This window comes from Microbacterium sp. NPDC090281 (assembly GCF_044769635.1).
Taxonomy (GTDB): domain Bacteria; phylum Actinomycetota; class Actinomycetes; order Actinomycetales; family Microbacteriaceae; genus Microbacterium.
In genome coordinates this window covers 2,382,756-2,438,562 of the sequence record NZ_JBIVYH010000001.1, presented here as the reverse complement: position 1 = coordinate 2,438,562, position 55,807 = coordinate 2,382,756, and the positions used below count along the sequence as shown (strand labels likewise).

Here is a 55,807-nt window from a genome sequence, read left to right as displayed (position 1 = left end):
GAGAAGCAGATGCGTGCCGAGCGTGACCGTCGAGCGGCCATTCTCACTGCCGAGGGAACCAAGCAGTCGGCGATCCTCGAGGCCGAGGGTGCTCGACAGGCCGAGATCCTCCGTGCCGAGGGTGACAAGCAGGCTGCCGTTCTTCGCGCGCAGGGTGAAGCCGAGGCCATTCAGAACGTCTTCAGCGCCATCCACCAGGGAGCGCCTGACGACAAGCTCCTTGCGTACCAGTACCTGCAGATGCTGCCGAAGATCAGCGAGGGCCAGTCCAACAAGCTGTGGATCATTCCGAGCGAGCTCACCGAGGCGCTGAAGGGCATCGGCAGCGCGTTCACCCCGAAGCCGGGCCAGGGCCCGACGAACACGCTTCCGGGCGCGTGACGCACCCCTACTTCTCGAAGACGCGGCATCCCCGAGTCCTCGCCCACCGTGGTCTGATCACCGCGGCGGGCGAGGACTCGGGCGTCTGGGAGAACTCCGCTGCCGCGTTCGCGGCCGCGCATGCGGCGGGCGTGGAGTACATCGAGTCCGACTGCCAGGTCACCGCCGACGGTGATGTGGTGCTCTTCCACGATGCGACTCTCGACCGCCTCGCCGGTGACGCTCGCGCGGTCAGCGACGTCCGCACCCGAGAACTGCGTGCGCTGTTCTCCGACCACGGCGGTCTCCTCACAGTGGCCGAGGCCCTGGCGTCCTTTCCTGAAGTCCGCTTCAACATCGACGTGAAGACGGGCGCTGCGGTGGAACCACTCGGGCCGATTCTCGTCGAGCACACGCACCGGGTGCTCGTGACGAGCTTCTCCGACGCGAATCGCCGTGCGACGTTGGCTTCCGTGCTGCGATCCGGAGCATCGCTTCGCCCGGCCACGTCTGGTGGAAGCAGGACGATCGCCGCGTTGCGGGCGCTCTCCGCCCTCCGCCTCTCCCCCACTCGGGTGCTGCGCGAGATCGATGCGCTCCAGATACCGGATCGATACGGTGCTCTGAAGGTGTTGACCCCCGCCCTTCTCCGTGCGGCTCATCGCCGCAGCGTCGAAGTGCATGTGTGGACCGTCAACGACCCCGCGGAGATGCGTCGACTCGTCGCTCTCGGCGTCGACGGCATCATCTCCGACCGGGCGGACGTCGCGCTCAAGACCCTCTCCCCTCGCTAGGCAACGACGCGCCCCATAACCTCCGCCGCTGGGATTAACCTGTGAGTTCCGCCGAGAAGACGCTCGCGTGGATGAAGCGCACAGGCTGGACCGTTATACCTGACAGCGACGAGAGGACCACACAATGGCAGATCGCAGCCTGCGCGGCATCCGACTCGGCGCCCAGAGCCTACAGAGCGAAGAGGGCGTCGTTTTCATGGAGCGCCGTGAGACCACCTACACCTGTGACACTTGCGGCCACGTCACGAACCTGATGTTCGCGGCGGATGCAGAGCCGCCCCAGACCTGGGAGTGCCGCGCGTGCGGCGCCGAAGCCCGCCTGAACGTCGACGGCCAGGCCGTCACGCTCGAGGCCAGCGACGAGAAGGCCGCCCGCACCCACTGGGACATGCTCCTGGAGCGCCGTACCCGTGCCGAGCTCGAGGAACTGCTCGAAGAGCGCCTCGCGTTCATCCGCGCCCGCCGTGGCGCCGGAGAAGACCCGACCCGCGAGAAGATCGGCGCCTAGCGCTTCCTGGCGCGCCACCACCCGACCAGGAGCGCGCCGAGACCGCCCCACAGCAGGATCGCCTGTACCCAGGGGCCAAGCACCACACCAGCCGTGAGGCCGGACCGGAGCTCGACATCTTCGAGCATCGCTCCGGCCTCATCTGCGTCCAGGCTGGTGACGGTCGATCCGTCCGCGCGGATGACCTGGCTGGTTCCCACTGTGGAGACGTTGACGACGCTGCGCCCGGTCTCGATAGCACGCATGCGGGCGAATGCCAGCTGTTGAAGGTTCTCGTCCGTGCCGCGGAAGTCGGCGTTGTTGGTCTGGAACACCAGCACCTCGGCGCCGGCGTTCAACCCCTGCCAGATGACGTCGTCGTAGATGACGTCGAAGCAGATGGCGAGACCGACGAGATCTCCGTCGACATCGACAATCGGCGGGTTCGAGCCTGGTGTGTACTCCCTCTGGATGAGTCCGATCAGATCGGGAGCCAGCGCGTTGAAGAAGGCACGGTCGGGCACGTACTCGCCGAACGGAACCGGGTGCCGTTTGTCGTGCACTTGCGTCGCGGTGCCGTCGGCGTTCCACAGCATCGACGTGTTGAAGTAGCGGTCGTCCCGTCCGGTGGCCGCATTGGCCAGCAGCGGAGCGTCGATCCGGTTCGAGATGAGGGTCATGCGCCGAGCGAGGGCATCGATCTGGAACGGATCGCCATCGAGTGAGCCCTCGGGCCAGACCAGGAGATCGACGTCCTCGCCGTAGAGCGGGGCGGTCGCGTCGGTCTGCGCCTGGATGACCGCGAACGGCTCGCGCTCATCGAAGTATCCCGTCGGCCCGTTACCCTGGACGGCCGCGATCCTCATGGAACCGGTGGAGGACGTCGGGAACAGCGGTGTGAACAGCAGGACGACGACGAGTACTGCCGGCACGACAAGGCGAAGCGGAGTGCGCCAGGCGCGCAACCGCACGACCTCGATGAGCATCGCGACGATCAGCACCATCAGGAAGCCGAGCCCGCTGACTCCCACCCACGAGGAGATCGGTGCGAGCGGGCTCTCCGCCTGGCTCATGCCGATCCGTGCCCACGGGAAGCCTCCGTAGGGCCAGGAGCCGACGAACAGCTCACGGCCGACCCACAGGGCGGCAACGACGCTCGGGAGGCCCAGCAGTCGTCCTGCGGCTCCTGGGAAGGCCCGCGGCAGCCAACGGTAGGCGAGAGCGATCGGTACCAGGGCCAGAGCCGTCAGTACGCCCTCCACGACGCTGAGCGCCGCCCAGGGAATCGGGCCGAGATAGCGAGAGGTCCACGACACGAGAAGCCCGAAGAACAGGATGCCGTAGACGAGTCCGACCAGCAGCGCTCCTCCGAAGCGTCGCCCGATCAGCGCGACGAGCAGCAGTGCGGTCGCAGGGAAGGCGAGGATCCAGACTGCCGCCGCGGGATACGAGAAGAACATCAGCACGGCAGCAAGCGCTGCGCTCGATGTCGCGGCCCACAGCGGCAGGAGAGGGCGCTGTGGAACTCGGGGTTCGGGCATAGTCTTCACGCTCACATGGATGAGTAGGCGACGATGCCGCGGCGCACGCCGTCGAGGGCGGCGCGGGCAGTGCGGGCGAGCGTGGCATCCTCTGCGACGATCGACAGCTGATCGAGCAGGTCGATCGTCTGCTTCGTCCAGCGCACGAAGTCGCCGGCGGCCATGTCGGCGTCGATGAGGACTCGATCGAGCATGCCGCCGCGCGCCCAACTGTGCATCGCACCGGCCAGCCCTGCGGCCAGAGGCTCACTCCCGGGCAGGTGGTGATCCTGCTCCAGATCGTCGAGCTCGGCCCAAAGGGTGGTCGTCTTCTCGTACGCGGCTCGGAAGGCTCCACGAGGCAGGCCCCGCTCCCCCGAGTTCGCCTCGTCACGCCGGGGCTCGTACACGAGGCAGCACGCCATCGCGGCGAGGGAAGGAGCATCGAGGCCTGCCCACAGTCCCTGGCGAAGAGACTCGGCCACGAGCAGGTCCCGTTCGCCGTAGATGCGCCGCATGGTGCGTCCGGCGTCGGTCAGCGCGGCTTCTCCGTCAACCTCGGTCAGGTAGTCCAGCGTCTCCAACACCTCGACGACGCGATCGAAGACGCGCGCCACTGTTCCGGTGCGCGTCTCGATCTGACGCCGGATCCGATCGGTCTGTCGTTTGAGCTTCCAATAGCGCTCCGCCCATCGGGCATGCGCCTCACGGTCGGGGCAACGATGACAGGGGTGACGCTGCATCTGCGTCCGGAGGGTCTGAATACGCTTCATGCGCTTGTCGCGAGAGGCCCGCGGCGCGTTCGAGTCCTGCCGGTTCTTCTTCTCGAGGTCGCTCAGCTCACGTCGGATGGCCGCGTACTCCGGGAAATCGCCGTGCTCGCAGGCCATCGCCGTCTGGTAGCCCGCAAGCGACTCCTCGGCCTCCCGCACCTGCCGTGCGAGTCCGACGACTGCGCGATCCGCCTGGAACTGCGCGAACGACGACTCGAGGATCTGCCGGGCCCTGGACTTGCCGAACATGTCGATCAGGTTGACGGCCATGTTGTAGGTGGGCCGGAAGCTGGAATTCAGCGGGTAGGTGCGTCGGGACGCGAGCGCCGCGACCGACTGCGGATCCATCCCCTCGGTCCACTGCACGACAGCGTGGCCCTCGACGTCGATCCCCCGACGCCCTGCGCGTCCGGTGAGCTGGGTGTACTCCCCCGACGTGATGGCGACACGGGCTTCGCCGTTGAACTTCTCCATCTTCTCGAGCACGACAGTGCGCGCCGGCATGTTGATTCCGAGCGCGAGGGTTTCCGTGGCGAAGACGACTTTCACGAGCTTGCGCTGGTAGAGCTCCTCGACGACTTCCTTGAAAGCGGGCAGCAGTCCGGCGTGGTGGGATGCCACACCCCGTTCGAGGTTGTCGAGCCACTCCCAGTAGCCCAGCACGCCGAGATCCTCCTCCTGGAGGGTGCGCGTGCGCTCTTCGACGATCGCGCGGATCTCGGCCCGTTCGTCGTTCGAGGTCAGCCTGATGCCGGAGCGACGTACCTGCTGCACGGCCGCGTCGCAGCCCACCCGGCTGAAGATGAAGAAGATCGCGGGGAGCAGGTTCGCGCGCTCCAGCAGGCGGATGACATCGGGGCGATCCATCCGCTCGATGCTGCGGACATTCGAGGCTCGGACCGGACGGCGGCCGCCGCGGGGCGGCCGCTGGGCTTGGCGACCCGCGTGTCGGTTGCTGCGATAGGACTGCGCCTGACGGTTGTTGTCGTAGTTCGAACCTGTCGATGAGCGGATGCGCATCAACTCCTGGTTCACCTGTGCTGTGGCGATTCCGGCACGATCGTCGAACAACGGAAGGAGGTCGTCACGGACCAGCACGTGCTGCTCCAGAGGCACGGGCCTGATCTCCGAGACGATCACCTCGGTATCGCCGCGAACCGTGTCGAGCCAGTCGCCGAACTCCTCCGCGTTGGACACCGTGGCACTCAACGACACCAGCCGCACACGGGCCGGGAGGTGGATGATGACCTCTTCCCAGACCGCGCCGCGGAACCGATCTGCGAGGTAGTGGACCTCGTCCATGATCACGTACCGCAGGTCACGCAGGGCCGCGGAATCGGCATAGATCATGTTTCGCAGCACTTCGGTGGTCATCACCACGATGCGGGCGTTGCCGTTGATGTTCGTGTCGCCGGTGAGCAACCCCACCTGGTCGGCGCCGTACACCTCGACCAGTTCACGGAACTTCTGGTTCGACAGCGCCTTCATCGGCGTCGTGTAGAACGCCTTGTCGCTCGAAGTCTGCATGGCGAGGTGGATCGCGAACTCGCCGACGATCGTCTTTCCGGCACCGGTCGGCGCGGCGACGAGCACGCTGCGTCCGCTCTCGAGCGCATGACACCCCGCGACCTGGAACGGATCGAGCTGGAACTTCTGCAGTGCCGCGAATGCCGTCGACTGCGGATGCTCCACTGCTTCCTGCGCGCGCGCGTACTTCTCCGAAGGAGAACTCATGCCGGATCCGGCAGAAGCCCCGAGGCCTCGTCGCGCTTGCGCTTACGCCGGTCGAAGAGCATCGACAAACCTGCAGCCGCGAAGAAGAGCACGATCAGGATGCCGGCGAGCATCAGCATGCTGACGACATCCGCAGCCGGAGTCGCGAGCGCCGCGAACACCGTCGCGATGATGATCGCGACGCGCCATCCCTTGAGGATCGCTTTGCCCGACATGACTCCCGCGAGATTCAGCGCCACGAGGAACACCGGGAGGACGAAGGAGACCCCGATGACGATCATCAGCTTGAAGACGAAGTCGTAGTACTCCTGCGCGTTGTAAAGGTTCGTCGCTCCGTCCGGGGTGAAGCTCCACATGAGTTCGATCACGTGGGGCATGATCATCACACCCAGGTAGCATCCGGCGAAGAACAGCGGAACGGCGGCCACGACGAAGCCGATGGTGTACCGGATCTCCTTGCGGGTGAGCCCGGGCATGATGAACGCCCACACCTGCCAGAGCCAGACCGGCGCTGAGAGGAAGAGCCCGATCGAGAACGCGATGCGCATGCGCATGTCGAACGCGGCGGTGATCGTGCCGAAGTTCAGCGCACTGAAGTCGTCACCACGCTTCTCGGCGATGACCCTGATCGGCTCCGTGATGAAGTGGATCACCGGATCAGCCACTATGAACGCGATGACCATCCCGACGACAAGCGCGATCGCCGCGTACATCAGGCGCTTGCGCAGTTCGACGAGATGCGCGCCGAGCGACATCCGCCGATCCCGATTCGCCTTGGGCGTCACGGTCGGTTCGATGGTTGCCACGGGCGGTCAGGCGCGGGGCGGAGTCTCAGGGTCGATGCCCGAGTCCTTCACCGTGGTCGGCTCGACGACTACGGAATCGGCGCGAGAGGCGTCGTCATCCTTCATCGCCTTCATCTCGCCCTTGAACACGCGGGCCGACTGGCCCATGCTCTTCGCGAGAGCCGGCAACTTGGCAGCACCGAACAGGAGGAGGATCACGGCGAGCACGATAAGCAGGTGCCAGCCTTGCATTCCAGCGAACATGTCAGAATTCCCGTCGTCAGTGAGCGTTCGATCCAGTCTACAGATCAAACCTTTGCATCGGGCTTGTGATAGAGCGCGAGTCCTGATGCGGCCCAGTCCCTTGTCGCGGAACGCGCGACGCCGGGCTCGAGAACCTCCATCGCCCCGCCGAACCGCGCGGCAAGTCGCTTGATGCTGCGAGGGTCGGCGAGATGCAGCTGGGCGGTCACCGATCCGTCGATCGCCTCTGCTGTGCCGGTCGGCACGAATCCGCTCAGAAGCGGTGCGAGTCGCTCGGGCACCCGCACCGTGACCACGCGTTCGTCGTCCAGCCCTGCGAATGCCTCCGGCACCTGATCGCCACCATGGGTGATCCTGATGTCGGTCAGAGTCGGTGCGCTCACGCGATCGAGGTGGAAGGTGCGCATCGCCTGCCGCAGATGGCACCACCCCTGCAGATACCACTGTCCGTTCGTGATGAGGATCTGCATCGGGTCCACCGTGCGAGTCGTCGGCGCGGCGTCCGGAGCCTGGTAGGTGAATGAGATCGCGACGCCCTCGTGCAGGCCTCGTGCCACGGCCTCGCGAACCTCGTCGACGGCGCTCGGAGCCACGACCACGTCGGCGGTGGCGTCTGCTGCACCGCGGGAGAGTTTCGAGATCAGTCCGGCTACCAGACCTGAATCCGACACAGCCGGCACGGCCGCCACCATCTGCAGGCCGGCGAGAAGCGCCGCTGCTTCTCTTGCGGTGAAGCGCGGCACGCGGCGGAGGGCGACGTCGTTCGTGATCTCGATGACGTCTTCGAGATCGAGCAGATCCCAGTTGATGTCGAACATCTCCTGCGGCTGCTGCCAGTAGCCAGACTCCCCGGGCAGGCCGATGACGGTGAGCTTCTCGACCATCCCGCGCATCTCCTGCGCGGTCACACCGAACTCTGCTGCTGCCTCTTCGAGGGACACCTGACCGTGCTCGAGCAGATACGGCACGAGGGTCAAGTACAGCCGCACGCGATCAGCAGCGAGCAGCGGTTTCGATTTCGCGCTCATCTCGCCTCCTCGGCATCGGCGTTGGCGCGGACGACTGCTTGGAGCCGAGAGATGACGGCCTCACGCAGCGGTGCAGGCTCCACTACTCGTACTTCTGGCCCGTAGGAGGCAAGTTCATCGGCGAGGATGTGCAGATCGACGAAGGGAACGTTGATGCCCTGTGCCGCGGTCGTCGCCCTTCTGCCCAGGCGCAGCGCTGCCTCCGTGCCGGGGGTGATCTCCAGCAGCGCGGAGTTCTCGGATGCGACACGCTCCAGCCCCGACAGCGCACGCTCCCCCGCACCGTCACGCAGCGCAGGGTCGAATGCCTGTGAGCTCACGCGCACGTCGCCGACGATTCGACTGAGAAGGAAGGTGCGATCTTCTTCTGCGTCCACGTCGACGCCGAACACATGCCATCGAGCTTCGTAGTCGACGAGTGCCAGCGGGCGGATGCGCCGACGACGGGGTGCTTCTTCACCAGGCTTCAGATACTCGAAGGCGACCACTCTGCACCGCTCGATGGCGTCCTGAAGCGGAGAGAACGCGGCATCCCGCGCCGTGATCCGCGGAGCGAAGCCGATGATCGGCTCATCACCGTCGATGCCCAGCGCGCGAATCTTCCGGACGCCCGACTGGGCATCTCCGGAGACCGATTCCGCGCTCCAGACGCTGCCGGCGAGACGCAGGACGGCGAGCTCCGCAGGAGAGAACTCGATATCGCTGGGGAGGTCGTATTCCGCCTGCGGAATGCGATAGCGGGCCTCGCGGAGGTCGTTCGGATCAGCGGCATCTCCGATCGTCTCGATCGGAACGCCGAGCGAGCGCAACTCTTCCTTGTCACGCTCGAACATCTTCTCGAGCGCGTCTGATCGGGTGCCGGCTTCGGCGCGCTGCCGATAACCCGAGACGTTGTCGAGGATCTGCTGCTTGGTCAACCCGATCTCCGTGGCCATCAGCGCCACGACGAGATTCGTCAGGCGCTCCTCCGCGGGGATACGGGCAGCCATCACTTCGTGGGCGCCGTCACTGCGCCCAGGATGTCGACGACCACAGCAGTGGCAGGAGTGCTCTCGGACGCAGGGAAGACGACGAGGAGCTGAGATCCGACCGTGGCGCCGACGAGCTGTTCCGCCGCCGCACCGATGCTGGCTTCTGCGCCCCACGAACTCGTGGTGACCTTCTTCTCATCCCAGCCGACGCCCATGATGTTGGACACGACGATGTCGCCCGCCTTCACCTTGGGCCCGTCGCCCTTGATCAGAGTCTGCGTGGTGATCTCGGTCGGTGCCGGCACGTCGGGGATGATGACCCCAGGGGTGCCGTCAGGAGCGCGCACCACCGTCGGAAGCCCACGTGCATCGTTGAACTGCAGCGCACCCGAAGCCTTCGAGGGCATGACATCGAGAACGTCGATGACCGCGACGATGTTCTCGCCCTTGTCGAGTCCGAACGCTTCGACGTTCTGGGCCCCGAAGTCTTCAGGCGTGAGGACTGCGAGCACCCTGCTGCCGGCGGTCGCGCACTCCAGCACATCAGAGAGGCCGGCGGAGCGCTGAGCCCAGTAGTCGATGCTGTGCACACGGCTCTGGTCGCCGTTGAACTCGGACTGGTAGAGCTTCTCGCCGCTGTCGCCGCCATAGAAGGCGATGTCGAGGACCACTGGCTGGAACTTCGTCTCGAGCGCCAGGCCGTCACCGACCGTGACGTCGGCGTACGACGTCTTGTCGGACTTGACTGGTCCGAAGACCGAGACCTCCGGAAGTGAGCCGATGTCGCCGCTCACGTCTGCGACGTTCAAGATCTTTTCGTTGCCGCCGCGATCACACGCGACGGCACCGTCGGATGCGGTCGCGGTGCACCCGGTCAGGGCGAGGACGGCGAGGCTGAGGGATGCCAGAACGGCGGACGTTTTACGCACGCGCTCCAGTCTATTCCGTCGCGTGCCCGGAATCGCGCGATGCGGCAGCCAGGCGCGCCCCTTCCGCGGCCTTCTCGGCTTCCCTGGCGCGCTTGCGGAGGTTCTTGTCGCTGATCTCGCGGTCGCCGACGGCGCCGGGCGTCCACGCTTCCACGTCTTCGTCTCCGTAGCTGCTCTTCGACGCGCGTCGCTTGACCGTCGGTGCGACAGCTCCGGGCGCGAGTCTCCGAGCGGTGAGCAGGAACCCGGTGTGCGCGACCATGCGGTGGTCGGGTCGCACTGCGAGGCCTTCGACATGCCAGCCGCGGACCATCGTCTCCGAGGCTTCGGGGTCGGTGAAGAGGCCGGTGTGGCGGATGTACTCCGCCACACGCGAGAGCTGTGTCGCCGTCGCCACATAACAGAGGACGACCCCGCCCGGCGTGAGCGCCTCGGCGACGGCGTCGATGCACTCCCACGGTGCGAGCATGTCGAGCACGACGCGGTCCACGGACCCTGCGACTGCTTCGTTCGGAAGCGATTCGACCAGATCGCCCACGACGACTCGCCAGGTGTCAGGGTGCTCACCGAAGAACGTCTCGACGTTGCCGCGCGCGACATCGGCGAAGTCTTCGCGACGCTCGAACGAGATCAGTGTGCCCGCGGTGCCGATGGCGCGCAGGAGCGAAAGGGAGAGTGCGCCCGATCCGACTCCGGCCTCGACGACGACGGCGCCGGGGAAGACGTCGGCCTGCATCACGATCTGAGCGGCGTCCTTCGGATACACGATCGCCGCGCCACGGGGCATCGACATCGCGAAGTCCCGCAGCAGTGGTCGCAGCGCCAGGTAGTCGTGGCCCGAGCTGTTGGCCACCACCGACCCATCCGGCAGGCCGATCAGGTCACGGTGGCGAAGCACACCCTGGTGCGTGTGGAGCTCGCCGTCCTCCCGGAGCGTGACGGTGTGCAGACGGCCCTTGGGGCCGGTCAGCTGCACACGGTCCCCCACGCGGAACGGCCCGCTCGGCCGCTGGACACGGGATTCGGTCATCGGGTGGCTCCTGTCACGGCGCTGTTGCTGTCGAAGAGGTCGGTGAGGTCATCGGCTCCCCGGCCGGCGAGCGTCGCCCAGAGCTCATGCGCACCGAGGTGGTCGAGCGGAACGATGTGCGGCACTGCGAGCGTGAGAGCACCGGAGGCGAGGCCTGCGCGGACACCGGTCGGCGAGTCTTCGATGACGATCACCTCGGCGATGTCCACATCGAGAAGAGCAGCCGCCTGCAGATACGGCTCGGGGTGCGGCTTGGGGTTGTCGACGTCGTCGCCGGCGACGACGATGTCGAACGCCTCGAAGTCGATCAGGTCGATCACGCTCAGTGCCATCCGCCGCAGCGACATCGTCACGAGGCCGGTCGGAATGCCCGCCTCCCTCAGATCGCGGAGCAGTTCACGGGCACCGGGTCGGAAAGGGACTCCCTGAGTGCGCAGCGACTCCTGCACGAGGTCGGTCAGGTGCGAGACGATCGCTTCGGCCTCCATCGCGACGCCCGCGTTCTGCAAGATCACGGCGCTGTCGATGAGCCCGCTTCCCACGAGCTGCAGTGCGTCCTCGTGGCTCCAGGAACCTCCGAACGATTCGACCAGCGCCGTCTCAGCCGCCATCCAATACGGTTCGGTGTCGACGAGTGTTCCATCCATGTCCCAAAGGACCGCGCTGGGCTTTCTGCTCACTGAACCCATGCTAGCCGGGGTGCCGCCCGCATCCTGTCCTCGCGGACTAGCCTGGAAGGATAACGACCGCGATCTCGAAGGGAGCCCTCGATGGATGTTCTCGGTCCGCGCATCGTCATCGCCGCCTTCGACGGGTGGAATGATGCGGGTGAAGCAGCCAGCGCCGCGATCGAAGCGTTGCGCTCGTCGTCGGAGTACGACCTCGTGCATTCCGTCGACCCTGAGCTGTACTTCGACTACCAGTACACGCGCCCATCCACCCGGATGGATGCGGAGGGTCGTCGCCAGCTCACCTGGCCCGAGGCGGGACTCTGGCGACCTCGCGACCCCGGACCCGGTCCCGAGTTCTGGCTCCTCACCGGAGCAGAACCAGCGCGTACCTGGCAAGCCTTCGCCTCGGAGTTCATCGATATCGCTTTACGAGACGACATCACCGGACTCGTCACCCTGGGGGCGATGCTGTCCGATGTCCCGCACACCCGACCGATCTCGATCTTCGCCTCCAGCCAGAACGAGCAGGTCCGTGAGGCGCACGATCTCGAGCGCTCGCTCTACGAGGGCCCGGTCGGAATCCTCAGCGTCTTCGAGCACTTCGCCGAGAACGCGGGCATCCCCACGGCGAGCCTCTGGGCGAGCGTCCCCCACTATGTCGCTTCGGCGACCCCATCACCGAAGGTGACGCTCGCGCTCCTCGACCGGCTCGAGGAACTCACCGGGCTCGACATCGATCGTCAGGCGCTTCGCACGGAAGCTGCTGCATGGGAGGCGTCCATCGACGCCGCCGCGTCTGAAGACGAGGACATGGCGGAGTACATCCGCCAGCTCGAGCGCACGCGCGACACGTGGGACTCTCCCGAAGCCTCCGGCGACGCCATCGCCCAGGCCTTCGAGCGCTACCTCCGCCGCCGTGATGACGGACCAGGCGACCGAAAGCGCTGAACAGGGCTCAGGCTGCGATGACGCCGGTGCCGAGCAGGACCAGGAGTACGGTGCCAAGCAGGATCCGGTAGATCACGAACGGCAGGAAGCTGCGCTTCGAGATCCAGTTCATGAAGAATGCGATCACGCCGAGTGCGACGACGAAGGCGATGCCGGTCGCTGCGAGAGTGTCTCCGAAGGAGAAGAACGAGGGCTCGTCCCAGCTCTTGAACACCTGGTAGAAGCCACTGCCGAAGACCGCGGGGATCGCGAGAAGGAACGCATAGCGCGCCGCCGCGGCACGCTCGTAGCCGAGGAAGAGTCCGATCGTGATGGTGCCGCCAGAACGGGAGACACCGGGGATCAGTGCCAGTGCCTGCGCGAACCCGAAGGCGATGCCGTTCGGGTAGGTCAGATCGTCGAGCTTGCGACGCTTCGCCCCCACGTAGTCGGCCACCCCGAGGAGTATGCCGAAGACGATCAGCATGACAGCGACGATCCACATAGATCGGAGCACGGTCTCGATCTGATCCTGGAACAGCAGCCCCAGCACCACGATGGGGATGCTGCCGATGATTATCAGCCAACCCATCCGGGCGTCCGGGTCGTTTCGCGGGGCCTTGCCGACGAGCGAACGGAACCATTGCGTCACGATGCGCACGATGTCGCGCCAGAAGAACACCACGACCGCCGCTTCCGTGCCGATCTGCGTGATCGCGGTGAACGCCGCCCCCGGATCCTCCCCTGACGGGAGGAACGTGCCGACGATGCGCAGATGTGCGCTGGAGGAGATCGGAAGGAACTCGGTGAGTCCCTGGACGATGCCGAGGATCAGAGCTTCGAGCAGGTGCATGGAGGGCTTTCAGTTCAAGGGCGACACGGAGCGCGCAGCGCTCAGTACGTGCGCAGCAGATCGGTCAGCACCCGCTGACCGAAGACAAGCGATTCTACGGGTACTCGCTCATCGACTCCGTGGAACATGCCCGTGAAGTCGAGGTCGGCCGGAAGCTTCAACGGTGCGAATCCGTAGCCGGTGATGCCGAGGTAGGCCAGCGCCTTGTTGTCGGTGCCGGCGCCGAGCAGGTACGGGATCACCGGTACACCCGGGTCATGACGGCCGATGCTGGCGACCATCGCCTCGACCAGCTCGCCCTCGAACGGTGTCTCCATGCCGATGTCGCGGACGACCGTCTCGATGACGATCTCGTCACCGACGATCTCCTGGAGCTCAGCCAGGACATCGTCTTCGGTGCCGGGGATCACGCGCACGTCGATGAGTGCCTCCGCGCGCTCAGGGATGACGTTGTGCTTGTAGCCCGCGGTCAGCGCGGTCGGGTTCGTCGTCGTGCGGAACGACGACCGGAGGAAGGCTTCGGCGGGTCCGGCAGCCGATGCGAGTGCGTCCGGGTCGTCGACGCTGCGTCCGCTGAGGGCGCTCAGTCCCTCGAGCAGAGCCTTCGTCGTCGAAGTCAGCCGGATCGGCCAGCGAGTACGTCCGATCGCTGCGACCGCCTCGGCGAGCTTCGTCACGGCGTTGTCGTCATGTAGGCGGCTGCCGTGGCCCGCACGCCCCTTGGCGACCAGACGGATCCAGATCAGGGCCTTCTCCCCCACCTGCAGCAGGTAGGCGCGTCGGTCGTCGACGGTGATGGAGTAACCGCCGACCTCGCTGATCGCGGCCGTCGCGCCCTCGAACCACTCGGGGTGGTTCTGCACGACGAGGGCCGAACCCTCGACACCGCCGTTCTCTTCGTCGGCGAAGAACGCCAGCACGAGGTCGCGCTCCGGCTGCTCCCCCGCGCGCAGGATCTCTGCGACCGACGTGAGGATCATCGCGTTCATGTTCTTCATGTCCACGGCACCTCGACCCCACAGCATCCCGTCCTGCACGAGGCCTGCGAACGGATCGACGCTCCAGTCCTCGGCCATCGCGGGAACGACGTCGAGGTGGCCATGCACGACGAGCGCCGGCTTGCTCCGATCTCGCCCCGGCACTCTCGCCATCACGTTCGTGCGACGCGGGATCGGCTCGTAGTACTCGATCTCGAGCCCGAGCTCTTCCAGGTAGGCCCCGACGTACTGGGCGGCCTCGCGCTCGCCCTTCGCGTTGCCGCCACCGAAGTTGGACGTGTCGAAACGGATGAGGTCGCTCGCGATGCGGACGACCTCCGGAAGGGACGGATCGGTCATGGGTCCAGGCTATCGAAATCACGCGCCACGCCCGGGCGTACGGCTCGGTTCGAGAGGCCGCGGAGGACGTGGTAATGTCATTCTTCGGTCGGCAACGATCATCCAACACCTGCGCGGGTGGCGGAATGGTAGACGCGCTACGTTGAGGTCGTAGTGCCCGTAAGGGCGTGGGGGTTCAAGTCCCCCTCCGCGCACAAGAAGAAGAAGGCCCCGGATCCACAGATCCGGGGCCTTCTTCGTTGTCTTCGTCACTCGCGGGACAGGCACTGTGGCCGGCCCCGCGAGCGATCAGGAATCAGGCCACGCCGACGCCGAAGACCAGACCGAGAACGTAGGTGATGGCAGCGGCACCGAAGCCGATCGCCAGCTGACGGAGAGCTCGTCGCAGGGGCGGTCCTCCGGAGAGGACACCCACCATCGCTCCGGTACTCAGCAGCGCGATACCGACGAGCACGAGAGCCACGATGACCGCGGTCGCACCCTGCAGCCCGAAGATCCAGGGCAGGACGGGGATGATCGCCCCGGATGCGAACAGGAGGAAGCTGGAGATCGCCGCAGTCCAGTCGCTGCCGACGATCTCATGGTCATCTGCGCCCTGGATGTTCACGGGGCCGGTTGCCGTGCGGCTGACTCCCGCTTGTGCGGCCGCGACGATGCGCCGCGCCCGCGACAGGGACTCCGCCTGATCGATGCCGCGGGCCCGATAGACGAGGGCCAGTTCGTTCTCATCGATGTCGAGGTCACCGGCGGCAGCAGCCGCATCCTCGTTCGCCTCCGTCGCCGCCAGCAGCTCGCGCTGAGACCGCACCGAGACGAACTCGCCGGCGCCCATCGACAGCGCTCCGGCCAGCAGACCCGCGATGCCGCTGAAGAGCACGAAGCCGGAGCTGACTCCGGTCGCACCGATACCCAGAACGAGGGCGAGGTTGCTCACGAGGCCGTCGTTCGCACCGAACACCGCGGCCCGGAAGGATCCGGAGAGACGTCTGCGGCCACGGGCGGCGAGTCCGCGCACCACTTCGTAGTGCACCTTCTCGTCGGCCCGCATCGCGGGTGTGGCGTACTGCTCCGAGTCGTAGGGAGAACGGGCCTCGGCGCTCTGGGCCAGGGCGAGCACGAAGATGGAGCCGAAGCGGCCGGCCATCCAGCCGAGCAGGCGGGAGTGGACGCCCGCACGAGGTAGTCTCGCGGGCTCAGCGCCGAGGAGATCGAGCCAGTGCTGCTCATGGCGTCGTTCGGCGTCGGCAAGGCTCAGCAGAATGTCGCGCTCCTCGCCCTCTCGACGCGCGGCGAGCTTTTGATACACGGCACCTTCGGCGCGCTCCTCGACCAGATAGCGCGCCCAGCGCCGGCGATCGGCGGGGGTCGGGTCGGCTGCAGCGGGGGCTGTCATGGATCCTCCAGATGTGACGGTGCCCGGTGCGCGGGCAACCGTTCAACGCTAGCCGCGCACGCTCGCGCGCACCCCGCTTAGACGCGGATTGACAGCATTTCGGGGATCCGAAGCACGCGTCCGGGGCGGCGAGCAGGGAGGCCGGGACGCGGTATCAGGCGCGGACGCGTTTGCGCAGGACTTCGATGCGCGACTGCAGCTGGGTGACGGTCGCCTGCGCCACGGCCGGCCCGCCGCAGATGCGGCGGAGTTCGGCGTGCACGGCTCCGTGGGGTTCGCCCCTCTGCCGGGCGTAAAGGCCCACGAGGCTGTTCAGCAGCTGCCGCTGCTCCTTGAGCGTGCGGTGGAGCGGGGCGGGCAGCGTCGTCGTCTCGGTGGGCCCTGCAGCGGCCTCGCGGACCTCACGCAGACGGGATTGACGGGTCTGTCGCTGCATGAGCAGCTCGTGCACGTGCTCCGGTTCGAGAAGCCCGGGGAAGCCGATGAACTCCTCTTCCTCCGGAGTGCCCGGTTCAGCCAGCTGCCCGAACTCCTGCCCCTCGAACACCACGCGATCGAAGTGTGCGACGGACGAGAGCGCCTGGTAGCTGAACTCCTGGGTCAGCGCGTCTGAAGTCTCTTCCTCGCGATTCGCACTCTCGAGCAGCGAATCGTCAAGGCCGTCGTCTTCTTTCGACTGTCGGTCGAGCGCATGATCGCGCTGCTTGTCCATCTCGTTCGCGAGCCCCATGAGCACCGGGACCTGCGGGAGGAAGACGCTGGCTGCCTCGCCCCTCCGTCGCGCTCGCACGAACCGGCCGATGGCCTGCGCGAAGAAGAGCGGGGTCGACGACGACGTCGCGTACACGCCGACGGCGAGACGGGGTACGTCGACGCCCTCCGACACCATGCGTACTGCGACCATCCATCTGGCGTCGTTCGCGCTGAACTTCTCGATGCGCTCCGAAGCCGTCGCGTCGTCGGAGAGCACGATCGTCGGCTGTTGACCCGTGATGCTGTGCAGGATCTTCGCGTAGGCGCGGGCGACCGTCTGATCGGTCGCGAGCACGAGGCCACCGGCATCGGGAACATGATGGCGGATCTCGGTGAGGCGGCGATCCGCTGCCGACAGCACGGCCGGCATCCAGTCGCCTTCGGGGTCGAGGGCCGTCCGCCAGGCCTGCGACGTCACGTCTTTCGTGTTGTCCTGACCGAGATGCGTCTCGAGCTCATCGCCCGTCGTCGTGCGCCACCGCATCTTGCCCGCGTACATATGGAACAGCACGGGCCGCACCACGCCGTCGGCCAGAGCCCGGCCGTAGCCGTAGTTGTAGTCGGTGCGTGAGATGCGCGCACCGGACTCGTCGGGGTGGTACTCGACGAACGGGATCGGTGCGGTGTCGCTGCGGAAGGGCGTACCCGAGAGCAGGAGGCGCCGCCTCGCGGGGCCATAGGCATCGCGGATCGCATCGCCCCAACTCAGTGCATCGCCACCGTGATGCACCTCGTCGAGGATCACGAGCGTCTTGGCATCTTCGGTGAGATGCCGATGTACGGAGGACTTCGCCGCAACCTGCGCGTAGGTCACCACGGCACCGTGATAGTGCCGGGCCGGGGCCCAGTCGCTGTTGCGGAAGCGCGGGTCGAGGCGGATGTGCACCCGAGCGGCCGCGTCGGCCCACTGCGTCTTCAGATGCTCGGTCGGAGCGACCACGATGATGCGGTTGATCTCTCCCATGCGCATGAGCTCGACCGCGAGTGTGAGCGCGAAAGTCGTCTTTCCTGCACCCGGTGTCGCGGCGACGAGGAAGTCGCGCTGATCCGCCTCGAAGTACTGCTCCAGCGCCTCCTGCTGCCAGGCGCGCAGCTTGTTCGCGGTTCCCCATGGGGCACGCTGAGGAAAGGACGGAGAAAGCATCGACTCCACGATAATCGTTGCCGGCGACACTGGATCACTCACCGCGATTCCCGCGCGCGCCACGCCCCCAGCGAGGCCGCTGCGAGTAGGCTCGGTCACTGCGTCGCGGCCACCCCGCCTCGCACACCGTTCGCGAAGGAGAGCCGGATGACCGACCAGGATTCGACACGGACCCCTTACGTCCCCAACGAGATCGTGCACCCCTGGCGCCGCTTCGTCGCGATCGGCGATTCGTTCACGGAGGGCATCGGCGATCCCGATCCCGCGCATCCCGGGAGCCATCGCGGTTGGGCAGACAGAGTCGCCGAGGTGCTCGCCCTGCAAGTGGATGACTTCGCCTACGCGAACCTCGCCGTCCGCGGGAAGCTGATCGCCCAGATCGTCGCCGACCAGATCGAGCCGGCTGTCGCCCTGCGCCCCGACCTGGTGTCGATCTGCGCCGGCGGCAACGATGTGATCCGCCCTGGCACCGACCCGGATGCGATCGCCAGCCAGCTCGAGGATGCCGTGACGCGACTGGCGTCGACCGGCGCTGCCGTGCTGCTCTTCACCGGCATCGACACGGGATTCACTCCGGTCTTTCGCGCGTTTCGAGGCAAAGTCGCGATCTACAACGAGAACGTGCGCGCCATCGCCGAGCGGCACGACTGCATCGTCGCCGATCAGTGGGCGCTCAAGGTCGTGCAGGACATGCGCTTCTTCGACGACGACCGGCTGCATTACAACGCGCTCGGGCACCATGAGGTCGCCCGCATGGCGCTGCGGGCGCTGAACGTTCCGAACGACCTCGAAGCCATGCAGCCTGAGCCGTTCCCGCTGCGCACCTGGCGCGAGGCCCGCTCAGAAGACCTCGGCTGGGCTCGGGAGCATCTCGTGCCCTGGGTGCTGCGTCGACTGCGCCATCAGTCCTCGGGCGACAACCTGGCCGCGAAGCGTCCGGATCCCTCGCCGATCATCCTGCCCGAACGCGACTGAACAGCTCGGCTCAGCTCTTCATGGCCCAGAGCGCGACCGCGGCCGCGGATGCCACATTGAGGGAGTCGACCCCACCTGCCATCGGGATCGTGACGACGGTGTCAGCGCCTGACATCGCTTCGCGGGAGAGGCCGTCGCCCTCTGACCCCATGACGAGGGCGACGCGTTCGGGCCGGTTCGCAGCATAGGCGTCGAGCGTCACCGCATCGTCGCGCAGAGCGAGAGCAGCGATGTCGAACCGCGCATCGTGAAGATCTGCGACGGCCGACTCCCAATCGGTGATGCGGGTCCACGGCACCTGGAACACCGTCCCCATACTCACGCGGACGCTGCGCCGGTAGAGCGGGTCTGCCCCGCCGGGCGACACCAGCACCGCGTCGGCGCCCAGACCGGCAGCTGCACGAAACGCCGCTCCGACGTTCGTGTGATCGCCGATGTTCTCGAGGATCAGGACGAGCGATGCTCCCTCGAGCAGCTCGCGCACGGCCGGCAGCGGTGGGCGATGCATCGACGCGATGGTCCCGCGGTGCACGGCGAAGCCGGTCACCGCTTCTGCGATCTCATCCGGGACGACGTACACCGGCACGTCGAGTTCGCCGACGATTCCACGGATATCGTCCACCCGCCGTTCCTGCACCAGAACCGAGCGTGGACGGTGTCCGGCTGCCACCGCGCGAGCGATCACCTTCGTCGACTCGGCGATGTACAGACCGCCCGCCGGTTCCGACACGGCACGAAGAGCGGTGTCGGTGAGTCCTCGGTAGTCGTCGAGGCGTCGGTCGTCGGCATCAGTCACAGGAAACAGTTCCACAGGCACCACTCTGCCATCGCAGGCACGCTCTCCTGCACCCGAGCCGAAGCCGAGGGCCGAGCAGGCGAGGCCTGGAGTCGGCTCTGCACCGTAGACTCGCTCGAGGAGGTCCTGTGAGCGTGTCGAACCCCGCCGAGCTGTCGGCCACCATCGCCCACGCCGCCGAGTTGCTGCGTGACAAGCGCATCGCACTCCTGACCGGCGCCGGCATCTCCACTGATTCGGGTATTCCCGCGTATCGCGGCGAGGGCGCCAGGATCCGCAGCGATCCGATGACGATCCAGACGTATCTGGGCGATGAAGCCGCACGGCGGCGGTACTGGGTCGGCGGCCACCTCGGCTGGCGCGCGTTCGCCCGGGCCGAACCCAACGCGGGGCATCTCGCCCTCGCCCAGCTCGAGGCCGCCGGGAAGGTCTCGGGAGTCATCACCCAGAACGTCGACGGACTGCACCTGCGCGCCGGGAGCTCGCACGTCATCGAGGTGCACGGGACCATGCGCCGGGTGCTGTGTCTCCAATGCGGCCAGGTCTTCGACCGGCGAGACATCGCCGTGCAGATCGAGGAGCTCAATCCCTGGATCACGGTGCCGGAGAACGTCGCACTGGCGCCTGACGGGGACGTCCTCCCGGAGAGCACGGAGGGCTTCATCGTCCCCGTGTGTACCGTCTGCGCAGGCATGCTCAAGCCGGACGTGGTCTTCTTCGGCGAGTATGTGCCACAGGATCGCTTCCGCGCGGCGGAGTCGCTGCTGCGCTCCAGCTCCGCGCTGATCGTCGCCGGCTCCTCGTTGGTCGTGAACTCCGGTGTGCGACTGGTCGAGCGCGCCCGCCGCCGCAGCATCCCCCTGATCATCGTCAACCGTGAGCCGACGCGCGCGGATGCCTGGGCGCATGTCACCATCGCCGCCGGCACCAGCGATGTGCTCCCCGCACTCCAGGAACTCCTCTCGTGACCCACCTCACTCTCGTCCGCCACGGTCAGACCGACTGGAACCTCGCCAAGCGCATCCAGGGCTCCACCGACATCCCTCTGAATGAGACCGGGCGTGAAGACGCCCGCTGGGCAGCGGAGAAGCTCGCCGCCGGCACGCATCACGCGGTTTACACCAGCCCGCTGCTCCGGGCGAAGGAGACGGCGGAGATCATCGCCGATCGTCTCGGCCTGGAGATCGCCGGTGTCGTCCCCGACATCCGTGAGCGGGAGTTCGGCGAGGGCGAGGGCATGCTCGTGCCCGACTACATCAAGGCCTACGGGAACTGGCACGCCGAGGTCCCCGGTGCGGAATCCCTCCACGAGGTAGGCGAACGCGCCATCGCGGCGTTGCATGCGATCGCGCGTGAAGCGCGTCGACGGTCGACTCCCCGCGCGGAGTCGGTCATCGTCGTCGCGCACGGTGGAGTGATCCGCGCCGTGATCGATCACGTCTCCGGAGGCACGCTCCCCCGCGATGGCGAGGTTCTCCAGAACGGCTCAGCGCACCGCTTCGTCGCAGCGCCGGGCTACCTGCGCCTGCTCGAGGAGTCGCCGGTCCTCTGATCAGCCGGCGCGGGAGACGACCGCGCGCGCGTGACGGAGCACCGGTTCGTCGATCATGCGTCCCTCGAACCGGAAGACTCCCCGTTCCACCTCAGCAGCTGCGAGCACAGCATGTGCCCACCTCACGGTCGCCTCGTCCGGCCGGTAGGCCGCCCGGATCGCTGCGACCTGGTTCGGGTGGATGCACGCGCTCGCCCCGAAACCCGACGCGGCTGCGTCGATCGCCTCGTCTCGCAGGCCATCGGCGTCGTCGAGGTCGATGTGCACCGCGTCGATCGCGGCTTTGCCGTGCGCTCCTGATTCGAGGAGAACTCGCGCGCGGGCGTAGCGGGCGATGTCGCGATAGCTGCCGTCCGCGTTCCGAGACGAGGTGCCTCCGAGCGAGGCCACAAGGTCTTCGGCGCCCCACATCAACGCGGAAACCTGCGGGTGCGCGGCGATGCTGTCGGCCGCATGAATGCCGCGGGCGGTCTCGCACAGGGCGATGAGTGAGTAGCGCGCATCGAATGCCGACAGACTCTCCGCACGCTCGGTCTTGGCCACCATCACGGTGCGGAAATCGGTCTGCGCCAGCGCCGCGAGATCAGCCGCGAAAGCGTCGCTGTCCGGAGCATTGACGCGCACGATCACACGGTCGGGGTCGACATCGGCGGCGATCACATTCTTGCGAGCGGCCGCCTTCGCATCCGGAAGCACAGCGTCCTCGAGATCGAGGATGATCGCATCGGCCCGTTCGAGTGCCTTCTGAAAGCGCTCGGGACGGTCAGCAGGGCAGAACAGGAGCGCGGGCCCGAGGTCGAAGGTCATACGGTCGATCCTTCCGGAAAGCAGTGCACGAGCACGGAGCGGACGGCGGTGGCGACGACCGTCGCGTCTTGATTCCGCCCGGTGTGTGCGATCTTGACGATTCCCTGACCCGGTCGGGACGACGAGAGCCGCTTCTCGACGACGATGCTCTCGGTGTAGAGAGTGTCGCCGGCGAACAGCGGATGCGGGAACGCGACGTCACCGAATCCGAGCTGGGCGACGAGAGTGCCCTGCGTCAGCTGAGCGACCGACGAACCCACCATGGTCGACAGCGTCCACATCGAATTCATCAATCGCGCACGGAACGGGTCTTGCGCATCGGCGAACGCCGCATCGAGGTGCAGGGCCTGCGTGTTCATGGTGAGCGTGGTGAAGAGCACGTTGTCGGCCTCGGTCGCCGTGCGGCCCGGGCGGTGCAGGTAGCGGGCGTCGACCACGAACTCCTCGTAGTACAGACCCCTCTGGAGGATGTCGTGCGTGGTCATACCGCCACGCTACCCGGCGAGTCCGAGTCCGCGCGCGATGACGAGGAGTTGCACCTCGGTGGTGCCCTCGCCGATCTCGAGGATCTTCGAGTCTCGGTAATGACGCCCCACCGGGAACTCGTTCATGAATCCGTTGCCGCCGAAGATCTGCGTCGCATCCCTGGCGTTGTCCATCGCGGCCTCTCCACCGACCAGCTTCGCAATGGCCGCGGCTTCGGCGAACGGCTTCCCCGCGTCACGGAGCCTCGCGGCGTGGTGCCAGGCGAGCCGAGCGGTGTGCACACGAGCGCGCATGCGCGCCAAAGTGAACTGGGCGTTCTGACGGGTGCTCAGCGCGGCACCGAAGATCGTACGGCTCTTGGCGTACTCGACCGCCGCCTCCAGGCAGCCCTCCGCGGCTCCCGTAGAGAGAGCCGCGATCGCGATGCGGCCTTCGTCGAGGATGCTGAGGAAGCTGCGGAAGCCGCTCCCCCGTGCGCCCAGCAGGTTCGAGGCGGGAACCCGTGCGCCGTCGAACGTCAGTGGATGCGTGTCGGAGGCGTTCCAGCCCACCTTGTCGTAGGGCGCCTCGACGGTGAAGCCGGGCGTGCCGTTGGGAACGATGATCGTGGAGATCTCCTTGCGACCGTTCTCGTTCCCCGTCACCGCCGTGACCGTGACGAAGCGTGTGATCGGGGTTCCCGAGTTGGTGATGAACTGCTTGGAGCCGTCGATCACCCACTCATCGCCCTCGAGCCGCGCCGTCGTCCTGGTGGCACCGGCGTCGCTGCCCGCTTCCGGCTCGGTGAGGCCGAAGCCGGCCAGCGCGCGGCCCGCGAGCAGATCCGGCAGCAGCTCCTGGCGCTGCTCCTCGGTCCCGAAGCGGAAGATCGGCATCGCGCCGAGGCTGACACCCGCTTCGAGCGTGATCGCGATCGACTGATCGACGCGACCGAGCGCCTCGATCGCGATGCCGAGCGCCATGTAGTCGCCGCCCTGCCCGCCGTACTCCTCGGGGAACGGCAGACCGAACAGCCCGAGATCGCCCATCTGCGCCACGACATCCATCGAGAGCGTGTGCGTGCGATCAGCTTCATAGGCCTGCGGCGCGACCACGGTGTCGGCGAACTCGCGCACCATCGCGGCGAGCTCGCGCTCCTCCTCGGACAGATCTTCCATGGTCAACTCTCCTCCGTCGTCACGCGGGCGACCGGTTGGTCACGCCGCACCTGGTCGCCCACCGCGACCAGTAGATGCACCACGCCGTCATGGGGCGCGAGTACCGGGTGTTCCATCTTCATCGCCTCGATCGAGACGAGCGCGTCGCCGGCGGAAACCGACGTTCCGTCCGCGACGTGCACTGCTACGACACTGCCCGGCATGGGGGCGCGTGCTTCCGGTTCCGTCGCCGCAGATCCTGCCTCGCGTGCAGACAGCCGACGCTGCATCCGCTGCTTCCTGTCGAGCGGGCGCAGGCGAACCGTGCGACCATCTTCGGCGACCCAGACCGCGCCGTCGCCGTCGATCGCGGCATGAACAGCCCGTCGAGAGCGTGCGGTCGAGGCCTCGTCGAGCACGACCTCTTCGTCGTCATCCGTGAGCGCCACGAAAAGCGTGGATGCCGCCTCTGCGGCCCCCAGACGCCAGCCCGGTCGATCGCGCCACAGTGTGCTGGTTCGAAGCGGCTCGGCGGATCCCGCGACCGTGTCCCTCGCCGCAGCGAGCTGCGCGGGCGAAGGGCTATCCGCTTCGAGGGGAAGCAGCGTTTCGATGAGCCCCGTGTCGAGATCGCCCGCGATGACGCGCGCGTCCTGACAGAGCAGACGGAGGAATGCGATGTTGGTCTCCACTCCCAGCACGACAGTGCGGGCGAGTGCTTCGTCCAGCCGCGCAAGCGCAGTGGCACGGTCGTCTGCGAACGCGACCACCTTGGCGATCATGGGGTCGTAGAACCCGGTGACCTCGCTTCCGGTCTCGATCGCCGCATCCACCCGGACCCCGACCGGCGGCTCGAACAGCAGAATCTTTCCGGTGGAGGGAAGGAAGCCGCGCTCCGGTGATTCCGCGTACACGCGCGCCTCGACCGCATGCCCCCGGATGCGTGGTGTGACATCCAGAGGAAGACCACTGGCCGCGCGGAGCTGAAGGGCGACGAGATCGAGCCCGGTGACCTCTTCGGTGACCGGATGCTCCACCTGAAGGCGCGTGTTCATCTCGATGAAGAAGACTTCGTCCGGCGCATCGGCGTCGATGAGGAACTCGACGGTGCCCGCGCCGACGTACTCGACGCTTTCAGCCGCGAGTACCGCTGCGGAGAGCAGCCGATCCCGCGTGTGCGCGGGGATACCCGCTGACGGTGCCTCCTCGATGACCTTCTGGTGTCGTCGCTGCAGGGTGCACTCGCGTTCGCCGAGCGCGAGGACCGTGCCATGCGTGTCTCCGAAGACCTGCACCTCGATGTGTCGTGGTCGGCGGATCAGGCGCTCGAGGATGAGCGAGTCGTCGCCGAAGGCCGAGGCCGCCACACGGCGGGCCGAGGCGAGCGCACCCCGCAGCCCCGACGCGTCAGCGACGACCTCCATGCCTTTCCCGCCTCCGCCGGCGCTGGGCTTGACCAGCAGCGGGTATCCGACGTTCTCCGCCTCCTCGGCGATCTCGAAGTCGGACAGGCCCTTGGCGTCGAATCCGGGGACGACGGGAACGCCGTAGCGCAGTACGTGCTCGCGAGCGCGCGCCTTGTCCCCCATGATCTGCAGCGCGTCGACGGACGGACCGATGAAGACGATGCCGCTCTCGGCGCAGGCCTCGGCGAGTCCGACGCTCTCGGAGAGGAATCCGTAGCCGGGGTGGATGGCCTGGGCGCCGGTGCTGCGGGCGGCGGCGATCACGGCATCGATGTCGAGGTACGAATCCGCGGCAGGTGCCGGGCCGATCCGGACGGCTACATCGGCCTCGCGGACGTGAGGAGCCGAAGCGTCGGCGTCGCTGTACACCGCGACGCTGCGGATGCCGAGCGCTCGCAGGGTTCGAATGACCCGGCGCGCGATCTCACCGCGGTTGGCGACGAGAACCGTGTGGAAGGTGATGCCGTTCGAAGGCGATGTTGCAGTCATGGACAAGGCACTCACATCCGGAAGACGCCGAAGCGCGGTTCGGGCAGCGGGCTGCGGGAGACGACATCGAGGGCCAGGCCCAGGAGGTCACGGGTCTGTGCGGGGTCGACGATGCCGTCGTCCCAGAGTCGTGCCGTGGCGTAATACGGCTCGCCCTGATGCTCGTACTGTTCGCGGATCGGTGCCTCGAAAGCCGCGCGGTCCTCGCCGCTCCAGGAGTCGCCGCGCGCGGAGAGCTGGTCCTCCTTGACGGTGGCGAGCACGGATGCTGCCTGGGCGCCACCCATCACGGAGATGCGGCTCGCCGGCCAGGTCCACAGGAAGCGGGGAGAGTAGGCACGCCCGCACATGGAGTAGTTGCCGGCTCCGAAGGATCCGCCGATGATGACGGTGAGTTTGGGTACTCTCGTGCTGGCCACGGCTGTCACCATCTTCGCGCCGTCCTTCGCGATCCCGCCGGCCTCGGCATCTGACCCGACCATGAAACCTGTGATGTTCTGGAGGAACAACAGCGGTATGCCGCGCTGATCGCACAGCTCGATGAAGTGCGCTCCCTTGAGTGCGGATTCGCTGAACAGGACGCCATTGTTCGCGATGATGCCGACAGGATGCCCATGCAGGCGGGCGAATCCGGTCACGAGGGTCGTGCCGTACTCGGGCTTGAACTCGAGGAACGTCTCGCCGTCGACGAGGCGCGAGATGACCTCGTGCACGTCATAGGCGGCGTTCACATCGACGGGGACGGCGTCGTACAGGCTGGTGGTCTCAGACGGCGGACGACTGCTCAGCACCTCCCAGGCGGGAGCCGCAGGAGGGGGAAGCGTGGCGACGATGTCGCGCAGGATCTCGAGTGCGTGTTCGTCATCTTCCGCGAGATGGTCGACCACACCGCTGCGTCGGGCATGCAGCTCGCCCCCGCCCAGTTCTTCGGCGGTGACGATCTCGCCGATCGCCGCCTTCACGAGGGGCGGCCCACCGAGGAAGATCGTTCCCTGACCGCGGACGATGACGGTCTCATCGCTCATGGCAGGGACGTAGGCGCCGCCGGCGGTGCAGGATCCGAGCACCGCGGCCAGCTGCGGGATCCCCTCGGCCGACATGCGCGCCTGGTTGAAGAAGATCCGCCCGAAGTGCTCGCGGTCGGGGAAGACCTCGTCCTGTTTGGGAAGGAAGGCGCCGCCGGAATCGACGAGGTAGAGGCACGGCAGGCGATTCTCGAGAGCGATCTCCTGCGCGCGCAAGTGCTTCTTCACCGTCAGCGGAAAGTACGTGCCGCCCTTCACCGTCGCATCGTTGCAGACCACCATCACCTGCCGGCCATGGACGAGACCGATCCCGGCGATCACTCCGGCCCCCGGGGCCTCTCCCCCGTACAGACCGTCGGCCGCAAGCGGTGCGATCTCGACGAACGGACTGCCCTCGTCGAGCACGCGCGCGACGCGATCACGAGGAAGCAGCTTTCCCCGGGCGACATGGCGCTCTCGAGACGCTTCCGGTCCTCCGCGAGCCGCGGTCTCGAGGCGTTCTCGCAGCTCGTACGCGAGTGACTCCTGGGTTGCCGGCATCGTGATGTCCTCCTCGACCCACGTCCGCGAGGGCGGAGCCCTGGCGCGGTGCATGCACTTTCGGTTAGTGTTCACTAACCCGTTGATTCAGGTTAGCGAGGATTAACTGAGATGACAAGCCCGGTCACCGCCCGAGACCGCGCCAAGGCCGAACGGTCGGATGCGATCCTGCACGCCGCTGCGCGTCTCTTCGCCGCGCGCGGCTACAGCGGGGTGAGTCTCGAGGACATCGGCGCCGCCGTCGGCGTGTCAGGGCCTGCCGTGTACCGTCACTTCGCCGGGAAACAGGCTCTGCTGGGTGCGGTGCTCGTCAAGGTCAGTCAGGACCTGATCCACGGAGGCCGTCGCGTCTCCGAGGAGTCACCGACCGCGGACGAGCGGATGCGCGCGCTGATCGGCTTCCACGTCGAATTCGCCCTGGGCAATGCCGAGGTCATCCAGGTGCAGGACCGAGATGTCGCGTTCCTGTCCGAAGCCGACCGCGCCGAGGTCCGCCGCCTCCAGCGCGCCTACATCGAGCTGTGGATGGCTGCGCTGTCGCCGTTGCATGCGACGCCGGACGGTGGCACCGATCAGGACGAGTTGCGCCTGCGCGTGCAGGCCTGCTTCGGACTCATCAACTCGACGCCGCACAGCACGCGCGCCGCAGCCAGACGCCACTCCGCCACCGCGACCGTGCTGATCGCGATGGCGGATGCGGCGCTGCGCGCCACTACCTGAGAAGCATCGCCCGCCCTGGCTCCTCGAGGATGTCGGCGACGTCCTTGAGGAACCGTGCGCCTTCGGCTCCGTCGACCAGGCGGTGATCGAACGAAAGGCTGAGCGTCATCAGCTGACGCAGTGCGATCTCGCCGCGGAACTCCCACGGCTGGCGGCGCACCGCGCCGACGGCCAGGATCCCCGATTGCCCCGGCGGCAGGATGGGCGTGCCGGCATCGACGCCGAACACGCCGATGTTGGAGATCGAGAACGTGCCGCCTGCGAGTTCCGCCGGTGAGGTCTTCCCCGAACGGGCGACTTCGGCCAGGGACTTCACGGCGTCCGCAAGTTCGATCAGGGTCAGGCGTTCCGCATCCCGGATCATCGGGACGATGAGTCCGCGCTCGGTCGCCGCGGCGATCCCGAGATCGACGTAGTTGTACTGGACGATCTCCGCGGCCGGCTCGTCCCACCGGGAGTTCAATCCCGGTGCGCGCCCGAGGGAGAGGCATACGGCTTTCGCCACCACCGCGAGGGGACCGATCCGGTGCCCGTCGAGCGAACGGTCGCCGCGAAGACTCTCCACCAGGTCCATCGTCGCGGTCACATCGACGGTGTGGAAGACAGTGACATGCGGCGCGGTGAACGCACTCTGCACCATCGCCGCCGCGGTGTGCTTTCGAACGCCGCGGATCGGGATCCGGGTCTCGCGTTCCGGCTCGCCGAGAGCGGCGGGGCTGGAAGGCATGACCGAGTGGATGGCCGGCATCTGCGCGGCATCCGAACCACGAACGCCGATCCGCTCGGCATATGCATCGACGTCACTGCGGGTGATCACTCGATCCCCCACTTCAGCAGCGACGAGCACCAGGTCGATGCCGAGGCGTTTGGCGTGGGCCCGCACCGGTGGAGTCGACCGTGGCCGCTCCAGCACCGCGTCGGTGGCGAGGGATGGTGTGGCGTCGTGCGGCGCGGCCTCGAGGACCGCGGTGTCGACCTTCGTCGGAGTGCCGCCGATTCGACGTGCGCGGCGTGCCGGTCTCCCCGCCGCGGTCGGCGCGGCACCGTAGCCGACGAGGTTCGGTTGCGCCTTCTCCCCGGAATCGGACTCCGGTACCTGGGCATCCGATTCCTCGCCGACGACGTCGAACGCGATCAGCGGAGAACCGACGGCGATGGTCTCGCCGGCTTCGGCGTGCAGTATCGACACGGTTCCCTCGTAAGGCGACGGAAGTTCCACGACCGCCTTGGCCGTTTCGACCTCGGCGAGCGTCTGATTGAGGGTCACCGTATCCCCGGGAGCGACCAGCCACGCCACCACTTCGGCCTCGGTGAGCCCCTCCCCGAGGTCCGGAAGACGGAACTCCGCGATCATGCCCCTGCTCCCGTCAGACTGTTCGGTCGATCCAGAACACGATCAACCGCATCCAGCAGCCGATCGAGGTCGGGCAGATGGTACTTCTCGAGCTTCGCCGGCGGGTAGGGGATGTCGTGGCCCGTGACCCGTAGCGGCGCCGACTCAAGGTACTCGAAGCAACGCTCGGTGATGCTCGCGATGACCTCGGCCGCCACGCCTGCTTCGCGAGACGCCTCATGGGCGACGACGACGCGTCCGGTCTTGCGCACCGATGCGGCGACGGAGTCGTAGTCGACAGGCGAGAGCGAGCGCAGATCGATGACCTCGAGGGAGATTCCGTCGTCTTCGGCGGCATCGGCGGCCTGCAGCGCGGTACCGACCATGGCGCCGTAGGCGATGAGGGTCGCGTCCGTTCCGGCTCGCACGACACGCGCGAGCCCCATCGGCGGCGCATCCGCGAGCGGAGCCGCGAGGTCGACGTCGCCTTTGTGGTGATACAAGCGCTTCGGCTCGAAGAAGATCACCGGGTCATCGGAGGCGATCGCCTGCCTGAGGCTTCGATACGCATCTTCCGGGTTCGACACCGCGATCACACGCAGACCTGCCGTGTGCACGAAGTACGCCTCGGGAGATTCCGAGTGATGTTCGGCGGCACCGATGCCACCCGCCCAGGGGATCCGGATCGTGATCGGCATCTTCACCCGACCCTGGGTGCGGTAATGCAGCTTCGCGACCTGGGCCACGATCTGGTCGAAGGCGGGGTACACGAAGCCGTCGAACTGGATCTCCACGACGGGGCGATACCCCCGGAACGCGAGCCCGACGGCCATCCCGACGATGCCGGACTCCGCGAGCGGTGTATCGATCACCCGAGCCGCACCGAACTCATCGAGGAGTCCATCGGTGATCCGGAAGACGCCGCCGAGCTTGCCGATGTCCTCGCCGAGCAGCACGACCTTGTCGTCGTCGCGCATCGCCTGGCGGAGCCCCGCGCCGAGTGCCTTGCCGAGAGTCAGTTCGGTCATGCTCACACCTCGCTCTCGAACGACGCGAGGTAGGCGGCGTACTCATCGCGCTGACGCTCGAGACCGGTGTGCGGCTCGGCGTAGACACCGTCGAAGACAGCCAGCGGCGGCCGGGTGACCATGCCGAGGCACGCCGCGCGCATCTCCTTCGCGACGGCGTCCGCAGCGGCCTGGGTCTCGGCAAGGTGGTCTTGCGTGAGCTCGCCGGCCGCGCGCAGATGTGCTTCGACGCGTGCGATCGGGTCACGGCGGCGCCACGATTCGAGCTCAGCCTCGTCGCGGTAGCGCGTCGGATCGTCCGCCGTCGTGTGCGGGCCCATTCGGTAGGTCACAGCCTCGATGTAGGCGGGGCCCTTGCCGGAGCGTGCGTGCTCCAGCGCCCATCGCATCGCCGCCATGCACGCGAGAACGTCGTTGCCGTCGACCCGGACGCTCGGAATCCCGAACCCGGGCGCCCGCCCCGCGATCGGGTATTGCGACTGCACGGCGACGGGCTCGGAGATCGCCCAATGGTTGTTCTGGCAGACGAAGACCACAGGCGCCTGATAGGAGGCGGCGAAGATCATCGCTTCGTTGACGTCGCCCTGACTCGTCGCGCCGTCGCCGAAGTACGTCACAGCGACCTCGTCTGCACCATCGTGCTGGATGCCGATGGCGTAGCCCACCGCATGCAGCGTCTGGGCGCCGATGATGATCTGGAGGGGGGCGACTCCGAGCGCTGCCGGGTCGTATGCCGCGCCCTCTTCACCGCGCCACATGCGCACGTAGTCGCCGGGCTGCGCGCCCCGAGCGTAGATCACGCCGGTCTCGCGATAGCTGGGGAAGACATAGTCCTCGGGTGCGATCGCACGGGCCGTGCCGATCTGCGTGGCCTCCTGACCCTGGCACGGCGCCCACAGACCGAGCTGACCCTGCCGCTGGAGCGCCACCCCCTCGGCGTCGATCCGGCGGAGGATGACCATGTCCCGAAGCAGGGAGCGCAACTGTGCGGGGTCGACGTCGGCGACGAAGGGATCGAGCAGCGGGTTCGCGACACGGCTTCCATCCGGAGCCAGGATGCGCTCCGAGAGCTCCAGATCCTGGGCGGTGTCTGCGATGGGGGTGATCTGCGGTGACATCGTCGTCCTCCTCGTCCTCGGCGGCCCTCATGAGGCTCCGCGCACTGATGCCAGCGTCATCACCGGCATGGTCTGAGAGTACGTCTGCTCAACACCTCGCTCAAGCATTCTGAGAGCGCTTGAGCATGTTGCTCAATTTGGGGTGATTCCGTACTGCTAGGGTTTGGCACTATGCCAGGACTGGACCGCATCGACCTCGAGCTTCTCGCCGCCCTCGCCGACGACCCGAGGACGACCATCGTCGCGCTGGCGGAGAACCTCGGGCTCTCGCGCAACACGATCCAGGCGCGGATGGCCCGCCTGGAGCAGAGCGGGATCTTCCTCTCCTATGAGCGGTCGTTCTCCCCCGACGTGCTCGGCTTCCCGCTTCAGGCTTTTGTGAGCATCGGCGTGCGGCAGACGGAGTTGCCCCGCATCATCAACGAGCTCGCGCGGATTCCCGAGGTCGTGCAGGCCCACGGACTGAGCGGATCCATCGATCTACTGGCACGTGTGGCCTGTCGTGACGCACGACACCTGTTCGACACCGACGCGCGCATCCTGTCCATCGAAGGCGTGGAGCGCACCGAGACCTCACTCGCGATGGGTGAGGTCATCCCGTTCCGGGTGGCCGGGCTCATCGGCCTCGCGCGACGGGAATCCTGAGGAAGCGACGGACCGCGCCGGCTGCTTCTGCCGGCGTCTCGTAGTGGATGAGATGCCCGACATGGGCGATCTCGACCAGCGTCGCGTCCGGGAAGATCGTCGCCAGCTTCCGCTCCGCCTCGATCGGCGTGATGTCGTCGTGCTCGGCGGCGACCAACAGCGTCGGGACATCGATCTCGGGCGCGAACTCGCGTACGTCGTGGGAGACGCTCGCGATGAACGCGTCGCGCAGGACGTCGCGGTCGGAGAACCGGGAGAAGTACGTGTCGTGCTGATCGTGGATGAACCGTCGGAGTTCGGGGTCCTTCGTCTTGGCCATGGTGATGCTCATCACACGGACGATGACGCGGTTGCGCAGCAGCGCGGTTCCGATCTTTTCGGGAAGACGGGCGCCGAGATCGTAGTAGAGCACCGCAAGACGCGTCATGAGCCCCTTGGGACCTTCGAGGGCCGGGGCGCCGATGGGATTCAGGAGGATCAGACGAGGCGTCTGCAGCCCGCGGGCGACGGCCGCAGCCGTGACGATCGAGCCGAACGAGTGGCCGAGGATCACGGCACCGGGGGCGACTGCCGACGCGAACTCTTCGAGCCATCCTGCGTACTCGTCGAGGTCGTGCGTACGTCCGGGCAACGGAGCCGACTCTCCGAATCCGGGAAGGTCCGCAGCGATCACGCGCACCTCGGGAAGATAGGCGAGCACCGGCTCGAGGCCATGGTGCTCACCGCGGAACCCGTGCACCGCGATCACCGTCGTCTCGGCGTCATCCGGTCCGTACACCCAGTAGGCCGTGATCGCCCCGCGCACCTCGACCTCGTGACGCTGCACGGGAAGGCGACGAAGACGGTCCGCATACGGGGAAGGCACGGTCATCCCCCGAGTCTACGAGTCGCCGTGCGCCTTCTCCTGAATGTCAGCGGTCCGCCATAGCGTGAGGGCATGCCATCCGGTCCCGCGCTTCCCGCCTGGCTCACCCGCGTCGGCGTGTTCGATCTCGAGACGACGGGCGTCGATGTCACCTCCGATCGCGTGGTCACCGCGTATGTCGGTGTTCTCGACGCGAACGGCAGGCAGATCGCCGCGCGCTCCTGGCTTGCAGACCCCGGAATCCCGATCCCCGAAGGCGCGACCGCGGTGCATGGGATCAGTACCGAGCATGCCCGAGCGCACGGTCGCCCGGCGCGCGAGGTCGTCGCCGAGGTCACGGCGGCTCTGAGATCGCTGTTCGAGCAGGGCGTGCCGGTCGTCGCCTACAACGCTTCGTATGACTTCTCGCTGCTGGCCTGCGAAGCCGCGAGGAAAGGAATCGAACCACTCGTCGATCCTTCCCCGGTGATCGATCCGCTCGTGATCGACAAGGCGTACGACCGCTACCGGCGGGGCCGACGCACCCTCGAGGTCGTAGCGGCACACTATGCCGTTCCCCTCGAGAGTGCGCACGAGGCGTCGGCCGATGCGATCGCCGCTGGGCGCGTCGCCCAGGCGCTGGCCCGCCAGTTCAGCCTTCCCTCGACCCCGACAGAGCTGCACACCCAGCAGATCGGCTGGGCCCGCTCGCAGGCCGCGAGCCTCACGGAGTACTTCGTGAAGCTCGGCCGTCTCGACCCCGAGGAATCGCTCGACGGAAGCTGGCCGGTGCGATCGAATCGATCCATCGAGGGTTGAAGCCCACGACCGGTCGGGGCGAGAGCGCGCCTGTGTCACCGGGAGCCGCCACCCCGATGTCGTGACGGGGAAGGTGTACAAGAACAAGGAGGTGCCCATGCAGTTCACGTCGACCGACGTCGAGCAGGTGGAATCGACGTGGCAGCAGTTCGTCCCGTCGTCTTCGCTGCAGAACGCCGATCCTCGCGACTTCCGTTTCGATTGGCGCTCCGAAGAACTCGACTCAGCGACGCTGGTCGACTACCGGCTCGCTGCCCAGGTGCATTCCCGAGCCGAGCCTCAGGAACAACTGCTCGTGTGTCGTGTCGAGGCACCGGATGCTCGCGTCTGGTCCGAGCGTCAGATTCTCGACGCGCATTCGCCCTGGATCTCGGATGGCACCAGGGTGGAAGCCAAGTGGGATCGGTCTGCTCGAGTTCGTGCCTTCGTCTTCGACCATCAGGCTGCACAGAACCGCGCCAGGCAGATCACGGGCGACGACGCACGTGAACTGCGAGCAACCGGTCTCATGCCGCATTCCGCCACCGATGCCCAGCGCTGGGAGCGGATGTTCGGGTACATCGACCAGGTGCTCGGTATGTCCGACGCCGAGCCGCTGCTGGCCGCCGAGCTCGAACGTCATGCCCTGACGATGACGCTCTCCGCCTTCCCCACGACATTCACCGAATCCCTTCGCCGCCCCGCACAGCGTGCGGGTGCACCGGCGTCCGTCCGCCGAGCCCTCGCCTACATCGACGAGAATGCGCACCTCGCGATCACGATCGATGACGTCGCTGCTGCGTCGTACATCTCGACAAGAGGGCTCCAGTACGCCTTCCGGCGGGCACTCGACATCACACCTGCCGATGCTCTGCGTCGGGCTCGTCTCGACGGCGCACACCGCGACCTCCGCAACGGCGAAGGCCGCTCCGTCGGTGAAGTCGCTCGGCGATGGGGCTTCAGCAACTCCTCGCGGTTCGCCGCGGCCTACCGAGACGCGTTCGGTGCTCCGCCCGCTCGGCCTTCTCCGTGACATCTGGCGAAGACTCTGTTCGCATCACGCGGCGGGTCGCGGCTGGAAGCCAGTTGCCGCAGCCCCTGTTGGCTAGAGTTCGAGTACCCCGGACCGCCTTCTCGGTCCTTCAAGCACGCCATCGAGGAGAACCATGGTCCATGTCCCGTACACCGCCGAATCGTTCTGTCTCTGATGGGCAGCCTCTACTACGGCGACGCGAGGACGCCCATTCAGATAGATGACCGCGCACTCGCACATCTGAAGGTCGTCATCGCCACCAAACTCCGCCGCAACGAGAGCTTCACGCTCTCCTGGAGACACCCCGAGGGCGATGCGCCCGGACGCTCCACGCTGTGGCTGCACCCGTCGATCCCCCTCCGGTTCGTGTTCCAGGAAGCGGAGACGCCCGACCTGAGCCGGAAGTGGATCGAGGAGCTCGCGCATTCGGCAAGTTCCAGCGGAGGGATCACTCTCGTCGAAGAGCACCTCGAGAGCAGCACCGCAGACTGACGGCGTTCCTCACCCTCGGCACCCGAAGGTCGTCAGCCGGTACCGTCACACACCTTCGTCGCCGCTGGAGCTGACAGATCGACGAGTCGTCGGCTCTCCGGTCGCCGGGTCGACGAAGGTGCGAGAGACCGTCTCGGTCCGACGCCGACGTGCCAGCAGCACGATGCCGATCAGGAAGACGATCACTCCTGCGCCCATCAGGATGTATCCGACCATGTCGAGATCGATCCACGGCACGTCGACGTTCACCGCGAAGACGAGGATCGCCCCGATCACGAATAGTGCGATTCCGCTGCCGATGCTCATGGTGCCTCCCGTTCTGCGGCGCGGTGCCGCACCCACGAAGGATGGCGTGACGCGGACGTACCGGGGAGGGGCTTGACAGCCGCACGGATGTGCCCCTTCCCCGTCCACGCCGGCATCAGGCCGCGTCAGACGTGGGCTGCTGCGCCCACAGATCCGGCCCGAACACCTCGTAGGAGATGCGTTCCGCAGGGATGCCGCGCGCGATGAGTGTCGTTCGTGCGGCCCGCATGAATGCGAGCGGCCCGCACATGAAGACCACCGCATCATCGGGCAGGTCGACCTCGGCGAGGTCCATTCTTCCGGGAAGTGCGGGATGCAGGGTCGGCGCGACCTCCGCATCCATCTCGTACCAGTTCTGCGCCTTGGCATCGTCCATCGCCAGAACCTGTCGCCGCAGCGAAGCGTAGAGCGCATGGCTGTCGTGGGCGCGATCGGCGTGGAACAGTCGAACGGTTCGGCCGGGTGAACGGCGCGACAGGTCCTCGAGGATCGCGGCGATCGGTGTGATGCCGATGCCCGCCGATACCAGGATGAGAGGGTGTTCCGCCTCGTCGAGAACGACATCGCCCGCGGGCTGGGACACATCGAGCTCCGTGCCGGGATGGCCATGCTGGTGCAACCAGGTCGAAACCTGTCCATCCGGCGTCTCACCGACACCGCGCACCCGCTTCACCGTCACCCGCAGTGAATCGCCGCGCGGACCGGACGAGATCGTGTACTGGCGAGGTTGACGCGAGCCGTCGGAGAGGTCGACGGCGATGGCCACGTACTGACCGGTGCGATGCGAGGCGACTTCGCCCGACACCGGAGCGAGAAGGAGCGAAATCACATCCTCCGACTCCTCGACCCGTTCGACGACCCGGTGCTTGCGCCACGGCTGTTCGGGATTCGTGCCGCCCAGCGCATAGAGCTTCGCCTCTTCGGCGATGAGCGAGCATCCGAAGAGCCAGTAGACCTCATCCCACGCGGCACGCACCTCGGGAGTGACGGCGTCGCCGAGAACGGTACCGACCGCGTCGAGGAGGTAGTGTCCGACGATCGTGTACTGGCGCGCCTGGATGCCGAGTGACACGTGCTTGTGCGCGATCCGACGCATGACCGGGGTGAAGTCGGGAGCATCCGGATCGATGAGCTGCACGGCGAACGCGACCACTGACGCTGCCAAGGCCTTCGGCTGCTCTCCGATAGCCTGATTCGCGCGGTTGAACACGTGCAGAAGCTCCGGGTGCGCCGCGAACATTCCTCGATAGAACAGCGTCGTGATCTCGTCGGCATGTTCTGCGACGACTCCGGCGGTCGCGCGTACGACCGCTTCTGACTCCGATGAGAGTTTCATGACTTCCTTTCACTTCACCGTCATGGTTCTCCCACCCTCGTCAATGGTGTCGGACGCCGCTGACGGTTTCACCGGGTTATTTCCGGTCGAACGGATGACGCGGCCGCTCCCGCCCGTCTAGCCTCGCCACATGCCCCGCCGTGCCCATGACTTCCGCGGACTGACGCAACCTCGTCGGCTCCGACTGCTTCGCGCCATCCAACAGACACCGGGATGCCGTGCCGGTGCCTTGGCCGAGGAGAGCGGAATACCGCTCAACACCGTGCGGGATCACCTCAAGGTGCTCGAAGACGAGGGGCTCATCCGCACCGAGACTCTGCACACGGGCGAGCGAGGGCGCCCTCCGGTCGTGTTCCATCCCGTGCGCGACGCATCATCGAGCGCGGTGGCACGCAGGCGCGTCGAAGGGGCGAGCGCGAGGGGGCGAATGCTCCGCGCGGTATCGAGCGATGCTCCGCCGACACTCGGCGACGAGGCGCTGCGGCAGGTCGACGCACTGTACGAACATCTCGACGATGCCGGATTGAACCCCGTCGTCGACGAGGACGCCCTGCAGTTCGACCTTGCCCCTTGCCGCTACCACGATCTGCTCGACGAGGATCAGGAGCTCGTCTGCGGTGTGCACGCGCAGCTCGTACGGGATGTTCTCCAGCACAGCGGCGGACCGCTCGAGGTGCAGCGCCTCGACCCGTTCGTCTCAGCGCACCGCTGCACGCTCATGCTCACCCGTGCGGGGTCTGGCGCAGCTCGCGACGAAAAGTAGGGCGGGCGGGACTTGAACCCGCGATCGTTGGGTTATGAGCCCACTGCCTTAACCAGCTTGGCCACCGCCCCGTACACGATCCAGCCTAGCGGCCGGAGAACTCAGACCGGAGTCGCGGCCGCGTGCGTCTGGAGGTGTCCGAGGTAGATGTCGGCGTTCGCGATCAGACCGGCTCTCTCTTCTTCGCTGAGCATGCGACGTACTTTGGCGGGTACGCCGGCGACAAGCGATCCTGCGGGAACGTCCGTTCCGCCGAGGACGACCGCACCTCCGGCGATCAGGCAGCCAGCGCCGATCACCGCCCCGCTGAGGATCACCGAGCCCATGCCGATCAGCGTTCCGTCGCCGACGGTGCACCCGTGTACAACGGCGTTGTGCCCGATCGACACCTTGGCGCCGATGATGACGGGATGCCCGGAGTCGACGTGCATCGAGACGTTGTCCTGAACGTTGGAGCCGGGGCCGATCACGATCTCGGCGGAGTCGCCTCGCAGAACCGCGTTGTACCAGACACTGGAACCGGCCGCGAGGGATACGTCCCCCACGATGCGCGCGCCGTCTGCGACGAATGCAGTGGGGTCGATCATCGGTGTGCTGTTCGGCAGGGCGAGGACAGAGGCTCCGGCTGCGATGCTCATGAGGCGAGACTACCCTCACTTCCGCGGAATCACGCGGAAGTGAGCCCAGCCTCAGCTTGCTTGCGGAATGTCTGAGGCTGAGTAGCGTTGTCTACATCAGATACGAGAATCCGTTCCAGAGGAGCACAAGATGAGCAAGGCACAGACCGTTTCCACCACCGCCATCGACCCGACCGTGGCTGCAGGGGCGGCCCAGTTCCTCTCCCCTGTCGTCCTCGGTCTGCAGGCACTGACCATCAACGGCAAGCAGGCCCACTGGCACGTCCGTGGAGCGAACTTCGTCGGTGTCCACGAGCTGCTCGACACGATCGTCGCCCACGCCGGTGACTTCGCCGACACCGCTGCAGAGCGGATCGTCGCGCTCGGCCTGCCGATCGACGCTCGCGTGAGCGCCGTCGCCGACAAGGTCGGCAACACGACGGTTCCCGCCGGCTTCACCCAGTCCGACGAACTGATCCGTGCGGTCATCTCCGACATCGACGCGATCCTGGTCGACGTCAAGGCTGCAGTCGAAGGCCTCGACGAGGTCGACCTGACCAGCCAGGACGTCGCGATCGAGATCCAGCGCGGACTCGAGAAGGACCGCTGGTTCCTGGTCTCGCACATCGCAGCCTGATCGCAGTCTTCAACGACTGACACCTGGATAAGGGGTGGTCTTCGGTTCGCCGAGGACCACCCCTTCTTCGTCGTCTTCGAGCTCTACCTCGAGTGCGTGACGCGTCCTGCCAGCACCGTCGACAAGACGGACATCGATCGGAGCACCTCCCGCGTCGCGTTACGGGGATCGGAGCCGCAGAGCACGATGTCTGCCGGCTCGCCCGGGCGCAAGGCGGAGCGCACGCTCGCTTCGAGTGCCTGGTCGACGGTGATCCGCTCCTCCGGATGCCAAGGAGCGCGGTCGTCGTCGGTGCGTGAGACCGCTGCCGAGATCGCGTGCCACGGATCGAGTTCGGAAACTGGGGCGTCGGATCCGAAACGCAGCTCTGCTCCAGCATCGCGGAGTGACGCCAGCGGATAGCCGATCGCCGTCTGCTCCGACCAATGACGGTCGACCAGATCGCGGTCGTCGACAGCGTGCTGCGGCTGAACGCTGGCGATGACCCCGAGACGGGCGAACCGTGCCAGGTCGGCATGCCGCACGAGCTGCACATGCTCGATCGATCCGACAGCACCGGTCGTGGTGAACGCGTCGAGCGCCGAGGTGATCGCCCGGTCGCCGATCGCGTGCACGGCCACCGCCAACCCCGCCCCGGTGGCGCGGGTCAGGAGCTCGACGAGTTCATCCGATGGCACCGTCAGCATCCCGAAATTGGCGGGGTCCCCCGGATAAGCGTGGGAGCAAGCTGCCGTTCGCGTACCGAGCGAACCGTCGGTGATGACCTTCAGCGGCCCGACATGCACGAGCCCGCGGCCGCCCTCGGGTGCGTCGGGCGCCTCCCGGAGTTCGCCCGTCCGAAGCCCTGCTGCGATCGCTCGGTCGAGGTCGAACGGGTACATCGCGAATTCGACACGGTGCGAGGCGAAGCCCGCCTGCACGCGCCGCGGCCAGGCCTCGGCACTCCACGCCATGTCGAAGTCGACGAGGCCCGTGATGCCCCGCGCGGCGGCTTGCTCTCCAGCCTGCTGCATCGCGCGGTCGCCATGTGCGGGATCGACCGCGTTCAGTCGCCGCGAGATCTCGAACGCGTCCGTCTCCCGCAGCACGCCGTCATCGCTTCGGAAACCTTCACGAGCGAGAGCGGCGGTGTTGAGCCAGACACTGTGGACGTCGGCATTGATGAGATACGTCGGGACGGTGCCGGTCGTGGCATCCAGGAGATCGAGCGACGGCCGATCCGGCCAGAGGGCGTCACGGAATCCGGTGCCGACTCGTCGTCCGTCGGGCAGAGCGTCGACACCGCTCATGGCCTGCGCAGCAGCGGCGGCGGAAGCCGCATGCCCCAGCGGAGCGCGCTCCGATGTCAGGGCCCATTGAACCGTGTGGACGTGGTTGTCCCAGAGCCCGGGCACGGCCCACGCTCCATCAGCTTCGATGACTTCGCCCCGAACCGGCAGCGAGCCGGTCGGCGCTATGTCCGTGATGCGTCCATCGGCGATGAAGACATCCACCGGTTCGTCATCGATCAGGAACTCTCGTCCCGGTCCGGCGATCCGTACGGCTCTGATGGTGTCGATCACCGTTCCGCGGTCTGTCACTGCTGCTGTCCTCCCCGGCGCGCATCCTGTGCACGCCGCATCTCCGCGGCGAGAGCCGGGTTCGAGTACGGTCCGTCGGTCGCAAGGGCGGCGATCACCGTCTCGATCGTCTCCGGCGACTTGTTCTGGCTGAGCTTCCGTTTGGCGACGACGCGGGTCGGCGTCATACGGAACCCGACTGTTCCGGACGCGAGCCGCTGCACGTAGGCGGGCTCGTTCGGACGCTCCCACATCAGACGCGGCTCAGGCATCCGCGACTCGAAGCGCTCCACAAGCTGGTCGAGCACGGTCAGATTCTCTTCATCGGTCAGGATCTCGGGTACGCCGGCAAGATGCACGGCGGTGTAGTTCCACGTGGGCACTGCCGCGACGTCTCCGTACCACCCCGGTGAGACGTAGCCGTGTGGCCCCTGGAACACCACGAGCAGCTCCCGCTCCCCCATCCCATGGATGAGGTCGTCCGGACGCCCGACGTGTCCGACGATGGTGAGGTCGTCGCGCGTCTCATCGAGCACCACGGCGTAGTGGGAGGCGACGAGCCCGTCGTCACCGGCGCTCATGATCGTCGCCCACGGATTCGCCTCGATCACACGTCGGATCTCTGTCACGTCGGCCAACGTGAAACTGGGATTCTGTCGCATGCGATCAGCCTAGGACTGATGTGGCGACGTGGCGCGTGGTCATGCCTGACAGCGAGGGCACCAATAGAGCTTGCGCGCGCCGATCTCCTCGAGTGCGATCTCGGTCCCGCAGATGCGGCACGGCAGGCCCGCGCGGTGATACACCCAGTGCCGGTCATCCCGGTTGGCCATCGCCGCCCGGTAGTCCTGGCCGGTGAGCCCGTCCATGGTCATCATCTGACCGGTCTCGACACCGACCGCGAGCAGTCGTACCCAGTCGTGCCAGAGCGCGCGCACGACGTCCTCGGGCACGTCCCGACCGGGCGTGTGCGGGTTCAGCCGCTGCCGGAAGAGCATCTCGGCGCGATAGACGTTTCCGATGCCGCTCACGACCGACTGGTCCATCAGCAGCAGTGCGATGACCGTCGATTTCTTCCCGACCGCTCGAACGAATCGCTCCTCGTTCTCGACCGGATCTCCGACCAGCGGATCCGGCCCCAGCTTCGCCACGGTCGCGAGCATCTCCTCGGGCGTCTGCAGCACGCAGGCCGTCGGACCACGGAGGTCCGCAGCGGTGATGTCGGTCATCAGGCGCAGACGCACCTGTCCGACGACGGCCGGCGGCCACTCCATACCCTTGTCGGCCAGACCTTTCGTCTGCTCCGACATGCGGACATGCACCCGCGTGCGACGCGGCGCACCGATCGATGACAGCGAGTTCTCGCCCGCGTCATCGAGGATCGGCTCATCGAGGACAGTACCGCGCTGATTCGTCTGCCCCATCCGCCCGTTGGCCGAGGCGATGGTCGGGTCGACGATGATCTCGCCCGCGAAGTCCCATGCGCCATAGAGACCGAGGTGCACGCGGAGCCAGAGATCACCTTCCGTCTCCAAGAACATCTGCTTGCCGACGGCCTGCACGCTCACCGCCGCGCGTCCGTCGAGAACGGAAGCCCCCTCGGCGAACCGGCCCTGTGGGCTGGAGGCGCTCATTGCTTTGCCGACGAAGTTGCGATCGAACTGCCGAGCGATGCGGTGGACGGAATGACCCTCGGGCATCTCAGGCCCGCGGGTCCGGGAGCAGCGAGCCGTCGCGCTCGAAGTCCGCGATCTGGCCGATGCGACGCACATGGCGCTCGTCGCCCGAGAACGGCGTCTCGATGAAGCGGTCGATGAACGACGTCACCTCGTCGTAGGTATGCTGCCGAGCGCCGATGGAGATCACGTTGGCATCGTTGTGCTCTCGAGCGAGTTCCGCCGTCGAGAGGTTCCAGACGAGCGCCGCACGCACGCCTTCGACTTTGTTCGCGGCGATCTGCTCACCATTGCCGGAACCTCCGAAGACGACGCCGAGCGCTTCGACACCCGCCCGCTGATCGGCGATGACGGCCTGGGCCGCGCGGATGCAGAACGCGGGATAGTCATCGACCGCGTCGTACTCGATCGGACCATGATCGACGACCTCGTGGCCGGCGGCGCGCAGGTGTCCCTGCAGCTGCGTGGAGAAGTCGAGTCCCGCGTGGTCGGTGGCGATGTGGATGCGCATGGCTCCCATCCTAGAAGTGCCCGCCCGTCACCGAGTGGTCACGGAGCGACACCGGCGGCAGCCGGCTTGAAGCCCGCGCGGATGTTCTCGCAGCACCCGGGACGGCACACGTCGAAACCACCCGGAAGGGAGGTGACGTGAGCGCGCTCCTCGTTGGGGCGCCCCTGGAGGCGCTCCTCGATCAGGTCCACGATGCCGGCTACGAACGCGGGCGACACGCCAGGCGTCGGAGTGCGCGTGAAAGCGAGACCGGCCTCCTCCGCGGCTTCGGCCGCTTCGGTGTCGAGATCCCACAGCACTTCCATGTGATCGCTCATGAACCCCACAGGCACGACCGCGACCGCCTTGCGGCCCCGGCCCGGGAGTTCACCGATGACATCGCACACGTCGGGATCGAGCCACGGCTGCGAGGCAGGACCGGAACGAGACTGGTAGACGAGTTCCCATGACACGTCAGCAGCTGCGGGAACGGTCTGACGGACTCGATCCATGACCCAAGCCGCCACGGCCAGGTGCTGGGCCGCATAGGCACCGCCTTCACCCCAGTCGATGTCCCGTGCACCCGAGCGCTCGGCATCCGCGGTGGGGATGCTGTGGGTGGAGAAGAGGATCTGGATATCGGTTGCCGCGATGCCATCGGCGAGGAATCCCTCGACCGCCTCGCGCACACCGGTCTCGAACGCCTCCACGAACCCGGGGTGGTCGTAGAACGGACGGATCTTGTCGATCGTCACGGTCTCTCCGAGGCCCGTCTCCTCCAGGATGCGAGCGAAGTCCTCGCGGTACTGGCGGCAGCTGGAGAAGGAGCTGTAGGCGCTCGTCGCGAATGCCAGGAGGGTGGTGTGCCCGTTGGACGAAGCGTCCGTCACCACCTCTTCGAGGTATGGCGCCCAGTTGCGGTTGCCCCAGTACACCGGGAGGGTGATCCCGCGCTCGGCGAGGGCGCTTTCGAGAGCCTCTTTGAGCACGCGGTTCTGTCCGTTGATCGGGCTCACCCCGCCGAAGTGGCGATAGTGATGGGCCACTTCTTCGAGCCGTTCGTCGGGAATTCCTCTCCCGCGCGTCACGTTCCGAAGGAACGGGATCACATCGTCCTGCCCCTCAGGTCCGCCGAATCCGGCGAGGAGAATCGCGTCGTAGGCGACCGGTGTGGTCACGAAGGGTGCACCACCGGCGGCAGCAGGAGAGGCAAAGGGAACGGCATTCGGCTCGATCGCAGTCACCCCTCCATCCTTCCACTCCCACACACCCACGGCGTCCGTGCACCGCCGTTTCTATCCATCGTCGCTCCCGCTCCGATGCGAATGGGCATCTACCGCACTGGCGTAGGCTGTCATGGTTGCCGTCGGCGCCAACTGCGCCCAGCCCCGGTGACATCCCCTCACCCCTGGGAGTACAGCTGTGCCTGGAGAGAACCTCACTCGTATCGAAGCGCAAGAGCGCCGCGACGTCATCGACACTCAGTCTTATGAGATCGCCCTCGATCTGACCAAGGGCGCAGAGGTCTTCGGCTCCCGCAGCGTCGTGCGCTTCACCGCGACTCCGGAGAGCTTCACGTTCATCGACCTGATCGCCCGCGACGTACGCGAGATCTCGCTCAACGGAGAACAGCTCGACCCGAACGAGGTCTTCGCCGACTCGCGCATCGCGCTCAGCGGACTGCAGGCCGAGAACGTGCTGGTCGTCGATGCGGATTGCCTCTACACGAACACGGGCGAAGGACTGCACCGTTTCGTCGACCCGGCTGATGGCGAGGTCTACCTCTACTCGCAGTTCGAGGTGCCCGACTCGCGTCGCGTGTTCGCGGTGTTCGAGCAGCCCGACCTCAAAGCGACGTTCCAGTTCACGGTGACGGCACCCGCAGCCTGGAAGGTCGTCTCCAACTCCCCCACGCCCGAGCCCATCGTGCATGATGACGACGTCACCGCCACCTGGGGCTTCGAGCCGACCCCGCGCATCTCCTCGTACATCACCGCGCTCGTCGCCGGACCGTACGAGTCGACGTTTTCGGAGCTGACGAGCGCCTCGGGCCGCGTCGTCCCGCTGGGCGTCTACGGCCGCAAGAGCCTGTGGCAGCACCTGGATGCCGACTACATCTTCGACAAGACCCGCGAGGGCTTCGCCTACTTCGAGTCGAAGTTCGGTGTTCCCTACCCGTTCGCCAAGTACGACCAGCTCTTCGTCCCCGAGTTCAACGCGGGTGCGATGGAGAACGCCGGCGCGGTCACGTTCACCGAGACCTATGTGTTCCGCAGCAAGGTGACCGACGCCGTCAAGGAGCGCCGCGTCGTGACGATCCTGCACGAGCTCGCCCACATGTGGTTCGGCGACCTCGTCACGATGAAGTGGTGGAACGACCTCTGGCTCAACGAGTCGTTCGCCGAGTGGGCGTCGACGATCGCCACCGCCGAGGCCACCGAGTGGACCGAGGCGTGGACCACCTTCAACGCGATGGAGAAGACCTGGGCCTATCGCCAGGACCAGCTCCCCTCGACGCACCCGATCGTCGCCGAGATCAACGACCTGGAAGACGTGCAGGTCAACTTCGACGGCATCACCTACGCCAAGGGCGGCTCCGTCCTCAAGCAGCTGGCCGCGTGGGTCGGGATCGAGGCGTTCTTCGCCGGGGTCTCCCAGTACTTCCAGAAGCACTCCTGGGGCAACACCGAGCTGAGTGACCTGCTCTCGGAGCTCGAGGCCACCAGTGGCCGCGACCTCAGCACCTGGTCCAAGAAGTGGCTCGAGACCGCCGGCGTCAACACCCTGGAACCCGTGATCGCCGAGAGCCATGACAACGTGATCTCGCGCTTCGCGATCACGCAGACCGCGCCGGCGGACTACCCGACGATCCGCCCACACCGTCTCGGCATCGGCTTCTACACGCTGACCGACGGCTCGCTCACCCGCACGCACTACCTCGAGGTCGACGTCGACGGAGACCGCACCGAGGTGCCGGAGCTCCAGGGGCTCGTCCGTCCCGACCTGGTGCTGCTCAACGACAACGACCTCGCCTACGCGAAGATCCGCCTCGACGAGAGGTCCCTCGCCACCGCGATCGCCCACCTCGCCGACATCCACGACCCGCTCGCCCGTTCCTTGGTGTGGGGCGCCGCGTGGGACCAGACCCGCGATGCCGAGACCGGCGCGTCGGAGTACCTCGACCTCGTGCTGGGCAACATCGGCCGCGAGAGCGAGTCGACGACCGTGCGCACCACGCTCAGCCAGCTGCGGACCGCTGCGACTCTCTACGTCGCACCCGCCGACCGAGAAGCCGCGCGACTCAAGATCGCCGATGGACTCTGGAGCCTTGCTGAATCCGCCGATCCGGGCAGCGACAGCCAGCTGCAGTTCGTCACGGCATTCGCGAACGCCCTTGTTTCCCCGGAGCACGCCGGCATCGTAGGGCGCCTGCGCTCCGGAGAAGACACCCTGCCCGGGCTGGAGATCGACGCCGATCTGAACTGGCAGCTCCTCGTCGGGCTGGCGACGATCGGCGCGACGGACGCCGCGACCATCGATGCTGCGCTGGCCGCAGACAACACCGCCAAGGGCGGAGAGTTCGCCGCGCAGGCACGCGCTTCCCTTCCCGACGCAGCCTCCAAGAAGGCTGCGTGGGCGTCACTCATCGAGCGTGACGACGCCCCCAACACGATCGTCCGCTCTGCGGCGCTCGGCTTCACGCACCCGGCAGGAGCCGCGGTGCTCGGGGAGTTCGTCCCCGCATACTTCGACATGCTCCTGCCCATCTGGGAGTCGCGCAGCTACCAGATCGCGCAGTACCTGATCGTCGGACTGTTCCCGACGGCGCTGGCCGACGTCGCACTGCGCGATGCGACCCGTGCGTGGCTGTCCGCCAACCAGGAGGCCGCACCAGCCCTGCGACGGCTCGTCCTCGAGAACCTCGCAGACGTGGAACGCGCCCTCGCCGCGCAGTCCCGCGACGCGGAGGACTGACCGCGGCGCGTCTTCCGTGTGGTCGCATTCGAAGGCCACGCCAGAACGGAGACCATCTCCCCCGCCGCAGGCGTGTCTCACCATGACATGCCGTGACGGGAGCGGATGGTCTCCGTTTTCGTATGGCTCCACCACCCAGCCTGCACAGAGGCCCGATCGCTAGGATCGTGGGTGATGATGATCCCCTCTACGACCTCCACTCCCCCCGAGCCGACACCGCTTCCAGACTGGGTTATGGCCCTGTTCGCCTGGTTCGGCCAGGCAGGCATGAAGGTGCTCACCGTCGCGATCATCATCGCGTCGTGCGTGGTCATCGGCCTGGTGCTCCGTATCGTCATCCGACGTGTGGTGCATCGCATCGTGGACAGCGCGAAGAGCAAGGCCTCGGTCGACGACACACAGGCACTCGAACGCTCGCCTCTCGCCGACATGCGACTGGTGCAGCGCACTCGCACGCTCGGAACGATCCTGCAGAACATCGTCAACGTGATGCTCGTCGTGATCGCGATCGTCCTGATCGTCAACGCGATCGACAACAGCCTCCTCGGCTCGCTGACGCTCTTGACCGCGGCAGTGGGTGCCGGCCTCGGTTTCGGCGCCCAGAACATCGTCAAGGATGTGCTCAACGGCATCTTCATCGTCGCCGAAGACCAGATCGGGATCGGCGACGTGGTCGATCTCGGGCTCGCGAGCGGCGTCGTCGAGTACGTCAGCGTGCGCATCACCCAAGTACGCGACGTCAACGGCACGCTCTGGTACGTGCGCAACGGCGAGGTCACCCGCATCGGCAACATGTCGCAGGGGTGGGCCCGCTCGATCATCGACATCGGGGTTCCGGGCGACTCCGACCTCGAACAGGTCGAGCACATCATGCTGGAGACAGCTCAAGGTCTTGCGAAGGACCCGAAGTGGCGCACCCGCATCATCGAGAAGCCGGAGCTGTGGGGCCTCGAATCGATCGACGGAGACGCTCTCGTCGTCCGCATCGTGATCAAGGCGCGAGCCAACGCGAAGGACGACGTCGCCCAGGAACTGCGTCGTCGCCTCCGCGCTGCCCTCCTCGAGAAGGAGATCGGCGTGCCCCGCATGGTCGACGTCGTGCCCACCGGGCTCGACGGCGCTCGGCGGGTCCGCGGTGCGAACCCGCCGAGGACGAGGCCGAACGCGGTGACCGGCGTGCCGGTGATCCCCGACCGCGGAATCTGGCGTCGCAAGAAGCCGAACGACGACGGGAGTCCCCAGAAGTGACGTTCTACGACGAGATCGGCGGACATGAGACGTTCGCGAAGATCGTCTCGGTGTTCTATCGCGAAGTCGCCCTCGACCCGGTGATGAAGCCGATGTATCCGGAAGAAGACCTCGGCCCCGCCGAGGACCGGCTCCGGATGTTCCTGGAGCAGTACTGGGGCGGCCCGACGACCTACGGCGAGACTCGCGGGCATCCACGGCTCCGCATGCGGCACATGCCGTTCCACATCGATGCGGACGCCCGCGATCGTTGGCTTCGTCACATGAGGACCGCTGTCGACGAGGCGCAGTTGTCTCCCCTGCACGAAACGACGCTCTGGGACTACCTGGAGCGCGCCGCCTATGCCATGGTGAACACATTCGAGCCGTCGGGGATCGGCGCCAATCCCGGTGGTCGCCCCACGCTCGAGACCCGATCGCGTCAGGAATCAACGGAGAGCTCATGACGAACACGCCCCTGTCCACAGACGTCCTGGTGATCGGATGGGGGTTGGCCGGGCTCGTCGCCGCCTCCGAGGCCCTGGATGCCGGACGGCGCGTCGTCCTCGTGGATCAGGAACCGCGAACCAATCTCGGCGGACAGGCATGGTGGTCGTTCGGTGGACTGTTCTTCATCGACTCCCCGGAACAGCGGCGACTCGGGATCAAAGACTCCCTCGAACTCGCCACGCAGGACTGGTTCGGCAACGCCGGCTTCGATCGTCCGGAAGACGAGTGGCCGCGCCGCTGGGCAGAGGCGTACCTGCAGTTCGCGGCCGGCGAGAAGCGTGCCTGGCTGCGGGAACGCGGTGTCGGGTTCTTCCCGGTCGTGGGCTGGGCGGAACGCGGCGGGTACGGAGCGATAGGCCCCGGCAACTCCGTACCGCGCTTCCACATCACCTGGGGCACCGGTCCCGGCATCGTCGCACCGTTCGCGGCGGCTGTAGAACAGGGCGAGCGCGAGGGACGACTCACCATCCTTCCGCGCCACCGAGTCACTGACCTGGTCGTCACCGATGGCACGGTCATCGGTGCGCGAGGCAGCATTCTTGCGACCAGCGGGTCGGGGCGCGGCGTTCCATCGTCCCGCGACGTCATCGACGACTTCGAGATCACGGCGAACGCGACGGTCGTCTCCTCCGGCGGCATCGGCGGAAATCACGATCTCGTGCGAGCGGCGTGGCCCGAGCGTCTCGGCACCCCGCCCGAGCACATGCTCACCGGGGTACCCGCCTACGTCGACGGATCCATGCACGGTGTGAGTGAGGCTGCGGGCGCCCGTCTGATCAACGGCGACCGGATGTGGCACTACGTCGAGGGCATCACCAACTGGGATCCGGTATGGCCGTCGCACGGCATCCGCATCCTGCCCGGTCCTTCCTCCCTGTGGCTCGATGCCACCGGAAAGCGACTCCCCGTCCCGCTGTTCCCGGGGTTCGACACCCTCGGAACGCTCGAACACCTGCGCACCACCGGCCACGACCACTCCTGGTTCGTCACGTCACGACAGATCGTGGAGAAGGAGTTCGCCCTCTCCGGCAGCGAGCAGAATCCTGATCTCACCGGCAAGGACGTCGGCCTCCTGCTGAAGTCTCGGCTCGCGAAGGGGCCTACCGGGCCCGTGCAGTCGTTCCTCGACGAGGGCCAGGACTTCATCGTCGAGAACGACCTCGAGTCCCTCCTCGAGCAGATGCACCGGCATCCTGGCGGCGAACACCTCGATATCGAGAACGTCCGTCGCGAGGTCGTCGCCCGCGATCGCGAGATGGACAACGACTTCACGAAGGACGCGCAGATCGGGATGCTGCGCTCGATGCGCAGCTACCGAGGCGACAAGCTGATCCGCACTGCCGTCCCGCACCGTCTGCAGGATCCGGCCGCGGGCCCGCTCGTCGCTGTGAAGTTGCATGTGCTGACCCGGAAGTCGCTGGGCGGAATCAACACCGACCTCGAAGGTCGCGCTCTAAACGCACACGGCATGGCGATCCCCGGGCTCTATGCGGCGGGCGAGGCGAGTGGGTTCGGTGGAGGTGGCGTGCACGGCTATCGCGCACTCGAGGGCACCTTCCTCGGCGGGTGCCTCTTCTCCGGTCGCGTAGCGGGTCGAGCAGCAGCGGCGACAGCGGGCTGACGCTCGGGTTTCCAGCTTTCCGGACAGCCCGGTTCCGGTCATCCCTCCGCCCTGTTCGGGCTACCCCGAACAGGTGCGTCCCGTCATCGAGATGAGCCGCCTTCGTCCCTACTGTGGGGTCGTGCGTATCATCAAGGTTCTCGGACTCCTGTCTGCATTCTTCCTTGCCGGTGCGGTACCGGCAACCGCGGGATCCGCGTCGACGACCGCGCAAGCCCGGGTACAGACATACATCGAAACGTTCGCGACACCGGGTGTCGCGGCTGCGGTGCTCGCTGATGGCGATCGCGAGACGGTCGTGAGCGGCCACGACGGGACAGGCGCCCCGATCACGCCTGAGACTCGGTTCCGGATCGCATCGATGAGCAAGTCGATGACGGCGACGGCCATCATGCTGTTGGTGAAAGATGGCGCACTGGACCTAGACGACCATGTGGTCGATGTCCTGCCCGAGTTCACGATGGCGGACCCCCGGCACGAGGACATCACGATCCGACAGCTCCTGTCCCACACGTCAGGTCTGTCGCTGCAGACCAATGACGAGTTCGCACTTCCTGCACCGCGAACGACGAAGGCCGTGGTCGCAGAGCTGACGGACCGGCGCATCACGGCCGAGCCGGGTAGCCGCTTCGAGTACCACAACACGAACTACTCGCTCGCTGCACGCATCGTCGAGGTCGTATCCGGTCAACCGCTCGATGACTTTCTGCGGATTCGGCTCTTCATACCTCTCGGAATGCACGATTCGCTGAGCCTGGATGCCTGCGATCAGACGGTCGATGACCTCGCTCCGGGGTACTCCGTCGTCCTGGGCTTCTCCTACGTCATGCCGGAGATGCCGGGGCGCTGCGGCGGCAACGGCGGCGTGGTCTCGACTCTGGTGGACATGGTGCAATGGCTCCGCTTCAACCAGGGCGAGATCGGGGTGGAGGTGCTGGACGGCGCTCTCCTCGACGAGCTCCATGCCGCGCAACCGTCCACACCGTCCTATGCGCTCGGCTGGGAACGACGAGCGCCGGGTGACGGCGAGACACCAGGGTTCGTCTCCCATGGGGGCACACTCGCGACGTTCACGGGGTCGATGACGTTCGTGCCTGGCACGGGAACTGCTGCAGTGGTGCTCACGAACGGAGTCGGCTCCCCCGGTGAGCTGGTGCAGAACCTCATCGCGGATGTCGATGGGCACAAGGCGATCCCGCACGAGAATCCGCTGAACCTCGTCAACGCCGTCCTACTCGGGGTCTCCGCGCTCGCGGTGGTCTTGCTCACCGTGACTGCGCTTCGAGCACCGCGCTGGGCGGCACGGCGGCGCGCTGCGAGGCGACCGCGAGTCTGGCCCCGTCTGCTCCCCCTCGCGGTCGTGGTCGTCGTGGGACTGTTCGTGCCGCTCACCCCCGCGCTGCTCGGAGGGACGATCAACTGGCAGTACTGGGTGATCGGCCTCTGGCTGTTCCCGCTGCTCGACGTACTCGCAGCGGTGATGGTGCTCGGGGGGATCAGCGCTCTGGTGAGCCGAGTCGTGGCGTTGCGAGTGGTGCCTGCGTCGCTGCGGAGGAGCCTCCGCTCCGCGGCCTAGTCGGAAGATCCGGTGTCGCGGACACTCGTGAGGCCGGAGGCCACCGGACCCCTGGAGAGCACGTGCCCTCGCCGGAAGGCCAGTCGCGTCCATCTGCCGGATCGCGACACCGGAACCTGCTCCTCTCCGGAGATGAAGCCCATCGCGTCGGCGGCGAAGGCGATGCCCCGCGGCAGCCCATCGAGATCTTCGTCGGGCTCTCCCCAGATCGCGGCACGCAACGCTCGAACGGCTTCTTCGCCGGAGCCGGGAGCAGCACCACGGGCGACAGCCGAGATACCCCATTGCGCTCGCTGGGCGATCACCGATGCGGACAGGGTCGACACCGGCGCCCACGCGGCCCGAGGCGGCGCGACACCTGCCCACGCCGGCGAGAGGCCTGTGTCCGGGAGAGTGAGTCGCTGAGGCTCATCCGTCGCGGTCAACTGATCGACGACGATGTCGCACTCGAGTTCGGGATCGGCATGCACGATCCGCATCGCGAGGACGGTCGGTGTCTGATCGAACAGACCGTGCGGGGCGAGAGCCGCGGCCGTCAGCGCGAGCACTCCGTTCGCCGCTTGCAGCCGCACGCCGTCATCGGTGATCCTGGTGGCTCGACCGACGAACGTGAGAACGTCCTTCGCGGTATCCGGGTCGGCGAGAAGGAGGTGATGGGGCACGCGTTCTAAACTACCAACGGAGCGGCGCCCTGGGTCGCGGAAAGGACCCCATGAGCGCGCAAGCCCACGCAATCCAGACGGTCGAACGACTTCTCGAGGTTCTCGATCTCGACTCGACGCAGGCACGAACCACCGAAGACATCTTCACCGGCTCTTCACACCCGATGCCGACGGGGCGGATCTACGGAGGCCAGGTTCTCGCCCAGGCTCTTCTCGCGTCCGAACGAACGCTTCCGGAGGACCGGGCGGTGCATTCGATGCACGGCTATTTTCTGCGGCCGGGTGACGCGAGCCAGGGAATCACGATCGCCGTCGACCGCATCCATGATGGGCGATCCTTCTCCACGCGCCGAGCGCAGGCTTATCAGAACGGTGTACCGATCTTCTCGATGATCGCGTCCTTCCAGGACGAGGGCCCCGGCGTCGAGCATGCGGAGCCGATGCCCGAGGGCATCCCCGCTCCGGAGGATCTCGCCCCGGACGAGCAGCGAGTGCACGGGCTTCCTGCCGGCACAGCAAGGATGCTGAGCGACCGCGCTGCAGACATCCGTCACGTCGACTCGCCGCTGTATCTGCCCGAGGACGAAGCTCGTACGCCGCGCCAAGCCGTGTGGATGCGCCTACGCGCGCCTCTCCCCGATGATCAGCGACTACACCGGGCAGCTCTCGCCTACCTCAGCGACATGACCATCCAGGAATCGATCCTTCGCGCGCACGGGGTGTACTGGGCGCTTCCCGGCCTGAAGGTGGCGAGCCTCGACCATGCGATGTGGTGGCATCGTCCGGCACGCGTGGATGAGTGGCTCCTCTACGTGCAGGAGTCCCCGAGCGCCCGCGGCGGCCGAGGACTCGCGACGGGGCGGATCTACACGCGCGAGGGCGCACTCGTCGCGAGCGTCGCCCAGGAGATCATGATCCGCGTTCCTGAAGACCGGTCCTGAGGCAGCTGCTCGCAACAGCCCCGTACCCGAGCGCGGCTCTCTGACGATGCCCGAGCCTCAGCGGTGGCTGTACTCGATCGACGGACCGACGTACGGCTCCCAGGCGTCACGCATCTCCTGCGTGAGACGAGTGGGCCTGCCCGTCTTCGCGTCGACGAGCACGATGACCGCCGTCGATCGCGCATAGATCTGTCGAGGTTCGGCTGCGGGGTCGTTGTGCACCTCGTAGCAGACCTGCACGCTGGAGCCGCCGAGCTTGCCGAACCACATCTGCACCTCGAGCGGTCGGCGCTGATACGGCACCGGCGCCAGGTACTCGATCTCCTGACGAGCGATCAGAGTGAGGATCCCCTCGTCGATCCCGGAGTCGAGGACCGCGGTCGACGGCGCCTCTTCGCCGGGACCCGCGCGCCAGAACGCACGTACACGGGCCTCCTCGAGCAGCTTGAGCATCGAGGTGTTGTTGACGTGGTTGAACGCATCCAGATCGCCCCAGCGGAGGTGGATCGGGATGTGCAGGCGCGGCCCCGGCGTCGCGGACATCGTGGCCTCAGTCGCGCGTCAACTTGCGGTGCGTCGATCGGTGCGGCTTCGCGGCGTCCGGTCCGAGGCGCTCGATCTTGTTCTCCTCGTAGGCTTCGAAGTTGCCCTCGAACCAGTACCACTGGCCGGGCTTCTCGTCGGTGCCCTCGTAGGCGAGGATGTGCGTCGCGATGCGGTCGAGGAACCACCGGTCGTGAGTGATGACCACCGCGCAGCCGGGGAACTCGAGCAGGGCGTTCTCGAGCGAACTCAGGGTCTCGACGTCGAGGTCGTTTGTGGGCTCATCGAGGAGGAGCAGGTTGCCGCCTTCTTTGAGCGTCAGCGCGAGGTTGAGACGGTTGCGCTCACCACCGGAGAGCACGCCGGCCTTCTTCTGCTGGTCCGGACCCTTGAAGCCGAACTTCGAGACGTAGGCGCGAGAAGGAATCTCGGTCTTGCCGACTGTGATGTAGTCGAGACCGTCGGATACGACCTCCCACAGCGTCTTGTTCGGGTCGATGTTCGAGCGCGACTGGTCGACATAGCTGATCTTGACCGTCTCACCGATCTTCAGGTCTCCGCCGTCGAGCGGCTCGAGACCGACGATGGTCTTGAACAGCGTGGTCTTTCCCACACCGTTCGGTCCGATCACTCCGACGATGCCGTTCGGCGGCAGGTTGAAGCTGAGGCCGTCGATCAGCACGCGGCCGTCGAAGCCCTTCTGCAGCTTCTTGGCATCGATGACGATGCCACCGAGGCGCGGACCTGCGGGGATCTGGATCTCATCGAAGTCGAGCTTCCTGGTGCGCTCCGCCTCCGAAGCCATCTCCTCGTAGCGGGCGAGACGCGCCTTGGACTTGGTCTGACGGCCCTTGGCGCTCGAGCGCACCCACTCCAGCTCCTCCTTGAGGCGCTTGGCGAGCTTGGCGTCCTTCTTGCCCTGGACCTCGAGGCGTTCGCCCTTCTTCTCCAGGTATGTCGAGTAGTTGCCCTCATAGCCGATGAGACGGCCGCGGTCGACTTCAGCGATCCATTCAGCGACGTGGTCGAGGAAGTACCGGTCGTGGGTGATCGCGATGACCGCGCCCTTGTACGCCTGCAGGTGCTGCTCGAGCCAGAGCACGCTCTCGGCGTCGAGGTGGTTGGTGGGCTCGTCGAGGAGCAGCAAGTCGGGCTTCTGGAGCAGAAGCTTCGCCAGCGCGACACGACGCTTCTCACCGCCGGAGAGCGGTGCGATCGCGGCTTCGCCCGGCGGGGTGCGGAGTGCGTCCATCGCCTGGTCGAGCTGCGAGTCGAGGTCCCAGCCGTCGGCCGCGTCTATCTCTTCCTGCAGCGTGCCCATCTCGGCGAGCAGTGCGTCGAAATCGGCATCGGGCTCTGCCATCAGCAGCGAGATCTCGTTGAAGCGATCGACCTTCGGCTTGATCGCGATGCCGTCCTGGATGTTCTCCAGAACGGTCTTCGACTCGTCGAGCTCGGGTTCCTGCATCAGGATGCCGACGGTGTAGCCCGGAGCAAGCTTCGCTTCGCCGTTCGATGGCGTGTCCAGCCCCGCCATGATCTTGAGGATCGTCGACTTACCGGCGCCGTTCGGACCGACCATGCCGATCTTCGCTCCGGGGAGGAACGCCATGGTGACGTCGTCCAGGATGAGCTTCTCGCCCACTGCCTTGCGCGCACGAACCATCGAGTAGATGTACTCAGCCACCGAAAAACGCTCCTTATGTTGTCGTCGAAGATCGACACTCCAGCCTACCGGCCCCTGGCGGGCTACCAGTCGATCGGACGTGTGGTGCCGATGAGGCAGCGTCCTTCGGCGAGCTGAGGCATCACCACGGTGACGACCTGGCCTGTGGACGGGCCGACCTGGCCGACGAGACAGTCCTTCTGACCCCAGCGCACCGAGAACTGCAGGCTCTCGGCAACGTTGCCCACCGTTGACTGATCCTGCGTCACCTGCATGGACTCACGATCGAATCCGGCGCCGACCAGCGCGTCGATGTACGCCCGACCCGATCCGCGTTGGTCTGTAGCCCAGATGCTCTCGGCCACTGCAGTGAAAATCGGCAGGTTCTCATCGGCGGTGCCGTCCGGCACCAGTACGGGAGCCGCCGGAGCCGTCACCTCCGGATCTGGGGAGGCCGACGGGGAAGCCGACGGCGCGGCACCTGGCGTGCAGCCGGAGAGCAAGAGGAGAGCGGCAGCGGTGGCCGCGAGGACGCCGGCTGCACGCGCGGGTGAGGAGACCGATCGACGAAGCACGTGCCGAGTCTACGTCGCTCCGCCTTCCGCCCCGTGTGAGCCGCCGGCGCCCGGCCCCGCCAGTGGGCACCTTCCATGCGAGCGCGTGTGG

Annotated in this window: 55 protein-coding genes and 2 tRNA genes (1 of these 57 running past the window's edge); 21 read left to right on the top strand and 36 right to left on the bottom strand. The window is 66.7% G+C overall.

The window, feature by feature from the left end; translation table 11 throughout:
- The 3 genes from ACIQTX_RS11700 to ACIQTX_RS11690 form a co-directional block, all read left to right on the top strand.
- Window positions 1-381, top strand: the end of a protein-coding gene (locus ACIQTX_RS11700) for an SPFH domain-containing protein (protein ID WP_028501886.1). 549 nt of this gene lie to the left of the window's left edge; 381 of the gene's 930 nt are visible here — the last part of the coding sequence; its start codon lies off the left edge, out of view; its stop codon occupies window positions 379-381.
- Window positions 378-1,154 carry a glycerophosphodiester phosphodiesterase family protein gene (locus ACIQTX_RS11695; protein WP_402972265.1) on the top strand — a complete coding sequence of 259 codons (777 nt, stop codon included), beginning with the start codon at window positions 378-380 and terminating at the stop codon, window positions 1,152-1,154. Before ACIQTX_RS11700 ends, ACIQTX_RS11695 begins: the two co-directional genes overlap by 4 nt.
- A gap of 124 nt (window positions 1,155-1,278) precedes the next feature.
- The gene (locus tag ACIQTX_RS11690; RefSeq protein WP_021200565.1) at window positions 1,279-1,662 is read left to right on the top strand and encodes an RNA polymerase-binding protein RbpA; all 384 of its coding nucleotides are present in this window, start codon (window positions 1,279-1,281) and stop codon (window positions 1,660-1,662) included.
- Here the strand turns inward: ACIQTX_RS11690 and lnt are convergent.
- The 9 genes from lnt to ACIQTX_RS11645 are packed head-to-tail and all read right to left on the bottom strand — an operon-like array spanning window position 1,659 to window position 11,364.
- A complete protein-coding gene (gene lnt / locus ACIQTX_RS11685) occupies window positions 1,659-3,182 on the bottom strand; it encodes an apolipoprotein N-acyltransferase (RefSeq protein WP_402972262.1) in 1,524 nt (507 codons plus the stop codon). The two genes, ACIQTX_RS11690 and lnt, sit on opposite strands and share 4 nt — an antisense overlap.
- Before the next feature lie 11 nt (window positions 3,183-3,193).
- Window positions 3,194-5,668, bottom strand: coding sequence for a DEAD/DEAH box helicase (locus tag ACIQTX_RS11680; RefSeq protein WP_402972260.1), 2,475 nt, complete (start codon window positions 5,666-5,668; stop codon window positions 3,194-3,196).
- Window positions 5,665-6,423, bottom strand: a complete 759-nt coding sequence (gene tatC, locus ACIQTX_RS11675; RefSeq protein ID WP_028501890.1) for a twin-arginine translocase subunit TatC — start codon at window positions 6,421-6,423, stop codon at window positions 5,665-5,667. The genes ACIQTX_RS11680 and tatC overlap by 4 nt, the downstream gene beginning before the upstream one ends.
- Before the next feature lie 57 nt (window positions 6,424-6,480).
- Window positions 6,481-6,717: a twin-arginine translocase TatA/TatE family subunit gene (tatA, locus tag ACIQTX_RS11670; protein ID WP_028501891.1), complete on the bottom strand. Its 237-nt coding sequence runs from the start codon at window positions 6,715-6,717 to the stop codon at window positions 6,481-6,483.
- Window positions 6,718-6,761: 44 nt separating this feature from the next.
- Window positions 6,762-7,745: a YafY family protein gene (locus ACIQTX_RS11665; RefSeq protein WP_105525384.1), complete on the bottom strand. Its 984-nt coding sequence runs from the start codon at window positions 7,743-7,745 to the stop codon at window positions 6,762-6,764.
- Window positions 7,742-8,734: a helix-turn-helix transcriptional regulator gene (locus ACIQTX_RS11660; RefSeq protein WP_402972257.1), complete on the bottom strand. Its 993-nt coding sequence runs from the start codon at window positions 8,732-8,734 to the stop codon at window positions 7,742-7,744. Before ACIQTX_RS11660 ends, ACIQTX_RS11665 begins: the two co-directional genes overlap by 4 nt.
- A complete protein-coding gene (locus ACIQTX_RS11655) occupies window positions 8,734-9,645 on the bottom strand; it encodes a hypothetical protein (protein ID WP_402972255.1) in 912 nt (303 codons plus the stop codon). The genes ACIQTX_RS11660 and ACIQTX_RS11655 overlap by 1 nt, the downstream gene beginning before the upstream one ends.
- Window positions 9,646-9,655: 10 nt before the next feature.
- Window positions 9,656-10,675 (bottom strand): tRNA (adenine-N1)-methyltransferase, encoded by a 1,020-nt coding sequence (locus tag ACIQTX_RS11650; RefSeq protein WP_105525387.1) that lies wholly within the window; start codon window positions 10,673-10,675, stop codon window positions 9,656-9,658.
- Window positions 10,672-11,364 (bottom strand): HAD family hydrolase, encoded by a 693-nt coding sequence (locus tag ACIQTX_RS11645; protein WP_374954111.1) that lies wholly within the window; start codon window positions 11,362-11,364, stop codon window positions 10,672-10,674. The genes ACIQTX_RS11650 and ACIQTX_RS11645 overlap by 4 nt, the downstream gene beginning before the upstream one ends.
- A gap of 81 nt (window positions 11,365-11,445) precedes the next feature.
- Here ACIQTX_RS11645 and ACIQTX_RS11640 point away from each other — a divergent pair, with 81 nt between their 5' ends.
- Window positions 11,446-12,294, top strand: coding sequence for a PAC2 family protein (locus tag ACIQTX_RS11640; protein WP_028501897.1), 849 nt, complete (start codon window positions 11,446-11,448; stop codon window positions 12,292-12,294).
- Window positions 12,295-12,301: 7 nt separating this feature from the next.
- On the opposite strand, the gene ACIQTX_RS11635 is transcribed toward ACIQTX_RS11640, so the two are convergent.
- Both ACIQTX_RS11635 and ACIQTX_RS11630 read right to left on the bottom strand, forming a co-directional pair.
- A complete protein-coding gene (locus tag ACIQTX_RS11635) occupies window positions 12,302-13,126 on the bottom strand; it encodes an undecaprenyl-diphosphate phosphatase (protein WP_028501898.1) in 825 nt (274 codons plus the stop codon).
- Between the two features lie 41 nt (window positions 13,127-13,167).
- Window positions 13,168-14,463: a M20/M25/M40 family metallo-hydrolase gene (locus tag ACIQTX_RS11630; protein ID WP_402972252.1), complete on the bottom strand. Its 1,296-nt coding sequence runs from the start codon at window positions 14,461-14,463 to the stop codon at window positions 13,168-13,170.
- A gap of 111 nt (window positions 14,464-14,574) precedes the next feature.
- Here ACIQTX_RS11630 and ACIQTX_RS11625 point away from each other — a divergent pair.
- Window positions 14,575-14,657 (top strand) — tRNA-Leu (locus ACIQTX_RS11625).
- 101 nt (window positions 14,658-14,758) lie between these two features.
- Here ACIQTX_RS11625 and ACIQTX_RS11620 read toward each other — a convergent pair.
- Window positions 14,759-15,856, bottom strand: coding sequence for a VIT1/CCC1 family protein (locus tag ACIQTX_RS11620; protein WP_105525389.1), 1,098 nt, complete (start codon window positions 15,854-15,856; stop codon window positions 14,759-14,761).
- A gap of 154 nt (window positions 15,857-16,010) precedes the next feature.
- Complete coding sequence (locus ACIQTX_RS11615) at window positions 16,011-17,753, bottom strand: DEAD/DEAH box helicase (protein ID WP_051250856.1); 1,743 nt, start codon at window positions 17,751-17,753, stop codon at window positions 16,011-16,013.
- A gap of 147 nt (window positions 17,754-17,900) precedes the next feature.
- On the opposite strand from ACIQTX_RS11615, the gene ACIQTX_RS11610 reads away from it, so the two are divergent.
- Window positions 17,901-18,728, top strand: a complete 828-nt coding sequence (locus ACIQTX_RS11610; RefSeq protein ID WP_402972249.1) for an SGNH/GDSL hydrolase family protein — start codon at window positions 17,901-17,903, stop codon at window positions 18,726-18,728.
- Between the two features lie 10 nt (window positions 18,729-18,738).
- On the opposite strand, the gene ACIQTX_RS11605 is transcribed toward ACIQTX_RS11610, so the two are convergent.
- Complete coding sequence (locus ACIQTX_RS11605; protein ID WP_402972247.1) at window positions 18,739-19,539, bottom strand: TrmH family RNA methyltransferase; 801 nt, start codon at window positions 19,537-19,539, stop codon at window positions 18,739-18,741.
- A 113-nt stretch (window positions 19,540-19,652) separates the two neighbouring features.
- On the opposite strand from ACIQTX_RS11605, the gene ACIQTX_RS11600 reads away from it, so the two are divergent.
- A complete protein-coding gene (locus tag ACIQTX_RS11600; protein ID WP_402972245.1) occupies window positions 19,653-20,492 on the top strand; it encodes a Sir2 family NAD-dependent protein deacetylase in 840 nt (279 codons plus the stop codon).
- Window positions 20,489-21,076 (top strand): histidine phosphatase family protein, encoded by a 588-nt coding sequence (locus ACIQTX_RS11595; RefSeq protein WP_105525392.1) that lies wholly within the window; start codon window positions 20,489-20,491, stop codon window positions 21,074-21,076. The genes ACIQTX_RS11600 and ACIQTX_RS11595 overlap by 4 nt, the downstream gene beginning before the upstream one ends.
- Here ACIQTX_RS11595 and ACIQTX_RS11590 read toward each other — a convergent pair whose 3' ends face one another.
- From ACIQTX_RS11590 to ACIQTX_RS11570, 5 genes are read right to left on the bottom strand one after another with little or no spacing between them, the layout of a single operon-like run.
- Window positions 21,077-21,883, bottom strand: coding sequence for an HpcH/HpaI aldolase/citrate lyase family protein (locus ACIQTX_RS11590; protein ID WP_402972243.1), 807 nt, complete (start codon window positions 21,881-21,883; stop codon window positions 21,077-21,079).
- Window positions 21,880-22,368 carry a MaoC family dehydratase gene (locus ACIQTX_RS11585; RefSeq protein ID WP_402972241.1) on the bottom strand — a complete coding sequence of 163 codons (489 nt, stop codon included), beginning with the start codon at window positions 22,366-22,368 and terminating at the stop codon, window positions 21,880-21,882. The genes ACIQTX_RS11590 and ACIQTX_RS11585 overlap by 4 nt, the downstream gene beginning before the upstream one ends.
- 9 nt (window positions 22,369-22,377) lie before the next feature.
- Entirely contained in the window at window positions 22,378-23,532 is a 1,155-nt protein-coding gene (locus ACIQTX_RS11580; RefSeq protein ID WP_402972239.1) for an acyl-CoA dehydrogenase family protein, read from the bottom strand.
- Window positions 23,529-25,460 (bottom strand): biotin carboxylase N-terminal domain-containing protein, encoded by a 1,932-nt coding sequence (locus ACIQTX_RS11575; protein ID WP_402972237.1) that lies wholly within the window; start codon window positions 25,458-25,460, stop codon window positions 23,529-23,531. The genes ACIQTX_RS11580 and ACIQTX_RS11575 overlap by 4 nt, the downstream gene beginning before the upstream one ends.
- Before the next feature lie 11 nt (window positions 25,461-25,471).
- Window positions 25,472-27,025, bottom strand: coding sequence for a carboxyl transferase domain-containing protein (locus ACIQTX_RS11570; RefSeq protein WP_402972235.1), 1,554 nt, complete (start codon window positions 27,023-27,025; stop codon window positions 25,472-25,474).
- A gap of 111 nt (window positions 27,026-27,136) precedes the next feature.
- On the opposite strand from ACIQTX_RS11570, the gene ACIQTX_RS11565 reads away from it, so the two are divergent.
- Complete coding sequence (locus tag ACIQTX_RS11565) at window positions 27,137-27,745, top strand: TetR/AcrR family transcriptional regulator (protein WP_105525398.1); 609 nt, start codon at window positions 27,137-27,139, stop codon at window positions 27,743-27,745.
- Here ACIQTX_RS11565 and ACIQTX_RS11560 read toward each other — a convergent pair.
- The 3 genes from ACIQTX_RS11560 to pdhA are packed head-to-tail and all read right to left on the bottom strand — an operon-like array spanning window position 27,738 to window position 31,224.
- Entirely contained in the window at window positions 27,738-29,099 is a 1,362-nt protein-coding gene (locus tag ACIQTX_RS11560) for a dihydrolipoamide acetyltransferase family protein (RefSeq protein WP_402972232.1), read from the bottom strand. The two genes, ACIQTX_RS11565 and ACIQTX_RS11560, sit on opposite strands and share 8 nt — an antisense overlap.
- A complete protein-coding gene (locus tag ACIQTX_RS11555) occupies window positions 29,096-30,106 on the bottom strand; it encodes an alpha-ketoacid dehydrogenase subunit beta (protein ID WP_402972230.1) in 1,011 nt (336 codons plus the stop codon). The genes ACIQTX_RS11560 and ACIQTX_RS11555 overlap by 4 nt, the downstream gene beginning before the upstream one ends.
- A gap of 2 nt (window positions 30,107-30,108) precedes the next feature.
- Window positions 30,109-31,224, bottom strand: coding sequence for a pyruvate dehydrogenase (acetyl-transferring) E1 component subunit alpha (gene pdhA, locus ACIQTX_RS11550; RefSeq protein ID WP_402972228.1), 1,116 nt, complete (start codon window positions 31,222-31,224; stop codon window positions 30,109-30,111).
- A 171-nt stretch (window positions 31,225-31,395) separates the two neighbouring features.
- Here pdhA and ACIQTX_RS11545 point away from each other — a divergent pair, with 171 nt between their 5' ends.
- Entirely contained in the window at window positions 31,396-31,869 is a 474-nt protein-coding gene (locus tag ACIQTX_RS11545) for an Lrp/AsnC family transcriptional regulator (protein ID WP_028501915.1), read from the top strand.
- On the opposite strand, the gene ACIQTX_RS11540 is transcribed toward ACIQTX_RS11545, so the two are convergent.
- Window positions 31,841-32,740: an alpha/beta fold hydrolase gene (locus tag ACIQTX_RS11540; protein WP_402972226.1), complete on the bottom strand. Its 900-nt coding sequence runs from the start codon at window positions 32,738-32,740 to the stop codon at window positions 31,841-31,843. The two genes, ACIQTX_RS11545 and ACIQTX_RS11540, sit on opposite strands and share 29 nt — an antisense overlap.
- A gap of 66 nt (window positions 32,741-32,806) precedes the next feature.
- Between ACIQTX_RS11540 and ACIQTX_RS11535 the strand changes: the two genes are divergently transcribed.
- The 3 genes from ACIQTX_RS11535 (at window position 32,807) to ACIQTX_RS11525 (ending at window position 35,036) form a co-directional block, all read left to right on the top strand.
- Entirely contained in the window at window positions 32,807-33,532 is a 726-nt protein-coding gene (locus ACIQTX_RS11535; protein WP_402972224.1) for a 3'-5' exonuclease, read from the top strand.
- Between the two features lie 97 nt (window positions 33,533-33,629).
- Window positions 33,630-34,544 (top strand): helix-turn-helix transcriptional regulator, encoded by a 915-nt coding sequence (locus tag ACIQTX_RS11530; protein ID WP_402972222.1) that lies wholly within the window; start codon window positions 33,630-33,632, stop codon window positions 34,542-34,544.
- Window positions 34,545-34,718: 174 nt separating this feature from the next.
- Window positions 34,719-35,036, top strand: a complete 318-nt coding sequence (locus ACIQTX_RS11525) for a hypothetical protein (protein WP_105525404.1) — start codon at window positions 34,719-34,721, stop codon at window positions 35,034-35,036.
- Between the two features lie 45 nt (window positions 35,037-35,081).
- Here ACIQTX_RS11525 and ACIQTX_RS11520 read toward each other — a convergent pair whose 3' ends face one another.
- Together ACIQTX_RS11520 and ACIQTX_RS11515 are read right to left on the bottom strand one after the other, a co-directional pair.
- A complete protein-coding gene (locus ACIQTX_RS11520) occupies window positions 35,082-35,342 on the bottom strand; it encodes a DUF6458 family protein (RefSeq protein ID WP_402972220.1) in 261 nt (86 codons plus the stop codon).
- 115 nt (window positions 35,343-35,457) lie between these two features.
- Window positions 35,458-36,678, bottom strand: a complete 1,221-nt coding sequence (locus tag ACIQTX_RS11515) for a globin domain-containing protein (RefSeq protein WP_402972218.1) — start codon at window positions 36,676-36,678, stop codon at window positions 35,458-35,460.
- Window positions 36,679-36,808: 130 nt separating this feature from the next.
- Here ACIQTX_RS11515 and ACIQTX_RS11510 point away from each other — a divergent pair, with 130 nt between their 5' ends.
- Entirely contained in the window at window positions 36,809-37,441 is a 633-nt protein-coding gene (locus ACIQTX_RS11510; protein WP_402972216.1) for a helix-turn-helix domain-containing protein, read from the top strand.
- On the opposite strand, the gene ACIQTX_RS11505 is transcribed toward ACIQTX_RS11510, so the two are convergent.
- Window positions 37,439-37,512: transfer RNA gene (locus ACIQTX_RS11505), tRNA-Ile, on the bottom strand. The two genes, ACIQTX_RS11510 and ACIQTX_RS11505, sit on opposite strands and share 3 nt — an antisense overlap.
- A gap of 30 nt (window positions 37,513-37,542) precedes the next feature.
- Entirely contained in the window at window positions 37,543-38,079 is a 537-nt protein-coding gene (locus ACIQTX_RS11500) for a gamma carbonic anhydrase family protein (protein ID WP_402972214.1), read from the bottom strand.
- A gap of 130 nt (window positions 38,080-38,209) precedes the next feature.
- Between ACIQTX_RS11500 and ACIQTX_RS11495 the strand changes: the two genes are divergently transcribed.
- Window positions 38,210-38,695 carry a Dps family protein gene (locus tag ACIQTX_RS11495; protein WP_105525409.1) on the top strand — a complete coding sequence of 162 codons (486 nt, stop codon included), beginning with the start codon at window positions 38,210-38,212 and terminating at the stop codon, window positions 38,693-38,695.
- An 83-nt stretch (window positions 38,696-38,778) separates the two neighbouring features.
- Here ACIQTX_RS11495 and ACIQTX_RS11490 read toward each other — a convergent pair whose 3' ends face one another.
- From ACIQTX_RS11490 to ACIQTX_RS11470, 5 genes are read right to left on the bottom strand one after another with little or no spacing between them, the layout of a single operon-like run.
- Window positions 38,779-40,275 carry an amidohydrolase gene (locus ACIQTX_RS11490; RefSeq protein WP_402972212.1) on the bottom strand — a complete coding sequence of 499 codons (1,497 nt, stop codon included), beginning with the start codon at window positions 40,273-40,275 and terminating at the stop codon, window positions 38,779-38,781.
- Window positions 40,272-40,916 (bottom strand): FMN-binding negative transcriptional regulator, encoded by a 645-nt coding sequence (locus tag ACIQTX_RS11485; RefSeq protein ID WP_402972210.1) that lies wholly within the window; start codon window positions 40,914-40,916, stop codon window positions 40,272-40,274. The genes ACIQTX_RS11490 and ACIQTX_RS11485 overlap by 4 nt, the downstream gene beginning before the upstream one ends.
- 39 nt (window positions 40,917-40,955) lie before the next feature.
- Window positions 40,956-41,954, bottom strand: a complete 999-nt coding sequence (locus ACIQTX_RS11480) for an Fpg/Nei family DNA glycosylase (RefSeq protein WP_402972208.1) — start codon at window positions 41,952-41,954, stop codon at window positions 40,956-40,958.
- A 1-nt stretch (window position 41,955) separates the two neighbouring features.
- The gene (locus ACIQTX_RS11475) at window positions 41,956-42,441 is read right to left on the bottom strand and encodes a ribose-5-phosphate isomerase (RefSeq protein WP_021200523.1); all 486 of its coding nucleotides are present in this window, start codon (window positions 42,439-42,441) and stop codon (window positions 41,956-41,958) included.
- A 38-nt stretch (window positions 42,442-42,479) separates the two neighbouring features.
- A complete protein-coding gene (locus ACIQTX_RS11470) occupies window positions 42,480-43,664 on the bottom strand; it encodes a ferrochelatase (RefSeq protein WP_402972206.1) in 1,185 nt (394 codons plus the stop codon).
- Between the two features lie 178 nt (window positions 43,665-43,842).
- Between ACIQTX_RS11470 and pepN the strand changes: the two genes are divergently transcribed.
- From pepN to ACIQTX_RS11445, 5 genes are all read left to right on the top strand, one after another.
- Entirely contained in the window at window positions 43,843-46,395 is a 2,553-nt protein-coding gene (pepN, locus tag ACIQTX_RS11465) for an aminopeptidase N (RefSeq protein WP_028501926.1), read from the top strand.
- 177 nt (window positions 46,396-46,572) lie between these two features.
- Complete coding sequence (locus ACIQTX_RS11460) at window positions 46,573-47,643, top strand: mechanosensitive ion channel family protein (RefSeq protein WP_402973036.1); 1,071 nt, start codon at window positions 46,573-46,575, stop codon at window positions 47,641-47,643.
- The gene (locus tag ACIQTX_RS11455; RefSeq protein ID WP_028501928.1) at window positions 47,640-48,089 is read left to right on the top strand and encodes a globin; all 450 of its coding nucleotides are present in this window, start codon (window positions 47,640-47,642) and stop codon (window positions 48,087-48,089) included. Before ACIQTX_RS11460 ends, ACIQTX_RS11455 begins: the two co-directional genes overlap by 4 nt.
- A complete protein-coding gene (locus tag ACIQTX_RS11450; RefSeq protein WP_402972204.1) occupies window positions 48,086-49,753 on the top strand; it encodes an FAD-binding dehydrogenase in 1,668 nt (555 codons plus the stop codon). Before ACIQTX_RS11455 ends, ACIQTX_RS11450 begins: the two co-directional genes overlap by 4 nt.
- A gap of 121 nt (window positions 49,754-49,874) precedes the next feature.
- Window positions 49,875-51,329, top strand: coding sequence for a serine hydrolase domain-containing protein (locus tag ACIQTX_RS11445; protein ID WP_402972202.1), 1,455 nt, complete (start codon window positions 49,875-49,877; stop codon window positions 51,327-51,329).
- On the opposite strand, the gene ACIQTX_RS11440 is transcribed toward ACIQTX_RS11445, so the two are convergent.
- Window positions 51,326-51,991, bottom strand: a complete 666-nt coding sequence (locus ACIQTX_RS11440; protein ID WP_402972200.1) for a hypothetical protein — start codon at window positions 51,989-51,991, stop codon at window positions 51,326-51,328. The two genes, ACIQTX_RS11445 and ACIQTX_RS11440, sit on opposite strands and share 4 nt — an antisense overlap.
- Before the next feature lie 50 nt (window positions 51,992-52,041).
- Between ACIQTX_RS11440 and ACIQTX_RS11435 the strand changes: the two genes are divergently transcribed.
- Window positions 52,042-52,932 (top strand): acyl-CoA thioesterase, encoded by an 891-nt coding sequence (locus ACIQTX_RS11435; protein ID WP_402972198.1) that lies wholly within the window; start codon window positions 52,042-52,044, stop codon window positions 52,930-52,932.
- Between the two features lie 57 nt (window positions 52,933-52,989).
- On the opposite strand, the gene ACIQTX_RS11430 is transcribed toward ACIQTX_RS11435, so the two are convergent.
- The 3 genes from ACIQTX_RS11430 to ACIQTX_RS11420 form a co-directional block, all read right to left on the bottom strand.
- Complete coding sequence (locus tag ACIQTX_RS11430; RefSeq protein WP_402972196.1) at window positions 52,990-53,475, bottom strand: acyl-CoA thioesterase; 486 nt, start codon at window positions 53,473-53,475, stop codon at window positions 52,990-52,992.
- A gap of 7 nt (window positions 53,476-53,482) precedes the next feature.
- On the bottom strand, window positions 53,483-55,162 hold the full coding sequence (gene ettA, locus ACIQTX_RS11425) for an energy-dependent translational throttle protein EttA (protein ID WP_028501933.1): 1,680 nt from the start codon (window positions 55,160-55,162) through the stop codon (window positions 53,483-53,485).
- 62 nt (window positions 55,163-55,224) lie between these two features.
- On the bottom strand, window positions 55,225-55,716 hold the full coding sequence (locus ACIQTX_RS11420) for a DUF6993 domain-containing protein (protein WP_402972194.1): 492 nt from the start codon (window positions 55,714-55,716) through the stop codon (window positions 55,225-55,227).
- Between the last annotated feature and the right edge of the window lie 91 nt (window positions 55,717-55,807).

Excerpts from the sequence above, each read along its gene's own strand:
- ACIQTX_RS11690 (WP_021200565.1), top strand. The coding sequence starts at position 1,279 with ATGGCAGATCGCAGCCTGCGCGGCATCCGACTCGGCGCCCAGAGCCTA.
- lnt (WP_402972262.1), bottom strand. The coding sequence starts at position 3,182 with ATGCCCGAACCCCGAGTTCCACAGCGCCCTCTCCTGCCGCTGTGGGCC.
- ACIQTX_RS11680 (WP_402972260.1), bottom strand. The coding sequence starts at position 5,668 with ATGAGTTCTCCTTCGGAGAAGTACGCGCGCGCGCAGGAAGCAGTGGAG.
- tatC (WP_028501890.1), bottom strand. The coding sequence starts at position 6,423 with ATGTCGCTCGGCGCGCATCTCGTCGAACTGCGCAAGCGCCTGATGTAC.
- tatA (WP_028501891.1), bottom strand. The coding sequence starts at position 6,717 with ATGTTCGCTGGAATGCAAGGCTGGCACCTGCTTATCGTGCTCGCCGTG.
- ACIQTX_RS11665 (WP_105525384.1), bottom strand. The coding sequence starts at position 7,745 with ATGAGCGCGAAATCGAAACCGCTGCTCGCTGCTGATCGCGTGCGGCTG.
- ACIQTX_RS11660 (WP_402972257.1), bottom strand. The coding sequence starts at position 8,734 with ATGGCTGCCCGTATCCCCGCGGAGGAGCGCCTGACGAATCTCGTCGTG.
- ACIQTX_RS11650 (WP_105525387.1), bottom strand. The coding sequence starts at position 10,675 with ATGACCGAATCCCGTGTCCAGCGGCCGAGCGGGCCGTTCCGCGTGGGG.
- ACIQTX_RS11645 (WP_374954111.1), bottom strand. The coding sequence starts at position 11,364 with ATGGGTTCAGTGAGCAGAAAGCCCAGCGCGGTCCTTTGGGACATGGAT.
- ACIQTX_RS11640 (WP_028501897.1), top strand. The coding sequence starts at position 11,446 with ATGGATGTTCTCGGTCCGCGCATCGTCATCGCCGCCTTCGACGGGTGG.
- ACIQTX_RS11635 (WP_028501898.1), bottom strand. The coding sequence starts at position 13,126 with ATGCACCTGCTCGAAGCTCTGATCCTCGGCATCGTCCAGGGACTCACC.
- ACIQTX_RS11630 (WP_402972252.1), bottom strand. The coding sequence starts at position 14,463 with ATGACCGATCCGTCCCTTCCGGAGGTCGTCCGCATCGCGAGCGACCTC.
- ACIQTX_RS11620 (WP_105525389.1), bottom strand. The coding sequence starts at position 15,856 with ATGACAGCCCCCGCTGCAGCCGACCCGACCCCCGCCGATCGCCGGCGC.
- ACIQTX_RS11615 (WP_051250856.1), bottom strand. The coding sequence starts at position 17,753 with ATGCTTTCTCCGTCCTTTCCTCAGCGTGCCCCATGGGGAACCGCGAAC.
- ACIQTX_RS11610 (WP_402972249.1), top strand. The coding sequence starts at position 17,901 with ATGACCGACCAGGATTCGACACGGACCCCTTACGTCCCCAACGAGATC.
- ACIQTX_RS11590 (WP_402972243.1), bottom strand. The coding sequence starts at position 21,883 with ATGACCTTCGACCTCGGGCCCGCGCTCCTGTTCTGCCCTGCTGACCGT.
- ACIQTX_RS11585 (WP_402972241.1), bottom strand. The coding sequence starts at position 22,368 with ATGACCACGCACGACATCCTCCAGAGGGGTCTGTACTACGAGGAGTTC.
- ACIQTX_RS11575 (WP_402972237.1), bottom strand. The coding sequence starts at position 25,460 with ATGACTGCAACATCGCCTTCGAACGGCATCACCTTCCACACGGTTCTC.
- ACIQTX_RS11570 (WP_402972235.1), bottom strand. The coding sequence starts at position 27,025 with ATGCCGGCAACCCAGGAGTCACTCGCGTACGAGCTGCGAGAACGCCTC.
- ACIQTX_RS11565 (WP_105525398.1), top strand. The coding sequence starts at position 27,137 with ATGACAAGCCCGGTCACCGCCCGAGACCGCGCCAAGGCCGAACGGTCG.
- ACIQTX_RS11560 (WP_402972232.1), bottom strand. The coding sequence starts at position 29,099 with ATGATCGCGGAGTTCCGTCTTCCGGACCTCGGGGAGGGGCTCACCGAG.
- ACIQTX_RS11555 (WP_402972230.1), bottom strand. The coding sequence starts at position 30,106 with ATGACCGAACTGACTCTCGGCAAGGCACTCGGCGCGGGGCTCCGCCAG.
- pdhA (WP_402972228.1), bottom strand. The coding sequence starts at position 31,224 with ATGTCACCGCAGATCACCCCCATCGCAGACACCGCCCAGGATCTGGAG.
- ACIQTX_RS11545 (WP_028501915.1), top strand. The coding sequence starts at position 31,396 with ATGCCAGGACTGGACCGCATCGACCTCGAGCTTCTCGCCGCCCTCGCC.
- ACIQTX_RS11540 (WP_402972226.1), bottom strand. The coding sequence starts at position 32,740 with ATGACCGTGCCTTCCCCGTATGCGGACCGTCTTCGTCGCCTTCCCGTG.
- ACIQTX_RS11535 (WP_402972224.1), top strand. The coding sequence starts at position 32,807 with ATGCCATCCGGTCCCGCGCTTCCCGCCTGGCTCACCCGCGTCGGCGTG.
- ACIQTX_RS11530 (WP_402972222.1), top strand. The coding sequence starts at position 33,630 with ATGCAGTTCACGTCGACCGACGTCGAGCAGGTGGAATCGACGTGGCAG.
- ACIQTX_RS11525 (WP_105525404.1), top strand. The coding sequence starts at position 34,719 with ATGGGCAGCCTCTACTACGGCGACGCGAGGACGCCCATTCAGATAGAT.
- ACIQTX_RS11520 (WP_402972220.1), bottom strand. The coding sequence starts at position 35,342 with ATGAGCATCGGCAGCGGAATCGCACTATTCGTGATCGGGGCGATCCTC.
- ACIQTX_RS11515 (WP_402972218.1), bottom strand. The coding sequence starts at position 36,678 with ATGAAACTCTCATCGGAGTCAGAAGCGGTCGTACGCGCGACCGCCGGA.
- ACIQTX_RS11510 (WP_402972216.1), top strand. The coding sequence starts at position 36,809 with ATGCCCCGCCGTGCCCATGACTTCCGCGGACTGACGCAACCTCGTCGG.
- ACIQTX_RS11500 (WP_402972214.1), bottom strand. The coding sequence starts at position 38,079 with ATGAGCATCGCAGCCGGAGCCTCTGTCCTCGCCCTGCCGAACAGCACA.
- ACIQTX_RS11495 (WP_105525409.1), top strand. The coding sequence starts at position 38,210 with ATGAGCAAGGCACAGACCGTTTCCACCACCGCCATCGACCCGACCGTG.
- ACIQTX_RS11485 (WP_402972210.1), bottom strand. The coding sequence starts at position 40,916 with ATGCGACAGAATCCCAGTTTCACGTTGGCCGACGTGACAGAGATCCGA.
- ACIQTX_RS11480 (WP_402972208.1), bottom strand. The coding sequence starts at position 41,954 with ATGCCCGAGGGTCATTCCGTCCACCGCATCGCTCGGCAGTTCGATCGC.
- ACIQTX_RS11475 (WP_021200523.1), bottom strand. The coding sequence starts at position 42,441 with ATGCGCATCCACATCGCCACCGACCACGCGGGACTCGACTTCTCCACG.
- ACIQTX_RS11460 (WP_402973036.1), top strand. The coding sequence starts at position 46,573 with ATGATCCCCTCTACGACCTCCACTCCCCCCGAGCCGACACCGCTTCCA.
- ACIQTX_RS11450 (WP_402972204.1), top strand. The coding sequence starts at position 48,086 with ATGACGAACACGCCCCTGTCCACAGACGTCCTGGTGATCGGATGGGGG.
- ACIQTX_RS11435 (WP_402972198.1), top strand. The coding sequence starts at position 52,042 with ATGAGCGCGCAAGCCCACGCAATCCAGACGGTCGAACGACTTCTCGAG.
- ACIQTX_RS11430 (WP_402972196.1), bottom strand. The coding sequence starts at position 53,475 with ATGTCCGCGACGCCGGGGCCGCGCCTGCACATCCCGATCCACCTCCGC.